This is a genomic window from Shimia ponticola (assembly GCF_007995215.1).
In the GTDB taxonomy this organism is placed as follows: domain Bacteria; phylum Pseudomonadota; class Alphaproteobacteria; order Rhodobacterales; family Rhodobacteraceae; genus Shimia_B; species Shimia_B ponticola.
In genome coordinates this window covers 570,606-627,437 of record NZ_VCDK01000005.1, presented here as the reverse complement: position 1 = coordinate 627,437, position 56,832 = coordinate 570,606, and the positions used below count along the sequence as shown (strand labels likewise).

At 60.1% G+C, this 56,832-nt stretch carries 56 protein-coding genes and 1 tRNA gene (2 of these 57 running past the window's edge); 36 read left to right on the top strand and 21 right to left on the bottom strand.

Features of this window, described 5'->3' with window-relative positions:
• Together mtaB and dapF are read right to left on the bottom strand one after the other, a co-directional pair.
• A protein-coding gene (gene mtaB, locus FE702_RS13215) for a tRNA (N(6)-L-threonylcarbamoyladenosine(37)-C(2))-methylthiotransferase MtaB (RefSeq protein ID WP_147126768.1) crosses the window boundary here: on the bottom strand, nucleotides 1-769 show its 5' portion. Its footprint begins 482 nt before the window's first position; only the first 769 of its 1,251 coding nucleotides appear in the window; it begins with the start codon at nucleotides 767-769; the stop codon falls past the left edge of the window.
• Nucleotides 766-1,593, bottom strand: coding sequence for a diaminopimelate epimerase (dapF, locus tag FE702_RS13210; RefSeq protein ID WP_147126767.1), 828 nt, complete (start codon nucleotides 1,591-1,593; stop codon nucleotides 766-768). The genes mtaB and dapF overlap by 4 nt, the downstream gene beginning before the upstream one ends.
• A gap of 157 nt (nucleotides 1,594-1,750) precedes the next feature.
• Between dapF and FE702_RS13205 the strand changes: the two genes are divergently transcribed.
• From FE702_RS13205 to FE702_RS13160, 10 genes are all read left to right on the top strand, one after another.
• Nucleotides 1,751-1,826, top strand: a tRNA-Lys gene (locus tag FE702_RS13205).
• Between the two features lie 440 nt (nucleotides 1,827-2,266).
• Entirely contained in the window at nucleotides 2,267-3,250 is a 984-nt protein-coding gene (locus tag FE702_RS13200) for a Bug family tripartite tricarboxylate transporter substrate binding protein (protein ID WP_255449683.1), read from the top strand.
• An 87-nt stretch (nucleotides 3,251-3,337) separates the two neighbouring features.
• Nucleotides 3,338-3,838, top strand: a complete 501-nt coding sequence (locus tag FE702_RS13195) for a tripartite tricarboxylate transporter TctB family protein (protein ID WP_147126766.1) — start codon at nucleotides 3,338-3,340, stop codon at nucleotides 3,836-3,838.
• A 12-nt stretch (nucleotides 3,839-3,850) separates the two neighbouring features.
• The gene (locus FE702_RS13190; protein ID WP_147126765.1) at nucleotides 3,851-5,404 is read left to right on the top strand and encodes a tripartite tricarboxylate transporter permease; all 1,554 of its coding nucleotides are present in this window, start codon (nucleotides 3,851-3,853) and stop codon (nucleotides 5,402-5,404) included.
• 12 nt (nucleotides 5,405-5,416) lie between these two features.
• Nucleotides 5,417-6,937 (top strand): acyl--CoA ligase, encoded by a 1,521-nt coding sequence (locus FE702_RS13185; protein WP_147126764.1) that lies wholly within the window; start codon nucleotides 5,417-5,419, stop codon nucleotides 6,935-6,937.
• 11 nt (nucleotides 6,938-6,948) lie between these two features.
• On the top strand, nucleotides 6,949-7,929 hold the full coding sequence (locus FE702_RS13180) for a 2-dehydropantoate 2-reductase (protein WP_147126763.1): 981 nt from the start codon (nucleotides 6,949-6,951) through the stop codon (nucleotides 7,927-7,929).
• 74 nt (nucleotides 7,930-8,003) lie between these two features.
• Nucleotides 8,004-8,879 carry a CPBP family intramembrane glutamic endopeptidase gene (locus FE702_RS13175; RefSeq protein ID WP_147126762.1) on the top strand — a complete coding sequence of 292 codons (876 nt, stop codon included), beginning with the start codon at nucleotides 8,004-8,006 and terminating at the stop codon, nucleotides 8,877-8,879.
• A gap of 55 nt (nucleotides 8,880-8,934) precedes the next feature.
• Entirely contained in the window at nucleotides 8,935-9,879 is a 945-nt protein-coding gene (gene accD / locus FE702_RS13170) for an acetyl-CoA carboxylase, carboxyltransferase subunit beta (RefSeq protein ID WP_147126761.1), read from the top strand.
• Between the two features lie 14 nt (nucleotides 9,880-9,893).
• Nucleotides 9,894-11,165: a bifunctional folylpolyglutamate synthase/dihydrofolate synthase gene (locus FE702_RS13165; protein WP_147126760.1), complete on the top strand. Its 1,272-nt coding sequence runs from the start codon at nucleotides 9,894-9,896 to the stop codon at nucleotides 11,163-11,165.
• Between the two features lie 232 nt (nucleotides 11,166-11,397).
• On the top strand, nucleotides 11,398-12,204 hold the full coding sequence (locus tag FE702_RS13160) for a LysM peptidoglycan-binding domain-containing protein (protein WP_186827084.1): 807 nt from the start codon (nucleotides 11,398-11,400) through the stop codon (nucleotides 12,202-12,204).
• A gap of 99 nt (nucleotides 12,205-12,303) precedes the next feature.
• Here FE702_RS13160 and zapE read toward each other — a convergent pair whose 3' ends face one another.
• The gene (gene zapE / locus FE702_RS13155; protein ID WP_147126758.1) at nucleotides 12,304-13,368 is read right to left on the bottom strand and encodes a cell division protein ZapE; all 1,065 of its coding nucleotides are present in this window, start codon (nucleotides 13,366-13,368) and stop codon (nucleotides 12,304-12,306) included.
• Nucleotides 13,369-13,497: 129 nt separating this feature from the next.
• On the opposite strand from zapE, the gene FE702_RS13150 reads away from it, so the two are divergent.
• Nucleotides 13,498-14,748: an MFS transporter gene (locus tag FE702_RS13150; protein WP_147126757.1), complete on the top strand. Its 1,251-nt coding sequence runs from the start codon at nucleotides 13,498-13,500 to the stop codon at nucleotides 14,746-14,748.
• A 43-nt stretch (nucleotides 14,749-14,791) separates the two neighbouring features.
• On the opposite strand, the gene FE702_RS13145 is transcribed toward FE702_RS13150, so the two are convergent.
• The 6 genes from FE702_RS13145 to FE702_RS13120 form a co-directional block, all read right to left on the bottom strand.
• Complete coding sequence (locus FE702_RS13145) at nucleotides 14,792-15,691, bottom strand: ornithine cyclodeaminase family protein (protein ID WP_147126756.1); 900 nt, start codon at nucleotides 15,689-15,691, stop codon at nucleotides 14,792-14,794.
• Complete coding sequence (locus FE702_RS13140; RefSeq protein ID WP_147126755.1) at nucleotides 15,691-16,311, bottom strand: HAD family hydrolase; 621 nt, start codon at nucleotides 16,309-16,311, stop codon at nucleotides 15,691-15,693. The genes FE702_RS13145 and FE702_RS13140 overlap by 1 nt, the downstream gene beginning before the upstream one ends.
• Nucleotides 16,312-16,363: 52 nt before the next feature.
• Nucleotides 16,364-17,332 (bottom strand): DMT family transporter, encoded by a 969-nt coding sequence (locus FE702_RS13135; protein WP_147126754.1) that lies wholly within the window; start codon nucleotides 17,330-17,332, stop codon nucleotides 16,364-16,366.
• A gap of 215 nt (nucleotides 17,333-17,547) precedes the next feature.
• Nucleotides 17,548-17,997 (bottom strand): YaiI/YqxD family protein, encoded by a 450-nt coding sequence (locus FE702_RS13130; protein WP_147126753.1) that lies wholly within the window; start codon nucleotides 17,995-17,997, stop codon nucleotides 17,548-17,550.
• A gap of 3 nt (nucleotides 17,998-18,000) precedes the next feature.
• Nucleotides 18,001-18,825: an S-formylglutathione hydrolase gene (fghA, locus tag FE702_RS13125; protein WP_147126752.1), complete on the bottom strand. Its 825-nt coding sequence runs from the start codon at nucleotides 18,823-18,825 to the stop codon at nucleotides 18,001-18,003.
• Nucleotides 18,826-18,835: 10 nt separating this feature from the next.
• The gene (locus tag FE702_RS13120) at nucleotides 18,836-19,768 is read right to left on the bottom strand and encodes an AEC family transporter (RefSeq protein WP_147126751.1); all 933 of its coding nucleotides are present in this window, start codon (nucleotides 19,766-19,768) and stop codon (nucleotides 18,836-18,838) included.
• A gap of 186 nt (nucleotides 19,769-19,954) precedes the next feature.
• Between FE702_RS13120 and FE702_RS13115 the strand changes: the two genes are divergently transcribed.
• Nucleotides 19,955-20,137, top strand: a complete 183-nt coding sequence (locus tag FE702_RS13115; protein ID WP_147126750.1) for a hypothetical protein — start codon at nucleotides 19,955-19,957, stop codon at nucleotides 20,135-20,137.
• Nucleotides 20,138-20,243: 106 nt separating this feature from the next.
• On the top strand, nucleotides 20,244-20,861 hold the full coding sequence (locus FE702_RS13110; protein WP_147126749.1) for a TetR/AcrR family transcriptional regulator: 618 nt from the start codon (nucleotides 20,244-20,246) through the stop codon (nucleotides 20,859-20,861).
• 128 nt (nucleotides 20,862-20,989) lie between these two features.
• On the opposite strand, the gene FE702_RS13105 is transcribed toward FE702_RS13110, so the two are convergent.
• Nucleotides 20,990-22,102, bottom strand: coding sequence for an S-(hydroxymethyl)glutathione dehydrogenase/class III alcohol dehydrogenase (locus FE702_RS13105; RefSeq protein ID WP_147126748.1), 1,113 nt, complete (start codon nucleotides 22,100-22,102; stop codon nucleotides 20,990-20,992).
• Between the two features lie 97 nt (nucleotides 22,103-22,199).
• Between FE702_RS13105 and FE702_RS18630 the strand changes: the two genes are divergently transcribed.
• Together FE702_RS18630 and FE702_RS13095 are read left to right on the top strand one after the other, a co-directional pair.
• A complete protein-coding gene (locus tag FE702_RS18630; protein ID WP_186827083.1) occupies nucleotides 22,200-22,487 on the top strand; it encodes an I78 family peptidase inhibitor in 288 nt (95 codons plus the stop codon).
• A gap of 4 nt (nucleotides 22,488-22,491) precedes the next feature.
• Entirely contained in the window at nucleotides 22,492-22,785 is a 294-nt protein-coding gene (locus FE702_RS13095) for an I78 family peptidase inhibitor (protein ID WP_147126746.1), read from the top strand.
• Here FE702_RS13095 and FE702_RS13090 read toward each other — a convergent pair.
• Nucleotides 22,782-23,222: a c-type cytochrome gene (locus FE702_RS13090; RefSeq protein ID WP_147126745.1), complete on the bottom strand. Its 441-nt coding sequence runs from the start codon at nucleotides 23,220-23,222 to the stop codon at nucleotides 22,782-22,784. The two genes, FE702_RS13095 and FE702_RS13090, sit on opposite strands and share 4 nt — an antisense overlap.
• Before the next feature lie 89 nt (nucleotides 23,223-23,311).
• Here FE702_RS13090 and FE702_RS13085 point away from each other — a divergent pair, with 89 nt between their 5' ends.
• Nucleotides 23,312-24,979, top strand: coding sequence for a DUF6504 family protein (locus FE702_RS13085; RefSeq protein ID WP_147126744.1), 1,668 nt, complete (start codon nucleotides 23,312-23,314; stop codon nucleotides 24,977-24,979).
• Between the two features lie 83 nt (nucleotides 24,980-25,062).
• Here FE702_RS13085 and FE702_RS13080 read toward each other — a convergent pair whose 3' ends face one another.
• A complete protein-coding gene (locus tag FE702_RS13080) occupies nucleotides 25,063-26,391 on the bottom strand; it encodes an amidase (protein ID WP_147126743.1) in 1,329 nt (442 codons plus the stop codon).
• A gap of 83 nt (nucleotides 26,392-26,474) precedes the next feature.
• Here FE702_RS13080 and FE702_RS13075 point away from each other — a divergent pair, with 83 nt between their 5' ends.
• The 10 genes from FE702_RS13075 to FE702_RS13030 all read left to right on the top strand — a co-directional run bounded on the left by FE702_RS13075 (nucleotide 26,475) and on the right by FE702_RS13030 (nucleotide 38,460).
• Nucleotides 26,475-27,704: a UbiH/UbiF/VisC/COQ6 family ubiquinone biosynthesis hydroxylase gene (locus tag FE702_RS13075; RefSeq protein WP_147126742.1), complete on the top strand. Its 1,230-nt coding sequence runs from the start codon at nucleotides 26,475-26,477 to the stop codon at nucleotides 27,702-27,704.
• A 171-nt stretch (nucleotides 27,705-27,875) separates the two neighbouring features.
• Nucleotides 27,876-28,604 (top strand): GntR family transcriptional regulator, encoded by a 729-nt coding sequence (locus FE702_RS13070; protein WP_255449682.1) that lies wholly within the window; start codon nucleotides 27,876-27,878, stop codon nucleotides 28,602-28,604.
• Nucleotides 28,594-29,496, top strand: a complete 903-nt coding sequence (locus FE702_RS13065) for a dihydrodipicolinate synthase family protein (RefSeq protein WP_147126741.1) — start codon at nucleotides 28,594-28,596, stop codon at nucleotides 29,494-29,496. The genes FE702_RS13070 and FE702_RS13065 overlap by 11 nt, the downstream gene beginning before the upstream one ends.
• Before the next feature lie 3 nt (nucleotides 29,497-29,499).
• Nucleotides 29,500-30,990, top strand: a complete 1,491-nt coding sequence (locus tag FE702_RS13060) for an aldehyde dehydrogenase (protein WP_147126740.1) — start codon at nucleotides 29,500-29,502, stop codon at nucleotides 30,988-30,990.
• Between the two features lie 120 nt (nucleotides 30,991-31,110).
• Entirely contained in the window at nucleotides 31,111-32,661 is a 1,551-nt protein-coding gene (locus FE702_RS13055; protein WP_147126739.1) for a trimethylamine methyltransferase family protein, read from the top strand.
• Between the two features lie 41 nt (nucleotides 32,662-32,702).
• Nucleotides 32,703-33,428, top strand: a complete 726-nt coding sequence (locus FE702_RS13050; RefSeq protein WP_430303234.1) for an SDR family NAD(P)-dependent oxidoreductase — start codon at nucleotides 32,703-32,705, stop codon at nucleotides 33,426-33,428.
• Nucleotides 33,425-34,153 carry an SDR family NAD(P)-dependent oxidoreductase gene (locus tag FE702_RS13045; protein WP_147126737.1) on the top strand — a complete coding sequence of 243 codons (729 nt, stop codon included), beginning with the start codon at nucleotides 33,425-33,427 and terminating at the stop codon, nucleotides 34,151-34,153. Before FE702_RS13050 ends, FE702_RS13045 begins: the two co-directional genes overlap by 4 nt.
• Nucleotides 34,150-35,481, top strand: a complete 1,332-nt coding sequence (locus FE702_RS13040; RefSeq protein WP_147126736.1) for an NAD(P)/FAD-dependent oxidoreductase — start codon at nucleotides 34,150-34,152, stop codon at nucleotides 35,479-35,481. The genes FE702_RS13045 and FE702_RS13040 overlap by 4 nt, the downstream gene beginning before the upstream one ends.
• Nucleotides 35,482-35,674: 193 nt before the next feature.
• Entirely contained in the window at nucleotides 35,675-36,970 is a 1,296-nt protein-coding gene (locus tag FE702_RS13035; protein WP_147126735.1) for a malonyl-CoA decarboxylase domain-containing protein, read from the top strand.
• Nucleotides 36,970-38,460, top strand: coding sequence for a malonate--CoA ligase (locus FE702_RS13030; protein ID WP_147126734.1), 1,491 nt, complete (start codon nucleotides 36,970-36,972; stop codon nucleotides 38,458-38,460). The genes FE702_RS13035 and FE702_RS13030 overlap by 1 nt, the downstream gene beginning before the upstream one ends.
• A gap of 88 nt (nucleotides 38,461-38,548) precedes the next feature.
• On the opposite strand, the gene FE702_RS13025 is transcribed toward FE702_RS13030, so the two are convergent.
• The 6 genes from FE702_RS13025 to pedF all read right to left on the bottom strand — a co-directional run bounded on the left by FE702_RS13025 (nucleotide 38,549) and on the right by pedF (nucleotide 44,557).
• On the bottom strand, nucleotides 38,549-39,340 hold the full coding sequence (locus tag FE702_RS13025; protein WP_147126842.1) for an FAD binding domain-containing protein: 792 nt from the start codon (nucleotides 39,338-39,340) through the stop codon (nucleotides 38,549-38,551).
• A 100-nt stretch (nucleotides 39,341-39,440) separates the two neighbouring features.
• Nucleotides 39,441-41,804 (bottom strand): xanthine dehydrogenase family protein molybdopterin-binding subunit, encoded by a 2,364-nt coding sequence (locus FE702_RS13020; protein ID WP_147126733.1) that lies wholly within the window; start codon nucleotides 41,802-41,804, stop codon nucleotides 39,441-39,443.
• An 89-nt stretch (nucleotides 41,805-41,893) separates the two neighbouring features.
• On the bottom strand, nucleotides 41,894-42,379 hold the full coding sequence (locus FE702_RS13015) for a (2Fe-2S)-binding protein (protein WP_147126732.1): 486 nt from the start codon (nucleotides 42,377-42,379) through the stop codon (nucleotides 41,894-41,896).
• Between the two features lie 40 nt (nucleotides 42,380-42,419).
• A complete protein-coding gene (locus FE702_RS13010; protein ID WP_147126731.1) occupies nucleotides 42,420-42,956 on the bottom strand; it encodes an SRPBCC family protein in 537 nt (178 codons plus the stop codon).
• 6 nt (nucleotides 42,957-42,962) lie between these two features.
• Nucleotides 42,963-43,859 carry a substrate-binding periplasmic protein gene (locus FE702_RS13005; RefSeq protein ID WP_147126730.1) on the bottom strand — a complete coding sequence of 299 codons (897 nt, stop codon included), beginning with the start codon at nucleotides 43,857-43,859 and terminating at the stop codon, nucleotides 42,963-42,965.
• Nucleotides 43,859-44,557 (bottom strand): cytochrome c-550 PedF, encoded by a 699-nt coding sequence (pedF, locus tag FE702_RS13000; RefSeq protein ID WP_147126729.1) that lies wholly within the window; start codon nucleotides 44,555-44,557, stop codon nucleotides 43,859-43,861. Before pedF ends, FE702_RS13005 begins: the two co-directional genes overlap by 1 nt.
• A gap of 213 nt (nucleotides 44,558-44,770) precedes the next feature.
• Here pedF and FE702_RS12995 point away from each other — a divergent pair, with 213 nt between their 5' ends.
• The 6 genes from FE702_RS12995 (at nucleotide 44,771) to FE702_RS12970 (ending at nucleotide 49,705) form a co-directional block, all read left to right on the top strand.
• Entirely contained in the window at nucleotides 44,771-45,928 is a 1,158-nt protein-coding gene (locus FE702_RS12995; RefSeq protein WP_147126728.1) for an ABC transporter substrate-binding protein, read from the top strand.
• Nucleotides 45,929-45,952: 24 nt separating this feature from the next.
• Nucleotides 45,953-46,942 (top strand): YVTN family beta-propeller repeat protein, encoded by a 990-nt coding sequence (locus FE702_RS12990; RefSeq protein ID WP_147126727.1) that lies wholly within the window; start codon nucleotides 45,953-45,955, stop codon nucleotides 46,940-46,942.
• An 88-nt stretch (nucleotides 46,943-47,030) separates the two neighbouring features.
• Complete coding sequence (locus FE702_RS12985; protein WP_147126726.1) at nucleotides 47,031-47,489, top strand: hypothetical protein; 459 nt, start codon at nucleotides 47,031-47,033, stop codon at nucleotides 47,487-47,489.
• Nucleotides 47,490-47,555: 66 nt separating this feature from the next.
• The gene (locus tag FE702_RS12980; protein WP_430303235.1) at nucleotides 47,556-48,260 is read left to right on the top strand and encodes an ABC transporter ATP-binding protein; all 705 of its coding nucleotides are present in this window, start codon (nucleotides 47,556-47,558) and stop codon (nucleotides 48,258-48,260) included.
• On the top strand, nucleotides 48,257-49,045 hold the full coding sequence (locus FE702_RS12975) for an ABC transporter permease (protein WP_147126725.1): 789 nt from the start codon (nucleotides 48,257-48,259) through the stop codon (nucleotides 49,043-49,045). Before FE702_RS12980 ends, FE702_RS12975 begins: the two co-directional genes overlap by 4 nt.
• Nucleotides 49,046-49,132: 87 nt before the next feature.
• Nucleotides 49,133-49,705 carry a tetratricopeptide repeat protein gene (locus FE702_RS12970; RefSeq protein WP_255449680.1) on the top strand — a complete coding sequence of 191 codons (573 nt, stop codon included), beginning with the start codon at nucleotides 49,133-49,135 and terminating at the stop codon, nucleotides 49,703-49,705.
• Here FE702_RS12970 and FE702_RS12965 read toward each other — a convergent pair.
• From FE702_RS12965 to FE702_RS12955, 3 genes are all read right to left on the bottom strand, one after another.
• Entirely contained in the window at nucleotides 49,702-50,343 is a 642-nt protein-coding gene (locus tag FE702_RS12965) for an ABC transporter ATP-binding protein (RefSeq protein ID WP_147126724.1), read from the bottom strand. The two genes, FE702_RS12970 and FE702_RS12965, sit on opposite strands and share 4 nt — an antisense overlap.
• The gene (locus FE702_RS12960; protein ID WP_147126723.1) at nucleotides 50,343-51,317 is read right to left on the bottom strand and encodes an ABC transporter substrate-binding protein; all 975 of its coding nucleotides are present in this window, start codon (nucleotides 51,315-51,317) and stop codon (nucleotides 50,343-50,345) included. Before FE702_RS12960 ends, FE702_RS12965 begins: the two co-directional genes overlap by 1 nt.
• Before the next feature lie 93 nt (nucleotides 51,318-51,410).
• Nucleotides 51,411-51,938 carry a hypothetical protein gene (locus FE702_RS12955; RefSeq protein ID WP_147126722.1) on the bottom strand — a complete coding sequence of 176 codons (528 nt, stop codon included), beginning with the start codon at nucleotides 51,936-51,938 and terminating at the stop codon, nucleotides 51,411-51,413.
• Nucleotides 51,939-52,164: 226 nt separating this feature from the next.
• Between FE702_RS12955 and FE702_RS12950 the strand changes: the two genes are divergently transcribed.
• The 4 genes from FE702_RS12950 to FE702_RS12935 all read left to right on the top strand — a co-directional run.
• Complete coding sequence (locus tag FE702_RS12950; RefSeq protein WP_147126721.1) at nucleotides 52,165-53,937, top strand: PQQ-dependent methanol/ethanol family dehydrogenase; 1,773 nt, start codon at nucleotides 52,165-52,167, stop codon at nucleotides 53,935-53,937.
• A gap of 174 nt (nucleotides 53,938-54,111) precedes the next feature.
• Nucleotides 54,112-54,822, top strand: a complete 711-nt coding sequence (locus tag FE702_RS12945; RefSeq protein ID WP_147126720.1) for a LuxR C-terminal-related transcriptional regulator — start codon at nucleotides 54,112-54,114, stop codon at nucleotides 54,820-54,822.
• Nucleotides 54,823-54,846: 24 nt separating this feature from the next.
• On the top strand, nucleotides 54,847-56,028 hold the full coding sequence (locus FE702_RS12940) for an FIST N-terminal domain-containing protein (RefSeq protein WP_255449679.1): 1,182 nt from the start codon (nucleotides 54,847-54,849) through the stop codon (nucleotides 56,026-56,028).
• Between the two features lie 6 nt (nucleotides 56,029-56,034).
• Nucleotides 56,035-56,832 carry the 5' portion of a PAS-domain containing protein gene (locus tag FE702_RS12935; RefSeq protein WP_147126719.1) on the top strand. It continues 1,434 nt past the right edge of the window, so only the first 798 of its 2,232 coding nucleotides appear in the window; the start codon lies at nucleotides 56,035-56,037; the stop codon falls past the right edge of the window.

Sequence of the window (56,832 nt, the reverse complement as noted above, 5' to 3'; positions counted from 1 at the left end):
CGCCATGCTGAAGCGACAGGTGCAAATGCGGCATCAGGCGCGGTTCGGTCGCGATGGCCTGCATCAGCGCCTCGTCCACTTCGATGGAATCGATCGACGAAATGCGAAGACGCGGCAGGTCCGGCACAAGCTTCAGGATACGCATGACCAGATCGCCCAGACGCGGCTCCCCGGGAAGGTCAGCCCCCCATGACGTCATGTCGACCCCGGTCAGCACGACCTCGTTAAAGCCTTTGTCCACCAGCCGCTTGATCTGATCCACGACGACGCCTGCAGGGACCGACCGCGAATTGCCCCGGCCATAGGGAATGATGCAAAACGTGCAGCGGTGATCGCAGCCGTTCTGGACCTGCACATAGGCGCGGCTGCGCGTGCCGAACCCGTCGATCAGATGGCCCGCCGTTTCGGTCACAGACATGATGTCGTTGACCTGCACAGGCTCTGTTCCGAAGTCACCCGCCAGAGCCGACCACGTGGAGGCCTCCATTTTTTCGGAGTTCCCGATGACGGTGTCGACCTCTTCCATAGCTGCAAAAGCCTCGGGGTCGGTCTGGGCCGCACAACCGGTCACAATGACCTTTGCGTTCGGGTTCTTGCGGCGCAGCTTGCGGATGTCCTGTTTCGCCTTGCGCACGGCCTCGGCCGTTACGGCGCAGGTGTTCACGATCACCGCGTTTTCGATGCCCGCGCCTTCGGCCAATTCGCGCATGGCCTCTGTTTCATAAGCGTTCAGGCGACATCCGTGGTTGGAAAAGATCGGTGCGCTCATAGCGCCTCCAGAAACTCAGCCGTCAGCACACCGTCAAAGACATGCGCCGTCTTGCCTGCCATCCAGACGCCATCCTCGCGCCAATCGATGAACAGAGTCCCACCGTCCAGATCAATCTGGACCGAGCGCCCCGTCAGCCCACGCCTTGCAGCGGCCACAGCCGTCGCGCAGGACGACGAGCCAGAGGCAAGGGTGATTCCTGTCCCACGTTCCCATACGCGCATGCGGATATGATCAAGCCCGATAATCTGCGCGACCTGCACGTTGGTGCGCTCGGGGTAGAGCGGATGGTGCTCGATCCCGGGACCGAAATCGGCAAGGTCCACCGCCTCCACGTCATCGACAAAAAACGTGCAATGCGGGTTGCCCATGCCGGTTGCGACTGGATTGCCCTGAATGGGCACGTTCAGCGTATCAACATCCTCAGCCAGCGGAATGCCCTGCCAGTCGAGAACAGGCGCGCCCATATTGACGGCTGGCAAACCATCTTTGCGGCGGACGGCCTGCAACGCGCCACGGCCTGTGACGGCGATCTCAAGCGAATCCACACCCTGGGTCGCCATCTCGCGGTCCGCGATACAACGCGTGGCATTCCCACAGGCAGCAGACGTAGACCCATCGGCATTATAGAATGTCAGCGTCAGCACATCAGCGGGTTCAATCACTGCCAACTGATCGAATCCCACACCCCGATGCCGGTCTGCCAAGGCGCGCGCCAGATCAGCCGTCATCGCCACATCGCTCTCGCGCGCGTCGATCACGACAAAATCGTTGCCAAGGCCGTGCATCTTGCGAAACGGCAGGGATTGGGTGGGTATTTCCATGGGCCGGACACATAGCCACAGCGCGACCGCTTTTCCAGCACCAGCGCGTCGTGCAGCATGGACCGCGACAAAATCGACCCTGACGTCATGCCATAGAAAAACCCCAATTTTCCGGGTTGACCCTTCAGGTTCACACTCCTAGGTAGGCGGCCTGAGTGGGCCGTTAGCTCAGTTGGTAGAGCAACTGACTTTTAATCAGTGGGTCGCAGGTTCGAATCCTGCACGGCTCACCACTCTACACCTCCGATAGCACCTATGTGGTCATCTTGCGTGACACGCGGTCTTGCGCGTCTGATTCACGCGACCGGGACCTCACGCCTCGGTTTCAAGTCGCCTTGTTGAGCGTTTGATTGCAAGATTCGGCTGAAATTCCATTGTGGACAATTGTATGCGAAATATTATTTCGCGGCGAAATTCCTGCGATTTTTTAGCGCCAGCATTGCATTCACTGACTGTGAATTGCCGCGATTATTCCCTACAAAACAACGTCCAAACTCTTTTTTCTGGAAAATTCGGCTCTTCTCACTAGGGCATTCAAATCCGACGCGCCCCTCCCAAAAGTACACAAAAGTATTCTTTGACAAGTGATGGCGAAATAAAATTACCCATTGGGCACAGCACGTCTTTCGGCCTCACATCAGCCACCTGACGTGCGGAATTTGGGAGGACGAACGTGTCGAAATTCAACTTTACCCGCCGCGCAGCGATGGCTCTGACGGCCACTGCGATGGTTCTGGGAAGCAGCGTCGCAGCACTTGCCGAAGACTGGAAACCTCAGAAACCCGTCGAAATGGTCATCATGGCCGGTCAAGGTGGCGGTGCAGACCGCATTGCGCGCCTGTTCCAGTCGATCATTCAGAAAGAGAATCTGTCCAACATGCCGATCCTGCCTGTGAACAAAGGCGGCGGATCGGGCGCAGAAGCTCTGCGTTATCTGAAAGACAAGGAAGGCGACGCGCATGTCATCATGGCGACGCTGAACAGCTACTACACAACGCCGCTGCGCACCGACATCGGTGTCGACATCGCAGAATTCCAGCCGTTGGCTCGCATGGCGATGGACACTTTCGTCCTCTGGGTGAATGCGGACAGCGATATCCAAACGCTGGATGACTACGTGGCTGCCGTGCAGGCTGCCGGTGGTGAATGGAAGATGGGCGGAACAGGCACCGGTCAGGAAGACAGCCTTGTCACAGCGATGCTGGAAAAAGAATTCGGCATCAAACACACCTACGTCCCGTTCAAAGGTGGCGGCACCGTGGCCAAGAACCTTGTTGGCGGTCACATTGATGCAACCGTGAACAACCCAGCAGAGCAAATGGGCTTCTGGCAGGCTGGCAAAGTGCGCCCGATCGTAGCCTTCACGCCTGAGCGTCTGGCTGTGTTCCCAGACGTGCCAACCGCATCTGAAATGGGTCATGACATCGTTTACTGGATGCAGCGTTCTTTCGTTGCGCCAAAGGGCATGCCAGCAGAGGCGGTCGCCTACTACACCGAGATGTTCGAACAACTCGCAGCGACCGAAGAATGGCAGACCTATGCTTCGGAAAAGGCGCTGGTTGCCGACATGATCACCGGCGACGAACTGCAGGCCTATTTCCTGGAAGAACGGTCGAAGCACGACACGATCCTGAACAGCATGGCGGAATCCAGCTAAGGCGCGCCATGTCTAACAAGACCAACGGGCCGCCCCACAGGGCGGCCCGAATTTCTTCTGAAAGACAAAAGATGGAGGGGGTTTGAGATGCTTGTTGCGGATCGGATCATTGCCTTGGGGATCATGGCCCTGTCGGCCTATTTCATGTGGCACGCGGCAGAATTGCCCATCGGATGGAACGCCATGACCGGCGGTCCCGGTGGCGGCGCATTCCCATTCTGGCTCTCAGCCATCATGATGCTCGCTGCGCTCAGCATCCTTATCCGCACCTTCCGCTACGAACCGCCGGAAAAGGGATCAGACGAGCCATTCTTTGACTCGGTCATGCTGCCCTCTGTTGTCAAAGTCACCGCTGCCTTGATCATCACCGTCGCGCTCATCCCTTATGCTGGGGCCTATATCGCGCTGCCGCTCTTTGTTTTCTGGTACGTGAAAATCTACGGCAAGCACGGCTGGGCGATCACCCTTTCGCTGACCATCGGCATCCCGGTTTTCCTGTTCTTCTTTTTTGAGGCAACGCTGAAAATCCTGCTGCCCAAAGGGTTCACCGAACCCTACTTCTTCCCGCTTTATGCGATGTTTTTCTAAGGAGATCGGCTGATGGATACCCTCGCCCTTCTTGCCGACGGTTTTGCGACGTCGCTTCTGCCGCTGAACCTGATGATCGTCATCCTTGGCGTCACCGCCGGGCTCTTTATCGGAGCCATGCCTGGCCTTGGATCAGTCAACGGCGTTGCCATTGTGCTGCCGCTGACGTTTATCGTTCCGCCGTCTTCGGCCATCATCCTGCTCGCTGCGATTTACTATGGCGCGATGTATGGCGGGGCTGTCAGTTCGGTTCTGCTTGGCATTCCCGGTGCGTCCACAGCCGTGGCCACCACGTTTGACGGTCGCCCGATGGCGCAACAGGGCAAGGCCGGCCTCGCCCTGATTGCCGCGGCTACGGCATCCTTTGTCGGCGGTACCATCTCGGTTGTTCTCTTTACGATGTTTGCTGCCCCACTGGCCGATGTCGCGCTGGCCTTTGGCCCGGCGGAAGAGTTCGCTTTGGTTCTTCTGGCTTTCACCACGTTCGTGGGTCTTGGCGGCGATGATGTGCCGAAAACCATCGTGATGATCTGCCTCGGCCTGGTCCTTTCGACGGTTGGCCTCGACCTCATCTCGGGCCAACCCCGTCTGATCTTTGGCGATCTGCCGGGCTTCTATTCGGGCATCTCGTTCCTTGTGCTGGCCATCGGTGCCTATGGCGTGGGCGAAATCCTGTACACGATTGAGAAATCCCGCACGTCGCCCACCGTCACGCCAGCCAAGATCACCTTCAAGGAGCTGGGTGCCGGGCTTCGCGCCATGAACCGGATGTGGAAAACCATGTCGCTTGGCTCGTTCCTTGGCTTCTTTGTCGGGATGTTGCCCGCAGCAGGGGCCACACCCGCCGCGTTGATGGCCTATGGCGTTGCGCGCCAGACATCGAAACAGCCCGAGACATTCGGCACCGGAAACATCGAGGGCGTCGCGGCACCAGAGACCGCGAACAACGCGGCCTCGACGGGGTCCCTCCTGCCGATGCTTACGCTGGGCATTCCCGGTTCGCCGACGACCGCTCTGCTGCTTGGTGGCATGGTCATGTGGGGCCTTGTTCCCGGACCGATGCTGTTCATCGAACAGCCGGACTTTGTATGGGGTCTGATTTCATCGCTCTACACGGCGAACTTCGCTGCCGTTGTCATCAACATTGCGCTGATTCCGCTCTTTGTCTGGGCGCTTAGGATGCCCTTCGCGGTGCTCTGCGCCATCGTCATGGTGCTGTGCATCGTGGGCGGCTTTGCACCCAGCCAGAAACTGCATGATGTGTGGTTGATCATCGCCTTCGGCGTTGGCGGCTACCTGCTGCGCAAGGCGGACTACCCGCTCGCACCGCTGGTTCTGGCGCTGGTGCTGGGCCCGCTGATGGAGAAGAGTTTCCGCCAGACCCTGATCGCGGAACAGGGGAATGTGCTTGCGTTCTTCGAACGTCCGCTGTCGGCCACATTCCTGTGCCTTGCCATTGTGTTCTTTATCTGGCCTCTTGTCGGCCTACTCTTTACCCGCGACCACAAAGACCACCCGCATGTGCCAAGCAAGCGACCAAAGTTTGCACGCACCAAAAAGACCTGAGGGACAAAGACTATGAAGACGACCTTGACTGCACTCGTGGCGCAACATCCCGGTGATGCGCTGGCCCTTGGTGCTCCGGATCGCGGGTGGATGACCTATGATGGCCTACGTGATCTGGCTACGCGGACAGAAACGGCCCTGCGTGGCTTTGGCATCGGCGCAAAAGACCGTGTCGCCATCGTTCTGCCGAACGGCCCCGACATGGCGTCGAGCTTTTTCACCATTGCACAGGCGGCCACGACCGCACCGCTGAACCCGAACTACCGCGAGGATGAGTTCGCCTTTTACCTCGACGACCTGAGCGCGAAGGCGCTGGTTGTGGCGGATGGTTATGACGGTCCTGCGCTGGCAGCAGGTCAAAAGCTTGGCCTTACAATCCTGCGCCTTCACGCGAATGAAGCCGCAGGCGACTTCACCCTCTCTGCCGATGGCGACACCGCTGCCGCAGAGGCAGGAACTCCGGATGAGGGTGACGTCGCGCTGATCCTGCACACTTCTGGCACCACATCGCGGCCCAAGATCGTTCCCCTGCTGCAATCAAACGTGGCAGCCAGCGCGCAGAACATCGCAGAGTCGCTGGCTCTGACAGCCGATGACCGCTGCCTGAACGTCATGCCGCTATTCCACATTCACGGGCTTGTCGCTGCTGTTTCGGCCACTTTCGCCGCTGGCGGGTCGATCTTCTGCACGGCTGGTTTCAACGCGATGAACTTCTTCGCGATGATGTCCGAGGCACGGCCGACATGGTATACCGCCGTTCCGACCATGCACCAAGCCATCCTGTCCCGCGCGGGTCGCAATGCCGAGGTGATCAAGGACGTGCCGCTGCGCTTCCTCCGCTCCTCCTCCGCGTCCTTGCCCGCGCAGGTAATGGAGGCGCTGAACGAGACATTCAACGCGCCGGTGGTCGAGGCCTACGGCATGACGGAAGCCGCGCACCAGATGTGCTGCAACCGTCTGGACCTGCAAAAACCCGGTTCTGTCGGTGTTGCCGCCGGACCAGAGGTCGCCATCGGGCATGAGACAGAAAACAAGCTGATCGACGGCACGGGCGAGGTCTGCATCTCCGGTCCGAACGTGACGCCCGGCTACGAAAGCAACCCGGAGGCCAACGCCAAGAACTTCTTTGAGGCGGACGGCAAACGCTGGTTCCGCACTGGCGATCAGGGTGCATTCGACGAAGACGGCTTCCTGCACCTGACAGGCCGCCTGAAAGAGATCATCAACCGCGGCGGTGAAAAGGTGTCTCCGCTTGAGGTGGACGGTGTCCTGATGGATCACCCTGCCATTGCGCAGGTCGTGACCTTTGCCCTGCCACACCCGAAACTGGGCGAGGAAGTCGCCGCCGCCGTTGTCCTGCGCGACGGACAAGAGGCAGACGAACGCGCGATCCGCGACTTTGCGGCTGAACGCATGGCCGACTTCAAGGTCCCACGCAAAGTGGTGATCATGGACGAAATCCCCAAAGGCGCGACAGGCAAGATGCAACGCATCGGCATGGCTGAAAAACTCGGCCTTGTTGAGACCGCGTAAGGAAACGACCCATGAAGATCTGTGTATTCGGCGCCGGGGCAATCGGCGGCTATATGGGCGTGAAGCTGGCAGAGGCTGGCGCAGATGTCAGCCTTGTTGCGCGCGGACCGCATCTGGCGGCGATGCAGGAAAACGGTCTGCGTCTGATCGAGGAAACCGGTGAGACGACGGTCAAAGTCACCGCGTCCGACAACCCAGAGGATCTGGGGCCGCAGGACTACGTGATCGTCACGCTCAAAGCGCACTCCGTGCCGCCTGTGGTGCCGAAAATGGCCCCACTGATTGGCGACAACACCACCATCGTAAGTGGCGTGAATGGTGTCCCATGGTGGTATTTTCACAAGATCGGTGGCGATCTGGAGGGAACGCGCCTTGCCACCGTCGATCCCGGCAATGCGCAATGGGACGGCTTTGGGCCCGACCGCGTGCTGGGCTGTGTGGTTTATCCAGCCGCCGAGGTCCCCGAACCCGGCGTGATCAAACACATCGAAGGCAATCGGTTCAGCCTAGGTGAGCCTGACGGATCGAAATCCGACCGCGCCATGGCACTTTCCAAGGCTCTGGCGGCGGCGGGTCTCAAGGCCCCTGTCCGACCGCGCCTGCGGGACGAGATTTGGGTCAAACTCTGGGGCAACCTGTCGTTCAACCCGATTTCGGCCCTGACGCACGCAACATTGGACGTGCTTTGCACCGACGCCGGCACCCGCGCCGTCGCGCGTGGCATGATGGTCGAAGCGCAAGAAATCGCTGAGAAACTCGGCGTGAAGTTCCCAATCGACGTCGATCGCCGCATTGATGGCGGGGCCGCCGTCGGTGCGCACCGCACGTCGATGCTGCAGGACCTCGACCAAGGCCGCCCGATGGAGATCGACGCGCTGGTTGGGTCGGTTCAGGAGCTGGGTCGGGTGACCAACACGCCGACGCCAACGATTGACACGGTCATGGCTTTGATCGCGCTGCGTGGGAAGTCGGCGGGGCTTTACGGCGGTTAGCAGGAAACGGTGCGCATCGCGCACCGTCTTCAATCCCCTTGTGGCCGCACAAAAAATCCCTCTACCTATCGGCTATGCCGTACTCTCGCCACGACGCCTTCATCGCGCCCGCCCAAAAGCATCCCGAACTCTGGCGCTTTGCCGTTGGGCTTGTGGTACTCTTTGCCGTCTACCTTGGGTCTTTCCTCGCTTTCGGATGGCTGCTGCAACAAGGCATCGGGGATGAAGCCGCTTTTCGCATCATGTCCGCGATGGGTGAAGGCAGCCCGTGGGCGGTGCTGTTCTTTCTAGCGACTTTTGTTGGCATGGTACTGGCGGCCTTTGCCGCTGCACTCGTTCACAGACGCGGCCCCGGCACGCTCTTTGGGCCAATGCCCATTGTAGTGAGTGATTTCTTGCAGGCCGGCGGTCTGGCCATCGTTGTCTTCCTGATCGCCTCACCTGTCATTTTGGTCTTTGTCCCTACCGCACAGAATATGCCCTTGGGGACATGGGCCGCCTTTCTGCCGCTCGCCCTACCGCTCATTCTATTGCAAACCGGGGCCGAAGAACTGGCATTCCGGGGATACCTCCAACAACAGCTCGCCGCGCGTTTTGCGCGCCCCGCTGTTTGGCTTGTCCTGCCATCGGCCATCTTTGCAGCAGGCCACATCGACCCGACCACACAGGGCAATAACTGGTGGGCCATAGCCGCCATCACCGGGCTGTTTGGCGTCATCGCTGCTGATATCACCGCGCGCAGTGGCTCCATCGGGGCGGCTTGGGGCCTGCACTTTGTAAACAACGTGCAGGCCATCCTGCTGTTTTCGTTGCCCGGTCCCCTCGACGGCCTCGCGCTACGGTCGGTGCCCGTGGCGCAGGACAGCGCCGCCCTTTTGCCCCTGCTGATTGTCGATGCCGCCGCACTGGTCTTGATCTGGTTTGCATGGCGCAGGTTACGTAGGGACTGATTGCGTTTCGCCCAACTCGCGCTTATCTGATCGCGGGTCAGCATAAGGTCACACCATGAACTGGATTTCGAACTACGTTCGCCCCAAGATCAACTCGCTCTTCTCGCGCCGAGAAGTGCCTGAGAACCTGTGGACCAAGTGTGACAACTGCGGACAGATGTTGTTTCACCGCGAACTCAGCAACAATCTGAACGTCTGCACGAACTGCAATCACCACATGCCGATCACGCCGCGTGACCGCTTCACGGCCCTGTTCGACGGTGGCATTTTCACCGAGGTCGCCGTGCCTCGGCCCATCGACGATCCGTTGAAATTCCGGGACCAAAAGAAATACCCTGACCGCCTCAAGGCCGCCCAGAAACAAACGGGCGAGCAAGAGGCGATGCTGGTCGCCGAAGGTGAAATGGGCCGCACGCCAATCGTCGCCGCTGCGCAGGACTTCAGCTTCATGGCCGGATCCATGGGCATGTATGTCGGCAACGCGATCATCGCAGCCGCCGAACGCGCCGTGGAACTGAAACGCCCTCTAATCCTGTTTTCCGCCGCAGGCGGTGCGCGGATGCAAGAAGGCATCCTGAGCCTGATGCAAATGCCGCGCACAACGGTGGCCGTGCAAATGCTCAAGGAAGCAGGCCTGCCTTACATCGTCGTCCTGACCCACCCCACGACAGGCGGCGTCACCGCGTCCTACGCCATGCTGGGTGATGTCCACATCGCAGAGCCGAATGCACTGATCTGCTTTGCTGGTCCGCGTGTCATTGAACAGACAATTCGCGAGACCCTGCCAGAAGGGTTCCAGCGGGCTGAGTACCTGCTGGATCACGGTATGCTGGATCGTGTGACCAGCCGCACCGAGATGCGTGATGAATTGATCACGATCACCCGGATGCTGATGCAGCAACCTCCGCCGGTCATCGCGGACCTGCCTGCGCCTGCCGAGATTGAAAGCGGCGCAGAGGTGGCTGACCTCGATCCTCCGTCAGAGCCTGAAAAAGCCTAAGCCTGACACGCCAGATGACACAGACATCCGACGCCATTCTTGCGCGCATGATGGCGCTGCATCCCAAGATCATTGATCTGACGCTTGACCGAGTCTGGCGACTATTGGACCGGCTGGGCAATCCGCAAAACGACCTGCCCCCGGTGATCCATATCGCGGGAACCAACGGTAAAGGATCAACGCAGGCCATGATCCGCGCCGGACTGGAAGGCGCGGGAAAGCGCGTGCATGCCTATACCTCGCCCCATCTTGTGCGGTTTCACGAACGCATTCGCCTGTCGGGTGAATTGATCAGCGAAGCCTACCTGACCGAGGTCTTGGACGAATGCTACGCCGCCAATGACGGCGCGCCGATCACCTATTTCGAGATCACGACCGTCGCGGCGCTTCTGGCATTCGCCCGCACCCCTGCCGATTACACCTTGCTAGAGGTCGGGCTTGGCGGACGGCTGGATGCGACCAACGTCATTGACACGCCAGACCTTACGATCATCACGCCCGTCGATCTGGATCACCAGCAATTCCTTGGCGACACGCTGGGCGATATTGCCGGTGAAAAGGCAGGCATTCTCAAGCGCGGTGTGGCTGGCATCATCGGCCCCCAGAAAGACGCTGCCATGGATGTGATCGAAGCCCGCGCTGCGCGCGTGGGTGCGCCGCTTATGGCCCATGGTCAGCATTGGCATGTCACGACTGAGGCTGGGCGTCTCGTGTTCCAAGATGAAACCGGGCTGCTGGATCTACCGCTGCCTGCTCTGCCGGGGCCGCACCAAATCCAGAATGCCGGCGCGGTTCTGTCCGCTTTGCGCAGCCTCCGATTTGGTGAAGCCGCCTGCGAAGCAGCGATGACCAATGCTGAATGGCCCGCACGTATGCAACGCATGCGCAGCGGAAAGCTGGCCGACCTTGCACCCAACGCAGAGCTTTGGATTGACGGCGGCCACAATCCCGCAGCGGGCGACGCCATCGCGGCAACCTTGGCTGGGCTGCCCCCGCGTGACACCTACGTGATCTGCGGGATGCTGAACACCAAGGATATCTCTGGCTTTCTGCGACCCATCGCTGATCATGCGGCAAGTCTGACGGCGCTCAGTATTCCCGGGGAAACCGCCACTCTGCCCGCCGAGACTACGGCCAAGGCCGCCGAAGGCGTCGGCATTCCATCACGCACGGCACCTGATATTCGAACGGCTCTGCAAAGCATTTCCGAAGCATCGCCAGACGCCCGCATCCTGATTTGCGGATCGCTGTACTTTGCCGGTCACGTGCTGCGCGAGAACGGTTAAGCCCGACGCAACTCCCGAAAAAAATCGAATCGATTCAATGGGGGCGATTCGCAGGCTGTTGACATGATTCGCGGCCACCCTCTAGATGTAGGCCATCTGCATTATTTCGCGCTAAATTTGCGGCTCTTCGCCAGATATTGCGCAAGTTTCAGGGGGTTCAACGATGCTGCGGAAGGTCGGCAAGGCAATGTCGCCAAAAAGGCGCGCCTCATCGCCCGCTGGCACGCCAATTATGCCTCGCTCCCAAGGCGATGAAGTTAAGTCCCTCCCTTTTAGGCCGCTCTTGATCATTGGCGCGTTCGTCCTCGTGACCGGCGCGTTGATCTTTTTTCAGCCTAAGAATGCACCTGCGCCCCAAGATCAGGCATCGGCCCTGCCCGAGGTCACTCAGCCCACGCAAGACAAGACGGCTGACATCGCCATGGCACCTGTCGCTGCGCCCAGAACTCCAGAGCCTGGGGTGGTGGCAGAGATTACCCCAGTGACGCCAGCACCAGTGATCGAGGTCACGCGCGCCGCACCGATCACCTTGTCTGATCGTCCGGCAGCCAGCATCGGTCGCCAAGAGGTCGAACGTGACGAGATGCTCTTTGGTCGTCTTGCAGAAGAACGCCCGAACTTGCTGACCGCGACGCGACGCGCACCTGATGGCACGCTGCGCCCCTCGCTTCTGCAAATCGGGACCGAAACCGTTACACCGGCCGCGACCGGCCGCGCCGCCCCGGCTCCGGCTGCCGTCACGCCAATCGCCCCAACCCGAACAGAGGTTGTTTCGCAAGCGCCCGAAGAACCGGCGCAGACCCTCGAAACCTTTGCTCAAACGCTGGACACGTCAGAGTTACGCGCCGCCCTCGCCGCCGCCCCAACACAGGCAGTCCATACCGTGCGGCTAGGCGATAGCCTGACGACGCTTGCGCTGCGCTATTACGATGACCCATCGAAGGCCGACCTAATCTTTGAGGCCAACCGCCGCATCTTGAAATCCCGCACACTTGTCGTGGGCCAACTTTTGCGCATTCCCGAAATTCAAAATCTCTAGGCAGGCAGCCGTCAAAAGAGAGCAGTGGACGGCGTCGGTACCCCAGTAACCGGCGCCGTTTCCATTTTGGCAGGGCCGAACTACCAGACGGGTCGAGCCTTAATCCTTGGACCGGCCCCAATCCGCTGCCTGCATCTCGCGCAACCGCGACGCGGTCCGTTCGAATTCAAAGGTGCCTTCACCTTCGATATAAAGCATTTCAGGCTTGGCCGCCGCCGAGGCAATCAAGCGAACTTTGGCTTCGTAGAGCGCGTCGATCAGTGTCACAAACCGCTTCGCTTCATTGAAATTCGACCGCCCGAGCTCTGGGATATCTTCAAGGATCAGCACCCGGACCGCGTCGGCGAGCGCAAGGTAGTCTGCCGGTCCAAGCGGTCGCCCACACAGGTCGTGAAATCGCGCCCGCGCCACCCCGTTTCGGAATGCAGGCAACACCACCTCACGCCCCTTGACCAAAAGGCTGAGCGGCGTTGATCCACCGGCCATGTCCTCCCAGATCGCAGCAATGGCTGCGCGGGCCTCGGCGGAGTTCGGAGTGAAATAGACCTGTTCGCCTGAAAGGCGGTCCTGACGATAATCCGTTGGTGACACCAGTTCATGGACAACCATCTGTTCTTTCAACAAGTCGATGAACGGCAGAAACAGGCTGCGGTTCAGCCCGTCTTTATAAAGATCATCGGGCACCCGGTTCGATGTCGTCACCACAACAACCCCATGGTGGAACAGGCGTTCGAACAATCGCCCGACGATCATGGCGTCGGCGATGTCTGTGATCTGCATTTCGTCAAATGCAAGGACCCGTAGGTTGGCGGCCACATCGTCCGCAACGGGCAGGATGGCATCATCCACGCCTGTCTTGCGCACTTCGTGCAGCGCACCTTGGATTTCCTGCATGAAAGCATGGAAATGCACCCGGCGAACCGGAACGCTCAGGCTGTCGACAAAAAGGTCCATGAGCATGGACTTGCCGCGCCCAACCCCGCCCCAAAGGTAGAGCCCCTTGATCGGCTCCGGCTTCTTCTTGCTGAACCAGCCGCTCTTTTTGACAGGCTGGGCCACGGCCTCGGCAATGCGGGCCAGTTCAGGCAATACCGCCTCTTGTGCCGGATCGCGCGTCAGGGTGCCGTCGGCCACCCGGGCTTCGTAGGTTTCCAAAACCGCCATGCCCGCCCCTTACTCTGCCCGCGCCAGCCACACAAACCCTGCCTATGTCGCATGAGGTCACAATTTCTGATGTGAACCGTCAAAACTGCTGAATTGACGCGCCGGGAATTCGCCGCCACGGTCCCGCGCATGACTTCTTCTGCCGCACGTCACGCCCCGCTGGTTACCCCTGTTCTGGTTGCAGGCTGCATCATCATGCTGATCAGCTTTGCCGTGCGCGCTTCGTTCGGCGTCTTTCAGATTCCGATTGCCGAGGAATACGGCTGGCTTCGCGCCGAATTCTCGCTCGCCATAGCCATCCAGAACCTTGCTTGGGGGATCGGGCAACCGCTCTTTGGCGCGCTCGCCGAAAAGATGACGGATCGCAAAGCCATCATCATAGGCGCGCTGGTTTACGCGCTGGGTTTGGTGCTCAGCAGCTTTTCGACGACCCCTGAAGCGCACCAATGGTTCAACTGGATGATTGGGTTAGGCATCGCAGGGACAGGTTTTGGCGTGATCTTGGCTGTTGTGGGGCGCGCGGCATCGGATGAAAACCGTTCCATGGCACTGGCCATCGCGACTGCGGCTGGCAGCGCCGGTCAGGTCGTCGGCGCGCCGGTTGCCGAGGCGCTTTTGTCGATCATGCCGTGGCAAACCGTTTTCGTGACCTTCGCCATCGCGATCGTCGCTTCTCTGATGGTCCTGCCTGCGATGAAGGCCCCTCCAGTCAGCAAATCCGAGCTTGAAGAAAGCATGGGTGATGTCCTGCGCAAGGCTTTCAGGGACCCAAGCTATACGCTGATCTTCCTCGGTTTTTTCTCCTGCGGCTATCAGCTGGCCTTTGTCACGGCCCACTTCCCCGCGTTCGTGACAGAGCTCTGTGGCCCGATCATGCCCGGCGGTGCGCTATATTCGATTGGGATCACGACGACCTCGGCCCTCGGCGCGGTGGCCATTTCGCTCATCGGCGTAGCCAATATTGCTGGCACTCTGCTCGCGGGCTGGGCCGGGAAACGTTATTCCAAGAAGTACTTGCTGGCGGGCATCTATACAGGCCGCACCGTAGTCGCCGCTCTGTTCATCATGTTCCCGATCACACCAACCTCGGTGATCCTGTTCTCGGTTGCCATGGGGAGCCTCTGGCTCGCCACCGTGCCGCTGACCTCTGGCCTTGTCGCCCATATCTGGGGCTTGCGCTACATGGGAACGCTCTACGGCATTGTCTTCTTCTCACACCAGCTTGGGTCGTTCCTTGGTGTCTGGCTGGGCGGTCGCATGTACGACATCTATGGCGACTACACCGCCGTCTGGTGGGTCGGTGTCGCCGTGGGCGCGTTCAGCGCGATTGTGCATTTACCGATCAAAGAGCGGCGGGAGCCTGCAGCAGTCGCCGCGTAACAGGTCGCGTGAACGCGTTGTTAGCGACCGCCAGAAGCAGCGATCAGGACCGATATCTGGACAGGATGAAATGCGCGGTCATCAGGTCCAAATGCGCCCCGCCGCCATTCTTGAAGAGAGTGATGTCCTCAGGATCGGACTGGAACCGGGCAATGTCATAGTAGTCGGCAACGATGTCGTCGGACGCGATAACGCCCTGCTCCAACGGGATCTTCAATTCGCCGATATGGCCCAGCGTCGTATCGCGGCTGTCCACGAAAACCTTAGACCGCAACAAAGCCTCATCGTCTGCTTCCCGCATATCCGGACGATAGGCGCCGATCATGTTCAGGTGCTGTCCGGGCCTCAGCCATGCGCCTTTGATCACCGGTTCGGTGCTCATCGTGCCGGTCACGATGATGTCGGCCTCTGAGACCGCGTCCGCTAGGTCGGTGATGGCCTTGGTGTCGGGATAACGGTCTGCAATCGCCTCCGCGCCCGCTTGCGTTCGGTTCCACACCGCGAATTCAGCGCCGGGATAGCCCGCGCCGAAGGCTTCGCGGACAGAGCGCCCGACCGTTCCCGCGCCGACGATCAGAATACGATCGGCCTCAGGCTTCAGCTTCCGAGCGGCAAGCAGGCTGTCACCCGCCGTCTTCCATTTCGTGACAAGAGTGAAGTCGATGACTGCCGCCAAAACACCCGTTTGGTCATCAAACAGCGTCACGGCCCCGCCGATCATCGGCCGCCCCCGGGCCGGGTTGCCAGGAAAGACGGTCGCGGTTTTGACAAGCGCGCCCAGACCGTCAATCCATGCCGCGCGGCTCAGGATCGTATCGTCGCCCCGGTAAAGAAAACTGTCCTCGATGCTGCCTTTGGGAAATTGATGGCCCGCCTCAAGCGCGTCGCACAAGGCCAGCCAGTCGAGACCCGCTTCGCCGTCCTCAAATCCGATGGTTTGCATCACACAGCCTCGTCGCGCGTCAGCAGGCCTTCGGATACCAACCGATCCGCCCAGCCCTGTGGGCCGTCGAACAAATGCGTTTTCCACCCCCGCGCCTGCGCCATGTCGATGTTGTCGGTTCTGTCATCGGCAAAGAGCAGAGCAGAGGGTGCAATTCCGCAATCCTCTTCGACCATCTGGTATATCCTTTCTGAGGGTTTCGTGACCCGCATCCGACCGGACACATATTCGCGGTCAAACTCGTTCAGGAAGTCATACTGGGTCTGGGCATAGGCGTAGGACTCCACACCAAAGTTGGTGAGATTGAAGACCGGCACGCCTTTTGCCCGAAGCGCACGAAGCAAACGCACGGACTGGTCAATGGCCGGACTGCCCAGCTCGATCCAATTGTCGTGCCAATCACGGATTTCAGCCCGCCACTCCGGGTATTTTTCAGCCGTGGCATAGATGGTCTCGGTGAAATTGTGCCCCAGATCGACGAGCTCGTTCATCCCGTGCAGATCGACTTGCGCGAACATTTCCTTGCGGCGGTCCTCGCCTATGGTGCGGTCGTAATACCGTTCGGGCTGCCACTCGATCAGCACGTTTCCGATGTCAAATATGACGGCTTGAATGGTCATGCTGAAGTCCTGTTTCTAGGGTCTGACACGGTTCTGATACTCCGTGCCCAGATCATCGCCGGGCGCGCGGGGCGTCAACCATAACCTCGTCATTGCTGCGGTTTTCGCGCCAGATGATGAACAGCCCCGAGGCAAGGATCAGCACGATCCCGGCAAGGGCTGTTGCATCAGGGATCTCGTCGAACACCAGATACCCCCAGAGGATCGAGAGCGGCAACGCGAGGTACTCGAATGGCGCGACAACAGACGGCTCAGCCACGCGATAGGCCTGCGATATAAAGAAACCTCCCAGACCTGTACCAATCCCAATGACGGCCATCAGAGCAAGATCAGGCAGGCTAGGCACACTCCACGCACGAAAGAGGAAGGCCAAGGATGCATTGTCCTGATCAGCAAGTTTTCCGTCGCCGAACAGAACGCCAAACACCACACAGACCATGACGAAGGTTAACTGAATGTAGATTGTCATCGTCGCGGCGCTCTCGGTTTTGCCGATGTAGCGCGTCATCATGTGCAACCCGGCATAGGCTGTCGCTGCGACTATGGGCAGGAGCGCTGCGATCTGAAAGCCATCTGACCCGGGACGCAGCACAACGCCGACCCCGAGCAATCCAACCAGAACCGCCGCCCACCTGAACGGGCCAACACGGTCACCAAGAAAGATGACGGAAAAGACCGTGATCAGGAGTGGCGACACAAAGAAGATGGCCACGGTTTCGGCCAAGGGCAGAACGGCAAGGCCAAGAAAGAAAGTCATATTGGCAACAACGACCATCATCCCGCGCAGGATGTGCATGCCGACCCGGCGGGTGCGAATGATGCGCCAACCGCCGGCAAAGGGCGCGATCAGCACCGCCGTCAGTGCAATGCCGAACAAGGCCCGGAAAAGGACAATTTCGTGTAGCGCGTAGTCACCGCTCAGAAACTTGATGATGACGTCGTTCACAGAAAAGGTGAACACGGCAATGGACGCGCAGAGCGCCCCGAAACGGGCAGGATTGGCCATGAGGGAAGACAGCATGTGACTTGGGTATCCCCGCCCAAGATCTCACGCCATCGCAAACGCGACACTGGGCGCGGTCGCTATCGGACCTTGGCTGGGTTCTTGGAAGCGATCCCGCCCACCTCCCTCTTCGGTCCTGCGGACCTGTGACCGGAGGGGGCGCCGCCTACGGCGGCGCAAGGGGCGCTGCCCCTTGGACCCCGGAGTATTTGTAAAACATAGAAAGGGTAGCGTCAGGCACGGGCGGCGGCCTGACGGACCAGACGTTCGAGCGTATCAAGAAAGCGGCTGCGGTCAGCCTTGGAAAAGGATTTGCCCCGACCCTGATGGAAAGGGTCCGCTGCGCGAATGTCCTGCATCAGGTCTCGCGTCGCGAGGGCCTGAGTGACATTTGACTGCGTCAGGGGTTCGCCGTTGTGTTTGAGCACCAGCGCGCCTGCCTCGACGGCGCGGGCGGCCAGCGGGATGTCTGAGGTCACCACGACATCCCCGGCACCGCAGGACTCTGCGATCCATTTATCTGCCTCATCAGGGCCTTCGGCGACGATCACGCTTTCAATGAGCGGATTGGGTGATGGGCGGATGCCGCCATTCGAGACCATGGCCACCTTGATCTTGTGCCGCGTGGCCACGCGTTCGACCTCGGCTTTGACCGGGCAGGCATCGGCATCCACATAGATCACGGGCTAGCCCAGCGCCTCGGCATGGAACGCGATGTGATCGGGCATGAATGTCGACACGAAGAAATAACTGTGGTCATAGCCCGGCTGCAGGCGCAGAACAGCTTGTTGGCGACGCAAGGCCACGGCTGCGGCGAAGGTTTCGGGTTTGAGCAGGTCGATGAACTGATCGTTGGTGCCCGTGTCGACCAGCAGCGGAGCATCGAGGCCAACCTGCGCCATCTGAGTGGTCGCGTCGTGGCGTGCCCAGGTGGACTCGTCATCGCCCAGATAAGCGGTGAGTTGCTTGCGGCCCCAGTCGCTTTGCGTCGGGTTGCAGATCGGAGCAAAGGCAGACACGGATTTGAAGCGCCCGGGATGGGCCATGGCGATGGTCAACGCACCGTGCCCGCCCATGGAGTGACCTGTGATCGCCTGACGGTCGAGATCGCAGCCCATCTCACCGATGATTGCTGGCAATTCCGTGGTTACGTAATCCCACATCTGAAAATGTGGCGCCCATGGATTCTCGGTGGCGTTGACGTAGAAACCCGCCCCTTGGCCCAGATCATAGGCCTCGTCATTGGCCACGCTGTCGCCGCGCGGCGAGGTATCCGGGAAAACAAGCGCGATGCCAGCCTCGGCGGCCCAGGCCTGCGCGCCCGCTTTGACCATGGCGTTTTCGTGGGTGCAGGTCAGGCCAGACAGGTACCAAAGGACCGGGACAGGGCCAGCGCGGGCTTCTTCCGGCAGGAACAGCCCAAAGGTCATGTCACAATCGCAGACCTCGGACGCGTGTGTGTAGACGCCCTGCGTCCCACCAAAGCAGGCATTTTCGGAAACTGTCTTCATGGTTGGTCCTTTATGACAGAGTGCTGACCCAGCCTATGATGGCTGACACGGTGACGACGCTGATGGCCGTTGAAATCAGGATCGAGGCGGACACGCGCGTCGGCGCAACCCCGTAGTGTTGGGCGAGGATGTAGACATTCCCAGCCACCGGCAAGGCCGCAGCGGCGATCATGACGCCGGCGGCATAGGGTTCGACAGGAAAGATCACCAAAGCAGCCAGCGCGACGGCGGCTGGATGCAGAACGAGTTTGCAAAAGCTCAGCCAGCCTGCAATCGAGACCCGCTCCGCGCTTTTGCTGGCAAGTGAGGCTCCGATGGCAAACAGGGCACCGGGCGTCGCCGCAGAGCCAAGGATATCGAGGAATTCATTGGCAGGCGCCGGGATCGGGGCGCCGCTGGCGGACCACATCAGTCCAAGCGAAATCGATACGATCATGGGGTTGGTGATCAGCCCCTTGCCGACCGTTTTGAAAATACCCAACGACATTCGCCCATCGCGCGAGCCGGTGATCAGGATCACGATGAGCGACCCGAATACGATGAGGTCCACGGCGAGCACCATCATGACCGAGCCAATCGCCTCTTGGCCCAGCAGCAGGACAAGCATCGGGATGCCAAGAAACCCGACATTGCCGATCACGGCGCATTGGCCTTCGACGGCGGCCTCTTCGATCGGAAGCCAACGCAGAAGCGCAATGGCTGTGGCAACCAGGTACACCAACATGGTTCCCCACATATACGCCCAGATGAACGGCCAATCGAGCACATCGGCAATCGACAGGTTGGCAGAGAATTTGAACAGCATCGCCGACAGGGCGAAATAGAACACGAAGCGCGTCAGGTAAGCCGTGGCCTCTTCGGTAAAGAACCGGGTCCGTCCGGCGACATAGCCAAGACCGATCAACGCGAAGAAGGGCAAGGTTTTTAGAAAAATCGCCAGCATCCCCAAGGGCTAGCCTGAGCGCCCCGAGGCGGCAATATCCGGGAGCGGTTTCGGAACAAAAAACCCTGTCGCAGCGCAATTTTGAAAAAGTGAACTCAACAGTTCATTTTTCACTTGCAAACTGAACTGTACAGTTTACTTAAGCTGTACCAACCAGTTCACTTTTGACCAAACGAGGACCCGCCCATGTTCGCCAAAACGCTCTCTGCCGCCACTGTTGCCTTTGCCATTCTTGCAGGACCGGCCTTTGCGATCACCTTTGATCCCTTTCCGGAGGGGCTCACCTTTCCCAAGCCGGACACGACTCCGACCATCGTGCAAACCTGCGCTGATCTGAGCGCACCGGTTTGCTCGGATAACCGCGCCTGACACCAATTTCTCCGGTTTCGCCGGTGGAACGCCGGGGAAACCGCTCTCCCGCTTCCCTTGTCGAAACCAAACTCTAGGGTTTAAGGTCATCGACAAGGGAGCATTCATGCCAGACGGAACCCAGACAGTTCGCCGTGGACGCAAATTCGACCAAGTCGTCGAAGGGGCGCGGCAGGTGTTTCTGTCGGACGGGTTTGAACGCGCCAGCGTCGATGACATCGCGCGCGAGGCAGGCGTGTCCAAGGCCACGCTCTATTCCTATTTCCCTGACAAAAAGCTCCTATTCGTTGAGGTCATGAAGGCCGAGTGCGAACGGCTTGCCGACAATGCGATGCAAGACATCGACTTTGGCCATCCCCCCCAAGTCGTTCTGACACAGGTCGCGCGCACCCTTGTGGATGTGTTCCTCAGTGAATTTGGCCAACAGACCTTTCGCATGTCGATCGCCGAAAGCCGCAACTTCGATGGGTTGGGGCCACGGTATTATGAATGCGGCCCCGAACTCGTGGCTTCGATCCTTATCGACTATTTCGTAAAGGCCGAGGCCAAGGGTGAGCTTGAGATTGAGGATAAGGAACTGGCAGCCCACCAACTCTGCGAGTTGTGCAAGGCGATGGTGTTCCCGCGCAAGATTTTGCATGTCGAAGAGAACGTGAGCGACGCGCAAAAGGCCCGCGTTGTGGATGGGGCCGTGGCGATGTTCCTAGCGCGTTACGCGGTCTGAAGCACCGCCCCAAAGTCACTTTCTTCTCAACCGCCTGCCCCAGGGGCACCGGTAGATGCCTCCGGCGGAAGTTATTTCAGCAAGAAGATTGGATGCGCTGAGCTTTCGGGGCCCAGCGCCAATCTGGATTAGAACGTCACGACTGCCCGGATGCTTTTGCCTTCGTGCATCAGGTCAAAGCCCTTGTTGATGTCTTCCAGACCCATTGTGTGGGTGATCATCGGGTCGATCTCGATTTTGCCGTCCATGTACCAGTCGACAATTTTGGGCACGTCGGTCCGCCCGCGCGCGCCGCCAAAGGCTGTGCCGCGCCAGACCCGGCCGGTGACAAGCTGGAATGGTCGGGTGCTGATTTCGGCACCCGCTGGTGCCACACCAATGATGATCGACTCGCCCCAGCCCTTATGCGCGCACTCCAAGGCATCACGCATGACCTGCACATTGCCCGTGGCATCGAATGAGTAATCCGCGCCGCCACCGGTCAATTCCACGAGGTGGTTTACAAGGCTGCCATCGACGTCCTTGGGATTCACGAAGTCGGTCATGCCGAACTTGGTCGCCATGTCGACTTTACCCGGATTCAGGTCCACGCCGACAATCTGATCGGCCCCTGCAAGCCGCAGGCCCTGAATGACGTTCAGGCCGATGCCACCTAGACCAAACACCACGCAGCGCGAGCCGATTTCGACCTTGGCCGTGTTGATCACAGCACCGATGCCTGTCGTGACACCGCAGCCGATGTAGCAAATCTTGTCGAACGGCGCGTCCTTGCGGACCTTGGCCAGCGCGATTTCCGGCAAAACAGTGTGGTTCGCGAATGTGGAGCAGCCCATGTAATGCAGGATCGGCGTGCCATCGAGCATCGAGAACCGCGACGTGCCATCCGGCATCACGCCTGCACCCTGCGTCGTGCGGATCGCTTGGCACAGATTCGTTTTCGGATTGAGGCAATAGTCGCATTCGCGGCATTCCGGCGTGTAGAGCGGGATCACATGGTCACCGACCTCAAGGCTGGTCACACCCTCGCCTACCTCGACAACGACACCTGCGCCCTCGTGCCCCAGAATGGCGGGAAACATCCCTTCTGGATCTGCACCGGACAGGGTGAATTCATCCGTGTGACAAATGCCTGTGGCCTTTATCTCGACAAGTACCTCTCCGGCCTTTGGGCCTTCTAGGTTTACTTCCATCACCTCAAGCGGTTTGCCGGCCTCAAGGGCAACGGCGGCGCGCGTACGCATTTCAGATCCTCCCGAATTCGTTTTGAGAAACCGTGACCCAGCGGCAGCCACATTGCAAGAAACTTGCGACTTGGCTGGCAAATCCCGATTATGGGGTATGCGTTGGATTGTACCGAGTGTTTTGGTTTGTCTCACGGCCTGCGGCCTGCCCGACGGCGAGCCTATGGAGCCGCCAAAGCAGGACCCGGCAAAGCTTGTCCCTTGCGGAGCGGATAAACGGGGAGGTCTGATCGGGTTGGAGCTTGAAGAGCTGATGACGGTCGAAATCCTCGGACCCGTGCGCGTCATTCGCCCCGGCGACAGCGTGACAGAGGAGTTCTTTGCCCAGCGCCTGAATATTTATCTCACAGCAACCGACAGCGTTGCTGCACTGACTTGTGGATAATCCTATGCGCGTTCTGTCTTTTTTGTCTGCCTTGCTGCTCTTGGCCTGCACCCCTGACGAGGACGCTGGCGCAAGCCCAGCAACCAAGGCCGACACGGTTCCGAACCTGACAGGCGATTGTCCTGCCGGTGAATTACAGGGGCTCATACGCAAAACCTATGCAGATGGTCTGGTGGACTATGACGGACGCATTCGCGTGATCCCGCCCGGCACGGCGGTGACGATGGATTTCCTGCCCGGACGCCTGAATATCGCAACAGATGCAGATGGCGTCATCCGGCGGATCACCTGTGGTTAACCGTCCTCTTCCTTGCGGTAGGTAAAGTGGCAGGCGCGACAGCCTTCGCCCACCGCAGGCATGCCAGCCTTCAGCCCGGCCAAAGAGGTGGGATCAAGCGCAATAGCGGCGGCAGTAAAGCTTTGCGCTTTGGCTGTGAAATCATCGAATTGCGTCCAGATCACGGGCAGCGCTTCGCTTTTGGGGTCGGTGGCACCGTTGGCAAAAAGCGACGGCGTGTCCTGACCTGAACGGATCAGGATATCGCGCGCGGCGGCGGCTTTCACCGCATCAAACGGCGCTTTTTCTGAGGCCATTAACAATACCTCGCGAAAGGCATCCTTGGCGCTTGTCATGCTGTTCATGCGCGCCATCACGTCGGGGTTTTTCACCCCTTGGTGAGCGACCGCTGTGGTGGCGGCCAAAGCTATGCAGACCGGGGTCAGAAGACGTTTCATCGCGTGAAACTGACCAATCAGGATCGACAGCGCAAGCAGAATCGAAATAAGAACATAGTGTGAACATTTCTGCTGCCACAGGAATGACGATGGCTGACCTATTTCAAAACAACCGCCGCATTCTGTCGGTCTGGTTCCCTCGCATGGGGGCTGAACGCCTGCTCCGCAAGGCGCGCGGAACCGTGAGCGGCCCGTTGGCCGTTGTGGCCGATCACGCCAACATGCAGGTGCTCTGTTCCCTCAGTGCCGAGGCCGAGGCCGCAGGTGTGCGCCTAGGCCAACCTTTGCGCGATGCTTTGGCCATGTGCCCGCATCTTGAAACCCACACACAGGTCGCCCCGGCAGAAGCGGTGTTTCTGGGCCACCTGCGCCGCTGGGCGGGCAAATATTCTCCATGGGCGTCCGAGACAGACCCCGATGCGCTTGCGCTTGATATCACCGGCTGCGCCCATCTCTTTGGCGGTGAGGAAGGAATGCTGGAAGCTATCGAAAATGACTGCGCACGGTTTGGCCTGACGGTGCGGTTGGGGCTGGCCGATACGCTGGGCGCAGCATGGGCGCTGTCGCATTATTGCGGCGAAAACCCCACAGCAACCCGGTCTGGCGACGCAATTGACCAAGAGGCTTATGCCACCCGTGCGCGCGCCGTGAAGCGGCGCAACTGGGAGCGGGGTGGTGCTGCGCCCAAGGTGTCGACCATGACCCGCCGCCAAACCCGCATCGCGCCCCCCGGCCAGACTCGGCAGGCCATCGGGATGCTGCCGCTGTCGGCGCTGCGCATCGACGACAAGACAGTGACCGAGTTGAACCGCGTTGGCCTGCGCCGGATCGAGGATGTTCTGAACCAGCCCCGCGCGCCCGTACAGCGACGGTTCGGCACCCAGCTTGGTTTGCGGCTTGATCAGATTGTCGGCACCGTCGGAGAACCGATCAGCCCAGCGCGCCCACCGCTGAATTTCTCATGTCGGATGACGCTGCCCGACCCCATCGGGCTTGAGGATGATGTGATGGCCGCCATCGACCGGATGCTGCCCACCCTGTCGCGCCGGTTGTCCGAGGCCTCGCGCGGGGCGCGCGCGCTCAGGCTTGAGGCCTATCGCACGGACAGCACCATGCAGGTGATCGACGTCGGATTGGCGCGCCCCGCCGCCTCCCCCGACCGGATGCGCCCGCTTTTGGCGATGAAGATGGACGCGCTTGATGCTGGATTCGGCATCGACATGCTGCGCCTTGTCGTGACGGTACATGAGCATGTGAAACCGGAACAGCACCGCCGCCTGCCCTCTGATCGTGTGCCAGAGGAACGCTCTGAGATGGATGACCTGATCGGTCGCATCGGCGCACGTGTTGGGCTGGAGGCGATCACCCGCCTGCATCCGGCCTCGTCCCATATTCCGGAAAAGACCTCTCAGGTGGTGATGGCCGCCTTTGCGCCTCCGAATTTCGACTGGCAGGTGATCGAACAGCCACGGCCCCTGATCATGTTTGACCCGGAACTGGTGACCCCACCCGAAGGACTGGAACAGGTGCCAAGGGTGCCAGACAGCTTCCGCTGGCGTGGACGTCGGTTCGAGGTCGCCGCTGCAGAGGGACCAGAGCGCATTGCGCCCGAATGGTGGCTGGACGAACGGGCATGGCGCACAGGCACCCGCGATTACTGGCGCGTGATGACAACGTCCGGAGCGCGGCTGTGGCTTTACTTCGCCCATGGCGGGGCGATGACAGGTGGATGGTTTTGTCAGGGGCAGTTTGGGTGAATATGAGGGGGTAACACCAAAGACCCGTCCCGCCCGGCGGTGCCGCCGGGCGGGATCAACGATTAATGTGGCCGCTGAAACCCTTACTGCAACGCCATTTCCGCCGCCGCCCCGATCCGCAACAGCCGCTCTTCACAGCCCGGCGCGGTGACAAACATCGCCCCGCAACTCGGGACGCCCGTCGGCACGGTCAGCGAAGCAGCGCCCATCAGGTTCCCCAGCCGTGTATTCCGCAGGGCCAGCAGGTTCGCTGACACGTAATAGCTGTCCCCGCGCATCAGCTTTTCGATGTTTGGCGGCAGGATTGGCGACGACGGGATCAGGACCGCATCATATCCGGCCACTTCCTCCCAGAACGTCGCACGACACGCCTCAAGCGTGTTCCACGCAGCAACGAAGTCGGGTCCACTGACGTTGGCACCACCCCGGAACCGGGCCAAGATTTCATGAAACATCTTCTCAGGGTTAGCTTCGATCACGTCCTTCCACTGACCATAGGCCTCGGCAGGGAACAGCGCAGGCATCAAGGCAAAGACGTCGTTCAGCATCGGCATGGTGCGTCGATCAATCACTGCGCCTGCGGCCTCAAACCTTGCAACGGAATCGTCAAACGCCTGCCCCGGAACCGGCTCAACAGCGTCAAGCGCGATCGTCTCGATCACCAGAAACCGCATCCCAGAGAGTGACGCCCCGCTCAAATCAGGCGCTGATCCGCCCTCAAGCGCGGCGAGCATCAGCGCAGCGTCCTCGACCGTCCGCGTCAGGGGACCCACAGTATCAAACCGTTTGCAAAGCGGCACCACGCCCTCAAGCGACAAACGCCCGGATGTCGTCTTGAGCCCAACCAGATCGTTCCATGCCGCCGGAATGCGCACCGACCCGCCAGTATCCGACCCAACTGCCGCAGCCGCCAACCCAAATGCGACCGACGCCGCCGCACCCGAAGACGAGCCGCCAGAAATGGCTTCATGATCATTTACACAGGGTGAAGAGGCTGTGATTGGGTTCAGGCCCAAGCCCGAGAACGCCAGTTCGGACATATGTGTTTTGCCGAGACAGACGGTTCCAGCGCGGGTCGCGGCACGCAGCACCCGCGCATCGCGATCCGGTACACGTCCTTCAAGCAGGGCAGATCCGGCCTCGGTCGCCACACCCGCCGTATCAAACAAATCCTTCCAACTGATCGGCACACCATCCAGCGGCCCCACGCGCATGCCCGATTTCGCCCGATCATGCGCCGCAGCCGCCTCTGACAAGGCGCGCTCGCGCGTGGTCCGTGCATAGATCCTCGGGCCAAACTCATGGGCTTCGATGGCATCAAGATAGGCCTCGGCCAAGGCCACGGGGTCAAGGTCACGCTTCCCGATGGCACGCCCCTGTTCTGCTGCGGATTTTGTCAGCCAGTCTTTCATAACATGTTCCCGAATAGCCCCGTGACGATACGCGCGACCGCCTTGCGTGGACAAGCCATAGCCAGCGCCCATATGTCAGCACCATGCGATTTGATGCAGATATCCTGATTGTAGGCGGCGGGCTCGTTGGCTCAACGCTTGGCCTGACACTCGCCCGGTCCGGGTTTGAGGTAACAATGATCGACGCTCTTCCCAAGGCCACGCGCCGGAAAAAGGGTTTTGACGGGCGCAGCTACGCAATGGCACTGGCGACGTCTCGCCTCTATCGCGCCATCGGTCTGTGGGACGCGCTTGCGCCAGACGCGCAACCGATCAACGAAATCAAAGTCAGCGATGGTCGTCCCGGCCAGCCACCCTCTCCGTTCTTTCTACATTTCGACCATGCCGAAATCGGGCCTGACCCGATGGGGTTTATGGTCGAAGACCGCCATGCCCGTGTCGCGCTGCTCGAAGCCGAATCCGATGCAAAGACACTGACGCATCTGCCAAAAGAGACCGTTGTGTCCCAAACCGTCGTGCCCGGCGGTGTCGAGGTGACACTCGCGTCCGGCAAAACCCTGTCTGCACCCCTGCTGATCGGGTGCGATGGACGGCGCAGCGGCGTGGCGGAACGCGCCGGCATCAAACGGATCGGCTGGGACTATGGCCAGACATCCCTTGTTTGCGCCATTGCGCATGAGGAACCGCATCACGGCATCGCGCACCAACTGTTTCTGCCCGCCGGACCATTGGCCATCCTGCCACTGACCCAAAACCGCGTTGGCGTCGTCTGGACCGAGGACTCCAACCGCGCAGCCGAAGTTCAGGCGATGGATGATGCGGGCTATCTGGACGTCCTGCGCCCCCGCTTTGGTGATTTTCTCGGAGAGATTTCACTGGCTGGCGATCGGTTCACCTATCCACTCAATCTGACCATCGCGGAACGCTTCATCGACGATCGTGTCGCGCTCGTGGGGGATGCGGCGCACGGCATCCATCCTATTGCGGGCCAGGGTCTGAATGCTGGCATCCGCGATGTCGGTGCTTTGGCCGAAGTTTTGGTTGAGGCACGCGGACGCGGCGAAGATATCGGGACCGCCCCGGTGCTGCGCCGCTACCAGCAATGGAGACGGTTCGACACCGCCACGCTCGCCTTGGCAACCGACACGTTCAACAGGCTCTTTTCCAACGACAACACCGCCCTTCGCACGGTCCGCGATCTTGGCATGGGTGCGGTCAACGCGATGCCGGGGCTGCGCAAGACCTTCATGCGCGAGGCGTCAGGCCAAAGCGGCGACCTGCCCAAGCTTATGCAAGGCGTCCCGCTGATCTGAACCACGACTCAGTCCCGGGCTTGATCCGGGACCTCTACCTCAGTTTACGTCCCGGGTTCGACCCGGGACCTCAAAGCACCACGCGCTCACCCGGCTCATCGAGGCCCCGGGTGATGCCTGGGGCGTGTTGTGGAATTTTGATTGCCGTACGCACGACTCGGTGTATACAAAATGTATACAAACGACCGAGCCGCCATGCCGACCCACACCAAAGACACGTGCCTCGATGATCTGAAACGCCGCATCCTCGCGCTCGACCTCGCGCCGGGGGCGGCGCTGGATGAGGCCGGACTGACCCAGACCTATGGCATGTCACGCACCCCCATGCGTGAGGTGCTGCAGCGTCTCGCAGGGGCAGGCTTCATCACGCTCGAAGACAACCGGGGCGCAAAGGTGGCCTCGATGGACGTCACTACGATGCGCACGTTCTTTCAGACGGCACCGATGATGTACGCCAATATCGGGCGCATGGCGGCCGAAAACCGCACCGAAGCGCAACTCGACACACTGAAAGACACCCAGCGCGACTTCGTCCGTGCCACCCAAGGCCGCGACGTGGACGCCGCCAGCCTTGCCAATCACCGGTTTCACCAGATCATCGGCGAAATGGCACAGAACGCCTATCTTATGGCCGCGCTGGACCGTCTCTTGATCGATCACACGCGCCTGTCCCAGACCTTCTATCGTGCCGCCAGCGCAGAAGAGAGCCTGCTGATCACAAAGGCTGCCGATCAGCATGAAGCGATGATCACCGCGATCGAAGCACAGGAAACCGCCCTGATTGTCGATCTCACCCTGCAACACTGGGATTTGTCCCGCGACCGGGTCGAGCGGTTTGTCCGCCCCGACCCGCTGCCCGTCGACGTCATCCCTTTCAAGGACCGCCGCAATGCAGTTTGAAGGCATCTACACGCCGCTCGTGACCCCCTATAACGACGACTTTTCGCTCAATGAAGAAGCTCTGGAGCAAACCGTGGATCATCTGATCACGGCGGGTGTCCATGGGATCATCGTCGCCGGGACCACGGGCGAATACTACGCGCAGACCCATGACGAGCGCCTCGACATGATGCACCGGGTCAAAGACCTGATCGCTGGTCGCGTGCCGATGATCGTCGGAACAGGCGCGATCCGAACCGAAGACGCCATCGCCTATGCCGAGGCCGCGAAAGACATCGGAGCAGATGCGATCCTTGTGGCAACGCCACCCTACGCATACCCAACGGGCCGCGAAATCGCGCTGCACGCGCTTGCCATCGACCGCGCTGCCAACCTGCCTGCGATGCTCTACAACTATCCGGGCCGCATGAGCGTTAACATGGACGAGGAAACCCTAGACCGGCTGGGCCGCTCGCCAAATTTCTGCGCCATCAAGGAAAGCTCGGGCGACGTAAACCGCCTACACATGCTGGCCCGTGATTACCCACATATCGCTTTGTCCTGCGGGATGGATGATCAGGCTTTGGAGTTCTTTGCATGGGGCGCCCGCAGCTGGGTCTGCGCAGGCTCCAACTTTGCGCCCGAAGCGCATATCGCTCTCTATCGCGCATGCGCCGTTGAAGGTGATTTCACCAAGGGCCGCGCGATCATGTCGGCGATGCTGCCGCTGATGCGCGTACTCGAACAGGGCGGCAAGTTCATCCAATGCATCAAATACGGCCTAACGCTGCGTGGCATTGATGCTGGGCCACCGCGCAAACCACTTCAGCCACTGAACAAAGACGACAAACGCGAATTGGCCGAAGTCATCCGCACAATGGATCGCGCGATTGCTGCGATTGAGGGAGCCTGAGTTATGTCCGACCTTCTGACCCACGCTGAGTACAAGGCCATCGCTGCCGATCTCAATCCGCCCGCAGCCGCCTTCATCGACGGCAAGTTCCGCAAAGGTTCGGGCGCGCCATTGCCAACCACGAACCCGGCGACAGGCGACGTGATCACCACCATCGCGACCTGCGATGCGTCTGATGTCGATTTTGCCGTTCAAAAAGCGCGCGAAGCCTTTGATCAGGGCCACTGGTCCCGCCTGCACCCGTCCGAGCGGAAAGACACCCTGATCCGCCTTTGCAAACTGTTGACCCGCAATCGTCGCGAGCTTGCCGTCATGGAGAGCCTCGACAGCGGCAAGACAATCCGCGACTGCGAAACGATCGACGTTCCCGAGACCATCCATTGCATCAAATGGCACGCCGAACTGATCGACAAAGTCTATGATCAGGTGGGCCCCTCCGGCGACGACGCGATCAGCATGATCATCCGCGAACCCATAGGAGTGGTCGCAGCCGTCCTCCCATGGAACTTCCCGCTCTTGATGCTCGCGTGGAAAATCGGGCCAGCTCTGGCCGCCGGGAACTCCGTCATCGTGAAACCCGCCGAAGATACCAGCCTCACCGCGCTGCGTGTGGCGGAGCTTGCTTATGAAGCGGGTATCCCTTCCGGCGTACTGCAAGTCCTGCCCGGCGACGGGCCAAGCGTCGGCGAACCCCTTGGCATGCATCCCGACGTGGATATGGTCAGCTTCACCGGCTCGACCGAGACCGGCAAACGCTTCCTGCGCTATTCTGCCGACAGCAACATGAAGCGTGTGGTCCTCGAATGCGGCGGCAAGAACCCCGCCGTGGTCATGTCCGACGCCGAAAACCTCGACCATGTGGCCGAACACGTCGTCAACGCCGCCTTCTGGAACATGGGCGAAAACTGCTCTGCCACCTCGCGTCTGATCGTGCACAAGGATGTCAAAGAGCCCTTGATGGAGCGGATTCTGGCACGGGTCAGAGACTGGAAAACCGGCGACCCTCTAGACCCCGCCAACCATCTCGGTGCGCTCGTAAATGGGCGTCATTGCGAGAAAGTCGCCAGTTACCTCGGCGACGATGCCCTTATCGGCGGCACACAGGACGGCCCCTACGTCTTGCCCACGATCTACGAAGTGAACCCAGACGACAAACGCGCGCGCGAAGAAATCTTCGGCCCGATCCTGAGCGTCCTGACCGTCGCCACAGATGACGAAGCAATCGCCGTTGCGAACGACACCGCGTATGGCCTTGCTGCATCAGTCTTCACCGCCAACACACGCAAAGCCATCCGCGCCGCGCGCGAGATCAAGGCAGGCACGGTCACCGTCAACTGCTACGGCGAAGGCGACAGCGCCACGCCGTTTGGTGGCTACAAACAATCGGGCTTTGGCGGACGCGACAACGGTATCCACGCGCACGACCAATTCACCGAGATCAAGACGATCTGGATTGACCTGACCGATCCAAAGGATGGCGACAATGTGGGGTGATTGGGAAACTCACCTCCCGGGCTTGACTTGGGACCTCGACCCGCAGGACGCGACCTTTGACATCGAGGCCCCGGATCAAGTCCGGGGCGTAACACACATCTTCGCCAAGCGAGGCGCGATATGAATGTAGAAGCCACCGGCACAACCCGTCGCGGACGCGGCGCGCGTAAAGCGGCCCGCCAGACCCGCGACATCACGATGCTGCCCGCCCTCAAACGCCGTCTCCCCCTGACCGAACCGATGGATCAGGAACAGATCGAACGCATCGACGCCGCATCCATGCATATCCTCGAAAACGTCGGCGTCCAGTTCCGCGACCCTATCGCGCTTGAGGACTGGAAACGCGCAGGCGCGAAGGTCGTGGACGAAATGGTCTATCTCGACCGGCATCTGGTGAAAGAGCTGATCTCAACGATCCCGTCATCCTTCACCTACCACGCACGAAACCCGGCCAATAACCTGCCCTTCGGCCACGACCACTCGATCTTTGTGCCGATGACCGGCGCGCCATACCTGCGCGACCTAGAAGACAAGCGCCGCAACCCGACGCTGGATGACCTCGCGAATTTCCACAAGCTGTCGCACATGCTGCCCGCGATCCATTCAAGCGCGCATCACATCGTCGAACCCTACGATCACCCGATCAGCCACCGCCACCTGCGGATCACCTATTCGTCGATGAAGCATTCGGACAAGACGTTCATGGGGATGACGACCAGCCCAAAGAACGCCGAAGACGTCATGGAGATGTGCGCCATCCTGTTTGGCGACGACTTCATCGATACGCACCCGGTCGTGACCGGAAACTGCAACGGCAATAGCCCGCTCGTCTGGGACGAAACTATGCTTGGTGCGATGCGCGCCTTTGCAAAGCGCAACCAACCCGTGCTGTGCAGTCCCTTCGTCCTTGGCGGGGCAAATACGCCTGCCTCCACCGCCGCGACCGTGGCCCAGTTGAACGCCGAGGCTCTCAGTGCACTGGCCTACACACAAGTCGTCCGCAAAGGCGCGCCTGCGATCTACGGGCATTACCTGTCGACTGTATCCATGAAATCCGGCGCGCCGATGGCGGGTACGCCAGAGATCAGCCTGATGAACTTCATGATCGGCCAGATGGCGCGCCACTACGACATCCCGTGGCGCACCTCGAACACTTTGGGCGGGGCCAAGACGTTTGACGCGCAAGCGGGCTATGAAAGCGCCATGACGCTGAACGCCGTGTTGATGGCCGGCGCGAATTACATCTGGCATTCCGCAGGCTGGAATGAGGCCGGAATGCACTGTTCCATGGCCAAATTCGTCGTCGATGCCGAGATGTGCGCCATGGGCTACCGTATGGCCGAAGGGATCGACTGGTCTGACTTTGACGAAGCTATCGCTGCCGTGAGCGATGTCGGCCCCGGGGGGCATTACCTCGGCCATCCCCACACGCTGGAGAAATTCCAGAAAGCATTCTTCATGCCAGAGATGTTCGACAACAACAGCATCGAACAGTGGCAGGCTGAGGGGTCGGTCGAGATCAACGAACGGGCGCTGACCCGTGCTCGAGACCTGCTGAACGAGTATCAGGAGCCGATGCTCGATCCGGCAAAGAATGAGGAACTTCTGGACTACATCGCCCGGCGCGAGCGCGAGATCCCAGCCGCAGAAGCGCTCAATCAGGATTACTAAGATGGGTCGCATCGACAGGCCCGCAATAGTGGCACAGCATCGTGCGTTTTGAGGGCAAACGCGCGCTTGTCACCGGTGCTGCTGGTGGCATTGGTAGAGCTATCGTCGCGGGCCTCTTGGCCGAAGGCGCCCATGTCGCCGTCACGGACAGGGATACGTCGGCACTGACGGGTGTCACCCACCTGCCCGGTGACCTGCTGGATCCGACGTTCTGCGATGCTCTGCCTGCCCGTGCCGCCGATGCCCTCGGTGGCTTGGACATCCTCTGCAACAATGCGGGCGTGATTACGCGTGGCCCCATCACAGATACCACTGACGCTGACTACGCCTTGACCATGGGCGTGAATGTCGAGGCACCATTTCGCCTGTGTCGTGCGGCGATCCCACTGATGGGCCAAGGCAGCGCCATCGTTAATACGTCATCCTGCTGGGGTCTGCGTCCGGGACCGGACCACCCGCTCTATGTGATGTCCAAAGCAGCCATCGCATCGTTGACCCAATGCCTAGGTCGAGACCACGCTCACCAAGGCATCCGCGTCAACGCCGTCTGTCCAAACGAAGTCAACACACCTATGATCCGAACCGGTTTCGAAATCCGTGGCCTTGATGCGGACAAAGCTGTCGAAGAACTCAATGCCTCGGTTCCAATTGGCCGTATCGCCGAACCAGAGGACATCGCGGATGTGATCCTGTTCCTCGCCTCGGACGCCGCCCGTTACATGACAGGCGCCTTGGTCGAGGTGAACGGTGGGAAACCGGTGATATGAATTTTACCGGAAAAACAGCCTTGGTCACGGGCGCGTCCTCCGGCATGGGGGCAGCGACAGCACGCCTTTTGGCGGAACGTGGCGCACGGGTTTTTACCGCTCAACGCGGTTCGGCGGGATATGAGGACATCACTGCGGATTTCAGCGACGAAACCGCTCCAAAACGCGTGATCAATGCGGTTGTCCATGCTGCTGGACAGTTGGACATTTTGATCAACAATGCCGGGATCATGCGCGAAGGCACAGTGATCGAAAGCAGCGTCGAGGATTGGCATGCGCAGATTACGGTGAACCTGACCGCGCCATTCCTGCTGACAAAATATGCCATGCCCCACCTGATCGCCGCGCGGGGCGCAATCGTGAACATCGGATCCGTCGAAGGTTTGGGCAACAATCCCCGCCACCCCGCATACGGCGCATCCAAGGCGGGTCTACACGGGCTGACGCGCGCCGTTGCTGTCGACCACGGCCCCGACGGGGTCCGCTGCAATGCAGTGGCACCCGGTTGGATAGACACTCCGCTAAACGAGGATTTCATCGAAGGCATGCCGGACCCGGTCTCCTTCCGGGCCGAAATCGGAAACATCCATCCCATGCGCCGCACAGGCACGCCGGAGGATGTCGCCAACCTGATCGTCTGGCTCGCCTCAGAAGAGGCCGCTTGGATCACCGGCCAAGTCTGGACCATCGACGGTGGCCGCATGACACAGTTGAGCCTGCCATGAGGGTCAAACAACTTCCCAAGGACCCCGGCCCACCGGCATGGGCACAACTATTACACGATGCGCCTCCCGCGCAGCCGTTGGAAGCCACGACCACCACGGATTGGCTCATCATCGGCGCAGGCTTTGCCGGCCTCTCCGCCGCGCGCCGCCTGTCACAGATCTGTCCAACCGACCAGATCACGATCCTTGACGCCACGCGCGTCGGGCATGGACCAGCAGGGCGCAACTCGGGTTTCATGATCGACCTGCCCCACGACCTCGCCTCAGAGGATTACGGCGGTGCGCTCGACGCCGACATCGCCCAAACCGCCGACAATCGCCGCGCCATCGACTTTGCCGCCGACATGGCACAGGCGTTTGGCTTGCCTGAAGAAGCCTTCATCCGCTCCGGCAAGATCAACGGCGCAGCCAGCACCAAGGGCCATGCACACAACGTCAGCTATGCCAAACACCTGAGCCAGATGAACGAGCCGCATGAGATGCTCGATGCCGCTCAGATGCGGGCGATCACCGGTACGGATTATTACCAAGGCGGGCTCTTCACGCCTGGCACGGCGATGATCCAACCTGCGATGTACATCATGGGATGCGCCAACGGGCTGCGCTCGAACCGGATCACGATTCACGAAAACTCACCCGTCACAAGCCTCAGCCGCGATGGTGACTGGACCGCAACCACTCCAAAGGGCCGCATCTCCGCTCCCAAGGTGATCCTTGCCGTCAACGGCCACCTCAATAGCTTTGGCCACGACACTGGCCGCCTGATGCACGTCCACACCTATGCCTCCATGACCCGTGCGCTGACGGAAGACGAATGCGCGCGGTTGGGCGGCGACCCGATCTGGGGCCTCACCCCCGCAGACCCGCTGGGCACCACAGTTCGCCGCATATCCGGCACAGGCGGCGACCGGATCATCATCCGCAACCGTTTTACCTTTGACCCGTCTCTCGAGGCAGATCCCAAACGCGATGCCCGCATTGCCGCCGACCACGATGCAGCTTTCGCAGCACGCTTCCCGATGCTGAAAGGCGTCAACATGGAATTCCGCTGGGGCGGCAGGCTTTGCCTCAGCCGCAACAACGTGCAGGTAATCCGCGAACTCGACGACGGGCTCTTTAGTGCCTGCTGCCAGAACGGCCTTGGCACGGTCAAAGGAACACTCGCCGGGATGCTGGCTGCCGAACTCGCCACCGGCGCGACATCGGATGCTCTGGCCCGTGCGCTCTCTGCTCCGGCTCCACGTCGCTTGCCTCCTGCACCGATCGCGAAACTGGGCGCTGATATCCGGCTGCGTTGGGGCGAATGGCGGGCCGGGCGCGAGTTTTAGGCGTAAGATCGGCCCCGCAGCAGAGATCATCCGTTCCATAGCGCCGTGTTTCGGAACGACCGGATGCAACGCCCACAGGCTAACGCTGCGTCACGCCGCCTCTCACTCGTGTCCAAACACTCTTGCCCAAAACCTCCTTCCGACCCCACGCTGACCTTAGCGGAATCGCCCGCACCAGATGTCGGAGGCCCAAATGGCAGAGCGCAGCTTCCTTGGTGACATGCTCACCACCTTGTTCGAGCGTCGTCAGGCCGATCAGGCCGCAAGTGATGAACGGTCACTGCCGGACCTGTGCCGCGCGCTTCTGGACGCCGAGGGCGAGGTTTCGGGCATTCGACTCGCTCAGACGATCCTTGATCGCTACGGCACATTGGATGACGCAGGCCGCCGGGATTTCTTTACCTTTCTGAACGACGATCTCGAAATCAACGTGAACGCCCTTGGTGCAGCCGCAGCGCGTTACGCCGAAACCAATGACCTGAAGGATTATCAGGCCATGGTCGCGCAGACCGAAACCCGCCGTTGGGAACTGTTCCGCCGCCTGAACATGCCCATGGGCGCGACCCGCGCGCTGGTAGAAATGCGGCGTCATCTGTTGGTGGCACTCAAGGACCAGCCGGACCTCAAACGCACGGATATCGACTTCCGTCACCTGCTACGGAGTTGGTTCAACCGTGGCTTTCTTGTCCTGCGCCAGATCAGCTGGGAGACCCCCGCCAGCATTCTTGAAAAGATCGTCGAATACGAAGCTGTCCACGCCATCGAAAGCTGGGATGACCTGCGCCGCCGCCTGTACCCGCAGGACCGCCGCTGTTTCGCGTATTTCCACCCGGCCATGCCAGAAGAGCCGCTGATATTTGTCGAGGTCGCGCTGACGCAAGCGGTGCCGGATTCGATCCAAGGCGTGCTGGCCGAAGATCGCGCCCCCGTGGAGGCGCGTGAAACAACGACCGCTGTCTTCTACTCGATCTCAAATTGTCAGCAGGGCCTGACCGGAATCAGCTTTGGCAACTTCCTGATCAAACAGGTGGTCGAAGAGTTGAAGGCCGAGCTGCCGGGCCTGACAACCTTCGTCACGCTCTCCCCCATTCCTCGACTGAACGCATGGCTGCGCACCCAGCCCGAGGATGACACCACAGCGCGCGTTCTGGCCAATGTCGCAACCGAGGACGAGGTGCGCGATACTGCCGCCGCCTATTTGAGGCATGCCAAAACATCAAAGGGCTTGCCGTTTGACCCGGTCGCCCGCTTTCATCTTGGCAACGGAGCCCAAATCTATGCGGTTCATGGCAACGGGGACACGTCACCCAATGGCATCCAGCAATCGAGCGGCGCGATGGTCAATTACCACTATGACTTGACCAAGATCGAGGCGAACCACGAACGGTTCCAGCAATCCGGTGAAGTCGCGCTTGACGACGCGTTTCAACAGTCGCAATCCCCTGCCAAGACCCGGATCATTCCGGGACGGCAGAGGATCGCGAGCTAGTGCCAAACCACCTGTACGACCATCTCTTCGCCCCACATGCGGGCAGTAGCAAAACACTTTTCACACGCGCGGGTCAGCCGGACCTGAGCTATGACGACGCGCTAAGAATGGCCGCGCAACTGGCGCATGTGCTGGTCTCACACGGCGTTCAGGCAGGTGACCGCGTGGTGGTGCAAGCCCCCAAAACAGTCGAGATGGTCGCGCTCTATATCGCGACAGTCCAGACCGGGGCCGTATTCCTGCCTTTGAACACAGCCTATACCCGCGATGAGGTTGCCTATTTTGTCGGCGACGCCGCGCCCCGCCTTTTGGTCTGCGATCCAAATCGGGCGGAAGAACTCACAACCATTGCAGGTGATGCCACACTGCTGACGCTGGCCGCAGACGGCTCTGGCTCGCTGACGGCAGACCTCGCCGCGCAACCAACCCGCTTTGACACGGTGGACCGTGGCCCGGGCAATCTCGCAGGCTTGCTCTACACCTCCGGTACCACAGGGCGCTCCAAGGGCGCGATGATGAGCCATGACAACCTGCTCTCGAATGCCCGCTCGCTGGTCGATCTCTGGCAGATCACAGCAGACGACCGCTTGATCCATGCCCTGCCGATCTTTCACACGCACGGCCTCTTTGTTGCGCTGAACACAACGCTCATGGTGGGCGCGCAGGTTTACTTCATGCCGGGCTTTGACCTCGACGCTATGCTGTCCGAACTGCCGCGCTCGACCCTCATGATGGGCGTGCCAACCTTCTACACCCGCCTTCTTTCAGACGAGCGTCTCACAGCCGATCTCTGCGCGAACATGCGCCTGTTCATCTCCGGCAGCGCGCCGCTTCTTGCTGAAACGCACGAGGCCTTCACGGCGCGCACAGGCCACCGCATCCTCGAACGCTACGGAATGACGGAAACCAACATGATCACGTCAAACCCGTACACCGGCGACCGCCGCGCGGGCACCGTGGGCCTGCCCCTGCCGGGGGTCGAGGTGCTGGTCTGCGACGACACCGGCACACTCGTCCCGCAGGGCGAGATCGGCATGGTCGAAGTGCGTGGTCCCAACGTCTTTCAGGGCTACTGGCAAATGCCCGAGAAGACCGCCGCCGAGAAACGCGCCAACGGGTTCTTCATGACCGGCGATCTGGGGCAGATGTCAGAGGACGGCTATCTGACGATCGTCGGACGCGCCAAGGATCTGATCATCACCGGCGGGTACAACGTCTATCCAAAGGAAATAGAAGACATCCTGAACGACATTCCCGGCGTGCTTGAAAGCGCGGTTTTCGGCATCCCCGACCCCGACTTCGGAGAGACGATCCTCGCCGCCATCGTGCCTGACGCAGCATCTAACCTGACCGACGACACCCTTGCTACTCAGGTCGCGTCCAAACTCGCCCGCTTCAAACATCCCCGCCGCTACATCCGCATGGACGCCCTGCCGCGCAACACCATGGGCAAAGTCCAGAAAAACGTTCTCCGCGACCAGCACGCATAAAAAAACTCCGCTGGCTTTTGGGACCAGCGGAGCATTCGCGCACGTCAAGGGGGGAGAATGCCCGCGTGCGGTGTGTCGGGTGTCGCTGTTAGGAAGCGGCAGCGACAGCGCGGCCTGTCATGACCTTTACCAGATGCGCGCGATAGGCGGCAGTGGCGTGCAGGTCGGTGATCATACCGTCCGACGATACCGATAGATCAGAAAGCGCCGACGCTGAGAAGTTGGACGAAAGTGCCGCCTCAGCTTCGGACCAGCGATAAACCCCGTCCTCGGACGCGCCGGTCACGGCAACACGGACCCCGTCGCTGTATTTTGCGACAAAGATTCCAACCATCGCAAAGCGCGACGCAGGCTGCACGAACTTCTGATAGTTCGCCGCTTCTGGCACCGGGAATGACACACTGGTGATGATTTCACCTTCTTCCAGTGCCGTTGTGAACATGCCTTGGAAATAGTCATCCGCTGCGATGTCACGCTTGTTCGTGGTGATCGTCGCGCCCGATCCCAACGCTGCCGCCGGATAGCAGGCCGCGGGGTCATTGTTTGCCAGCGAACCGCCAATCGTGCCGCGGTTGCGCACCTGCGGGTCCCCGATATGCGATGCCAAAGCCGCCAGAGCCGGATAAAGCGCCGCCGCATCGGCTGCGACGGTCGCATGGGTCGTTGCCCCGCCTACCACAACCGCGCCGTTGTCGCCCTGACAAACGCCTTTCAGCTCATCAATCCCGGTCAAACTGACCAGAGTCTCAGGCTGCGCCAGACGTTGCTTCATTGTCGGCAACAACGTCTGTCCGCCACCCAGTGCCTGCGCATCTTCCGATGCCAATGCGGCAACTGCATCTGCGACCGTCGAAGGTTTCGAGAATTCGAAGTTATACATGTTGTCTTCCTCCCTCGGCTCATACGGGCCTCCACCCATCTTCTTGCCGAAAAAACTTTGGGGGTCCGGGGGCAAAGCCCCCGGTCCTGATCACAGTCGATTAGCCGTTCATCGCCGCCCAGACGCGACCTGGCGTCAAAGGCATGTCGATATGAGCCACGTCATGGCCGCCGCGCTGAAGCGCGTCGATCACGGCATTGACCAGCGCAGGTGGCGATCCGATCGCACCAGCCTCACCACAGCCTTTCACACCCAGCGGGTTGTGCGTGCAGGGTGTGACCGACGAATGATCGACCGTAAAGTTCGGCAGGTCATCCGCACGCGGCATCGCGTAATCCATGTAGGATGCACTGATCAGCTGGCCGTTTTCGTCATAGGCACAGTTTTCCAACAGAGCCTGACCGATACCCTGGGCCAGACCACCATGAACCTGACCTTCCACGATCATCGGGTTGACCACGTTGCCAAAGTCATCAGCAGCGGTGAAGCCAAGGACGGTGACTTTGCCGGTCTCAGGATCAACCTCGACCTCACAGCCATAGGCACCCGATGGATAAGTAAAGTTCGCCGGATCATAGAACGCCGTTTCTTCAAGACCGGGTTCGATTTCTTCCAGCGGATAGTTGTGCGGCACATAGGCGGCCAGCGTCACGTCACCCCAGGCGACCGATTTGTCAGTGCCTGCAACCGTGAACTGACCATCTTTCAACTCGATGTCGCCCTCTGCGGCTTCCATCAGGTGTGCAGCCACTTTTTTGGCTTTGTTGATGATCTTCTCGGTCGCGCGGACCAAGGCCGATCCACCCACAGCCAGCGAGCGGGAGCCATAGGTACCCATGCCCATCGGCGTGTTGGCGGTGTCGCCATGCACGATCTCGACCATGCTTTCGTCGATGCCGATCATCTCGGCCACGACTTGCGCAAACGAGGTTTCGTGACCCTGACCGTGGCTGTGCGAACCGGTCATGACGACCAGACCACCGGTCGCGTTCACACGCACCGTGGCTGATTCATACAGACCCGCACGCGCACCCAATTGGCCCACAAGAGCAGACGGCGCGATGCCGCAAGCCTCGATGTAATGTGCGATGCCAAAGCCGCGCAGCTTGCCGTTGGCCTTGGACTGAGCCGCACGCGCCTCGAATCCTGCGTGGTCCGACTTGGCCAGCAAAGCATCCATCGTCGCGTGGTAGTCGCCGGTGTCATATTCCACCGCCACAGGCGTCGCATAGGGGAACTCGGTGATGAAGTTCTTGCGGCGGATTTCAACCGGATCCATCCCCATTTCACGCGCGGCCTTGTCGATCACTCGCTCAAGCTGGAACGTCGCCTCTGGGCGACCTGCACCACGATACGCGTCAACCGGCGTCGTGTTCGTAAAGACAGCCTTCACGTTCACATGGATCAGCGGCGTGGTGTAGTTGCCCGCCATCAGCGTGCCGTGCAGCCATGTCGGGATCGACGGTGCAAAGGTCGACAGGTACGCACCCATGTTTGCGTGGGTGTCGGTCCGGACAGCAAGGAATTTACCTTCCTTATCCATCGCCAGTTCGATCTTGGTCACGTGGTCACGGCCATGCGCATCAGACACGAACGCTTCCGAGCGGCTGGATGTCCATTTCACCGGACGGCCCAGCGCCTTGGCGGCAAAGGTCACGATGGCTTCTTCGGCGTAGTGGTAAATCTTGGCGCCAAAGCCGCCGCCCACATCCGGGGCCACAACGCGCAGCTTGTGCTCTGGGATGCCCAGAACGAAGGCACCCATCAACAGGCGGATCACATGCGGGTTTTGCGACGTGGTGTAGAGCGTCGACTCGTCACTGTGCCGGGCATAGTCGCCGACGGCCACACGTGGCTCCATCGGGTTGGCCACCAGACGGTTGTTCTTCAGTTCAAGCGTGGTGACATGATGCGCCGTGTCGAACGCATTTTGCACGGCATCCAGATCTTCTGACCCAAAGCCCCAATCGTAGCAGAGGTTGTTGGTCAGATCGTCGTGAACCTTGGTCGCGCCATCGGCCAGGGCGTCTTTCATGTCGATCACCGCTGGCAGTTCGGTGATGTCGATGTTCAATGCATCCGCTGCATCACGCGCGAGCTCAGCGGTTTCGGCCACGATCACACAGATCGGGTCACCGACGTGACGGACTTTGCCTTCCGCCAAGATCGGGTGCTTGGGTTCCTGCATGGGCTGGCCGTGACGGTCGGTCACCTGCCAACCGCACGGAATGCCACCGACGCCTTCGAAATCGGCGGCTGTGAACACCTTAACCACGCCATCAATCGCCTCGGCGGCGCTGACGTCGATGCTGTTGATCGTGCCATGCGCCATGTCCGAGCGCACGATATGCGCATAGGCCTGACCGTTCAGGTTGATGTCGTCTGTGTAATTGCCGGTCCCTGTCAGAAACCGGATGTCTTCGCGGCGCTTATTGCTCGCGCCAATACCACTATCCTTTGGCATTTATTCCTCCCTAGGCGTGGTGCGTGCAAAGCACACACCCTACGATTGGTGGGTCGAGTGCGTGGTCTCACGCACCGTCTTGTCGTTCTTTATTCAGCGGCAACCGGCATCACGTCCTGCCCGGACGCGGCCATGATCGCTTTGACGATGTTATGGTAACCCGTGCAGCGGCAGATATTGCCTTCCAGGTAGGCGCGAACCTCGGCCTCGGTCGGCTTCGGGTTCTCCTTCAAGAGCGCTGCCGCCGTCATCACCATACCGGGTGTGCAGAAACCGCACTGCAGGCCGTGATAATCCTGGAACGCTTGCTGAACCACAGATAGCGACCCGTCCGCGTTGGACATGCCTTCGATCGTCGTGACCTCGGCACCATCCGCTTCGGCAGCAAGCATAGTGCAGCTTTTCACGTTCACACCGTTGACGTGGACGTTGCAGGCACCGCATTGGCTGGTGTCACAGCCGATATGCGTCCCTGTAAGGCCTTGATCATCGCGCAGGAACGCGGACAACAACGTGCGTCCCTCAACCTCGCCGGAAACGGCCTTACCGTTCACCGTCATTGAAATTTTTGCCATCAGATCCTCCCTGAATCTTTCTATGTGCCTTGTTGGTATGTCAGGCTTTTCCGGTGATCCGGCCCAGCCATGATTTCTTCTTGGTTTCGTCAGCGCCCGCCGCGTCTCCGTCAGCAAGCTCCATGTCCGCCTCCGAAGGCTCTTCGACGGCCTCCTGAAAGCGTTCAAAGAATTGGTCCGCCATCTTCTTGGCGAACCCGTCAATGATGCGGCTACCAAGTTGCGCCAGCTTTCCGCCAACCCGGGCATCCACTTCGTAATCAAGTTGTGTGCCGCCATCGACCGCCGTCAAGGTCACGTCAGCACCGCCCTTGGCAAAACCTGCCGCGCCGCCTTTGCCTTCGCCAACCAGCTTGACGCTATTTGGTGCGTTCATGTCTTCCAGCGTGACGGCACCTTTGAAGGTGGCTTTCACCGGGCCGACCTTTTGCACAACGGTCGCCTCGAACCCGTCATCGGGGTTGCCGGACATCTCGGTACAGCCGGGCACGCAGGCCTTCAGCACTTCTGCATCCAGAATGCCTGCCCAAACGACCTCTTGCGGCGCGTTGATTACCCGTGATCCGGTCAGTTTCATCGTCTTCTACCTTTCAGGCGCACGGAACGTGACGCCGTATTTCTCGTGAATGGCCGCAATGCGCCCATCCTCCAATGCGTACCGCACGGCATCGTCCACTGCGTAGGACAACGGGCGGTAGCGGAAATTCACTCCAACGCCGAGCGTCCAGTTCGAAACGGCGAACCCGGCCAGCGGAGGTTCGTGCACTCCGATGCTATCCGTCAACCCGTGATCTAACTGACCACGTGGCCCCATGGCCGCCATGACATCCCCGGCAGCCAAGGCCGCCATCGCTTCTTCCATGGTGGTGTAGCGTTTGATGTTGCTGGCCATCTGCCCACCTGCAAAGGACGACAGATAGAAATCGGCGATGCTGTCATTCTCGACCGCGACGGTATCAAACCGGAAATAGGCCGGAACGGGCTTCTCCTCCGGGTAGCTCGCCTTGTCATAAGCAATCGCGATCGCCTCGGCGGAATACTGGCCAGTGAACACGACCTGCTCGACCCGACACGCAAAGCTGGGGTCCCAAGGCACCCGCATCATCACATTGGCAATCCGCCCCCCGATCAGCGCACCTTTCCAGATGTTGAACCGCAGATCGGCCTCAAGCGTCTCGCCCGCCGCCACAAAGTTGAACCGCGCGTCAACGCCAAGGTCTTCCGCGATGATCCGCGCGACCTCGATGTCGATGCCCATCGGCTCGCCACCTTCTTTCCACGAATAGGGCGGGTAGTCTTCGTAGACGGCGAAAAGCATGTGACCCTGATCCATGATCTGGTCCAGCTCTTGCCCGACAATGTCACGCGACGCGTTCTGGGGTTTGGGCTGCGGGACATAATCGGCGCAGGGGTCCGAGCTGGACCAAACCGGTCCAGCCATCCCAAATGCCAGCAATGCCGCCGCCAGCGTTCTCAGCATTATTGCGCCGCCGACAGCCCAACCGTCAGCGTTTCAGCTGCGGTTCTGAAGGCCGCCGGATCCACCGTCAGAATACGCTCCGCCCGGAAGGCAACCGAGTCAGCAACCGGTGCCCCTGACAGGGTTTCAATCTTGGCCGAGATCGTGCCCAATTCGGCAATCACGCCGTCCACATCAGCGCCACTCGCATCATCGGCCCACATGGCAAGCTTATCGCGAATGGCGACCAAATCGTCATTCACGTCCTCCATAGCGACATCGTCGGGACGTGTTTCGATATAGGTGCGGATTGCCCAGCCAGCCTTTTCGCCCAGCAACTCGCCAAAACCCGGCATGCGCGTGATGCCCGACTGGGTATAGCCGTGGATAAAGCGCTCCATATACCATTCGTCGCCATATTCCTCGGCCTCAAGGAACCGCAGGTCAGGGGCCAGACCACCAGACACCGCTTCCAACCCGTGACAGCGTGCGCAGTTCTGGTTGTAGCCCGACGCCCCAATCTCAAGCGCAGCCAACCAGACGTCTTCGCCAACGGCGTCGGCACGGTAGGGATTTTCGATCAGGCCATCTTCGACATCAGGCAGCGCAGCGGTATCCACCGGCTGCGGCGCAACATCGCCGTGTCCGGTTGCGTGCGTGGCCGCCAGTGTGGTCAGGCCAATTACTGCGGCTCCCGCCGCCCATGTGCGCAGGGTCATCTCCGACTCCTCCCAATGTCATCGTTCCCCAATGATTACGCAGGCGCACCTGCATTCAGGTATTGGACCTTGGTGGGGTCCCTTTGATTTTTGCACCAAGAAGCACCCGACCTTAGTCGCTCTTTGGCAACCACCCTAGGCCGCCTCCGACCAAGGTCTTGGTTCCTTAACACGCTTGACTCCTCTTCCCTGAGGCCAAGGGAGGACGTGCCAATGCGCACTGCAATGTTGGCGCTGCTGACAGCCGGTTGGGCTGTGGCAGCGGACGCTCAGGATGTGACGATCGGGTGGCTGAAGGTCGAACGCGACCTGCCGCCGACACTATCGAACCTCGACCCGATCCCCGAGGATTTGGGGCTTGCCGGGGTCATGACTGCCATCGACGACAATGCTACCACTGGCCGCTTCATGGGTCAGACCTGGGAGCTGTCCGAGCACAATGTCTGGCTGGGCGATGACGCGGCCGAGGCGGCGCGAGCAGCGCTGGCCGAAAGCCCCTATCTGGTGATCGACGCCCCTGCAGATGTTCTTTTGACAATCGCTGATATGCCAGAGGCAGCGAATGCGCTGCTCTTTAACTCTGGTGCCGGCGACGCCGTGCTGCGTGACGCAGACTGCCGCGCCAACATGCTGCACACGCTGCCCTCGACGTCCATGCGCACAGACGCACTGGCCCAGTTCTTTACCACCAAACGTTGGGATGATCTGGTAATGATCGCGGGTGGTCATCCCGAAGATCAGGCTTATGCCGCCGCGATGGAAGGCTCGCTGACCAAGTTCGGGATGAAGCTGTCTGACCGCAAGGAATGGCGCTTTGACGCCGACATGCGCCGCAACGCCGCCCAAGAGGTCCCGCTCTTTACCCAGGATTTCGGCGACTATGACGCCCTGATCGTCGCCGATGAGTTCAACGATTTCGGCCGCTACATCCTCTATAACACGTGGGAGGCCCGCCCCGTCGTCGGTTCCGAAGGCCTCAGCGCCCAGACATGGGGCCCCGCCGTCGAGCAATGGGGCGCCGCGCAACTGCAATCCCGATTTGAGGACGCTCATGAGCGCGAGATGGCTCCCAAAGACTACGCCGCATGGGCCGCCGTGCGCGTCTTGGGCGAGGCCGTCACACGCACACAGTCCAACGACGTCGCAACCCTGCGCGATTACATCCTCGGTCCTGACTTCGAACTCGCCGGATTCAAAGGCCGTCCGCTGACCTTCCGCGATTGGAACGGACAGCTGCGCCAGCCGATCCCGCTGTTGCACCCCCGCGCGCTGGTCGCCAACGCCCCGCTCGAAGGGTTCCTTCACCAGACCACGGAACTCGACACGCTGGGCATCGATCGCCCGGAATCCAACTGCACCGCCTTTAACTGACCCCTGCTTCAAAGGAGCCAGACCATGTCCCTTCTATGTTTCAAAAATACTCATATCGCGGCGCTGGCCGCGTGTGCCGTGCTCGGCTCACCGGTCGCTGCCGATGAAATCTGGGTATCCAACGAAAAGGACGACACCGTCAGCGTGATCGACATTGAAACACTCGAAGTCGTGCGCACCATCGATGTAGGCGAACGCCCCCGGGGCATCACCTTCGCCAAGGATTACTCGGTCCTATATGTCTGCGCTTCAGACAGCGACACGGTGCAGGTCATCGACCCAGACACCGGCGAGGTCCTGCATGAACTGCCGTCGGGCGAGGACCCCGAACAGTTCGTCCTGCACCCCGACAACCGCCACCTCTATATCGCCAATGAGGATGACGCGATTACGACTGTGGTGGACACAGAAACACGCAAGGTTGTGGCCCAAATCGACGTGGGGATTGAGCCCGAGGGCATGGCCGTTAGCCCCGATGGCAAGATCGCCATCACCACGTCTGAAACCACGAACATGGCGCACTGGATCGACACCACGACCCAGAAACTCTTTGCCAACACGCTTGTCGATTCGCGCCCGCGCCATGCCGAATTCCTGAAGGACGGCAAAGAGCTTTGGGTATCGGCAGAAATCGGCGGCACAATCAGCGTCTTTGACGTCGAAACCCAAGCCGAGATCGCCAAAATCGACTTTGAGGTCGACGGCGTTCACCCCGACCGCGTTCAGCCGGTAGGATTTGAACTCGCCGCCGGTGACACCCACGCCTTTGTCGCGCTTGGCCCCTCGAACCACGTCGCGGTCGTGAATGCCGAAACCTATGAGGTCGAGGATTACATCCTTGTTGGTCGCCGCGTCTGGCACATGGATTTCAATGCCGACAAGTCGCTGCTGTTCACGACGAACGGTGTCTCCGGCGACGTTACGGTGATCGACGTCGCCGCCCGCGAGGCGATCAAGTCGATCAAAGTTGGGCGCTTCCCTTGGGGAGCTGCCTACCGTCCGACAGATAGCTAACTGCACAAACATCTGGGGTTCATGAAGGCTAAGCCTCGCATGTGCGCCCGCAAATCTATTCAGAACAAAACGTAAAAGGACCGCACCTATGTTCCGTACCCTGACTGCTGTTGCCACCATGATGGCCCTCGCCGCGACGCCCCTGATGGCGGATGACGACGACGATGATGATGATGACGGCTTTGGCCTGGCTGGCATCCTTTCGGCCTCAAACAAAGAGGACCTGGAGCCGATCCAGTTGGGTGCCGGCATCCCGCTGACATCCGCGCCATGGGTGCTGAAGTCCGGCACCTATTATGAGTTCGAAATTCAGGGCGACGGCTCTCAGGAACTGGCGCTTGTCGGCCCAGAATTCTTCCGCGCGATCTGGATTGATGAAATCGTCGTTGAAGGCCTCGAAATCCGCCCGCTCGGCATCGACTCGGTCGAATTTGACGAAGCTGGCGAAATGGAAATTGGCTTCCTCGCGATCAAACCCGGCTCGTACTACCTGAAGATCCCCGGTTCGACCGGTGAAACGCAGCGCGTCGAGATCACGATTGAATAAGTGGACGACGCGGCGCCAGAGACAGCTTCGTCCTCCCAAATTGGACGCCGTGTCACCCCCTCTACTTTGGCCGTAGAGGGGGTTTCCTACGCTTACAGCAAGAAGGTCGCGCTGGATGACGTCTCCTTCTCAATCGCCTCAGGTTTCACGGCCCTTCTGGGCCCGAACGGCGCAGGCAAAAGCACACTCTTCGCGCTTCTCACCCATCTCTTCACGACCCCCACTGGCCGCATTGAGATTGCCGGGCACGACCTGTCACGCACGCCCCGGCAAGCCTTGGCCAAGCTGGGCATCGTGTTTCAGCAAAGCACGCTCGACCTCGACCTCACCGTCCAACAAAACCTGACCTATTTCGCGGCGCTCCATGGCATCGCAGGCCGCACCGCCCGCATCCGCATCGCAGAGGCACTGGAGCGCCTGAACATGGCCGACCGCGCCCGCGAAAAGGTCCGCGCCCTGAACGGTGGCCACCGCCGGCGGACAGAGATCGCCCGCGCATTGCTGCATGACCCGACTGTCCTGCTCTTGGATGAACCCTCCGTTGGGCTAGACGCCGCCGCACGCGAAGCGATCACGGCCCATGTCCATGATTTAGCCGCCGACGGCATGACCGTCCTCTGGGCCACGCACCTGACGGACGAAATCTACGACACCGATCAATGCCTGATCCTGCATCAAGGCAAGCTTATCGAATACGGGATTGTGCAGAACCTGACCAAAGGCACCCCACTCAAGGACCACTTCCTGACCCTTACAGGAGCCAAACAATGATCTGGCTCCCCGCCCTCCGCGCGATCATATGGCGCGAGGCCCTGCGCTTTGTCCATCAGCGCGAGCGCTTTATCGCAGCTCTTGTACGGCCCCTCGTCTGGCTCTTGGTCTTCGCCGCAGGCTTCCGCGCAGCGCTTGGCCTGTCGATCACGCCACCCTATCAGACCTACATCACGTATGAGACCTACATCGTCCCGGGCCTTTGCGGGATGATCATGCTTTTCAACGGGATGCAGTCGTCGCTCAGCCTCGTCTACGACCGCGAAATGGGGTCGATGAAGCTCTTATTGACCGCGCCGCTGCCGCGCTGGTGGCTCCTCTTTGCCAAGCTCATGGGATCGACCACCATCTCAATCCTGCAGGTCTACACCTTTCTCGCCATCGCCGCCGCCTTCGGCATCGACATGCCGCTGATGGGCTACGTGACTGCTCTGCCCGCGCTAATCCTTGCGGGATTGATGCTCGGCGCGCTCGGCCTCGCACTCTCCAGCTTTATCAAACAGTTAGAAAACTTCGCAGGCGTCATGAACTTCGTGATCTTCCCGATGTTCTTTCTGTCCTCCGCGCTTTATCCGCTGTGGAAGATGGCTGAAAGCTCACGCCTTTTGCACGACATCTGTGCCGCGAACCCGTTCACTCATGCCGTCGAACTCATCCGCTTCGCGCTCTATGCCGAATTCAACGGCCCGGCGCTCGGTTGGACGCTGCTTGCCACCACCGCCTTCATGGCGCTGGCGATCTGGGGCTATGATCCGGCGCGCGGCATGACGCGCAAACGCGCTTAGGTCAGTCACGCTGACCAGTCCTACGACCATAGCAACCGTGAAACGCGGGCGACTTTCGGATATACAGCCGGAAATGGAGGATTTCCGATGCGCCTGTTACCTGTCCTGATTGCCACTTCAATTTCCACGTCTTTCGCATTTGCAGACATCAGCATCGGCGATGCAGACGTGAAAACCGTTGAGGACGAATTCGGAACTCTGAATCCCCAAGACACAGGGTTCGGTCGCATCATGAACAACATCGCTAACGGCCAGACCGACATGGTGACCTGCGCGACAGGCTATTACATCACCAAGTCCGGCGCGCACCACGCGGCACGCGAACTCTTCGAAAACTGCGCCGAAGCGGGCTACACCGCCGCCATGACGTGGATGAGCCAGCTGGATAACAACGGCCTCGGTGCAGAGTACAACCCAGACGCCGCCGCCAATTGGGACCGCCGCGCAGCAGAAGCTGGCGATCCGGTGGGCAAATTCAACTATGGGATTGATCTGATGCGCGGACACGGCGTCGCTCAGGACGAAGTCGCCGGTCGCGCGCTTGTCGATGAAGCGGCCAACGATGGTCTGAAAATCGCGAAGCGCCTACAGGCCGCGGACTATGATCTGGATGAGGTCACGCCAGACGCCGACAACTGGAAATACGCGCCGCTCTTTTAGACAATCCGCGCAGGCGCTCCGCCCAGAGTGACGACCCGCGTCGCCAGCCTGCGCGCCTCGTCGGATGCATGGGTGACGAGCAAGGTCGTCACCTTGAACTCATCGCGCAACGCCTCAAACAGGCGCATCATCTCATCAGCCAATTCCGCGTCGAGCGACACGAACGGTTCATCCATCAGCAACAATGTCGGCTGCGTCGCAAAGGCCCGCGCAAGGGCCAAGCGCCTCTGCTGACCCAGCGAAAGCTGCCCAGGAAACAAGTCAGCTTTTTCAGAAAGCCCCACGCGGTGCAGCATCGCGTCGGCTGCATCGTCAGAACACTTTGCAATCAATGTGATGTTCTTGCGAACTGGCCGCCACGGCAGCAACGTCGGCTCCTGAAACACAACCGCGCGACGGTCTGGCCGGTCACATGTCCCATTGCGCAGTGGCTCTAAACCCGCAATCAGACGCAAGAGCGTGCTCTTGCCAATGCCCGAAGGGCCGGTGATCGCAACGGTTTCTCCCGCCGCGACGTCCAGATCAATCTGACCGAGGATCTGTGTGTCACCTTGTCCAAAGCCGCCTAATCGCAATGAAACAAGCGGCGGACGTTGGCCCGCCGCCGATGGTGCATCGGTATGCACCAGCTTCAGCATCAGGTGCTTGGTGCGTGGAATGTGCCGTCGGGCAACGCGGTCGCGTCACCAACCAGATCGCTTCCACCCAGCCCGGCCATCAGCTTGAGCATTCGGTCCGCGGCTCCCTCATCAATTGGTCCGGCCTCTGGAATACCCGCGCGGAAACCCGCCTTCAGCGCCTCAAACTGCGCATCGGATTTGGCGTTCATCTTTTCACGGAGACGATCCCACTCGGCATCATCTGCCGCCAGAAGGTCCTTCGCCGCGCGGGATGCATTGGCCAGACCATCAACCAGTTCCGGGTTTTCGCGCACCATGTCGCCGGTCACAACATACCCCAGAAGCGGCGTGTTTGGATCAAGGCCAAGCGCTTCTGCCGCAGTTGCGACATCCACCAGCTTACGCATTCCGCCCGCTTCCATCTTGGCCATGAAATGCCAGAAGTTAATGGCCCCATCCAACTCGCCCTGCATGGCCGTCTTAAAGATCAGCGGCGGCGCGCCAAACACCTGTTCAGTCCCGCTTTGAAGTTGAACACCGTATTCCTGATCGGCGTAGGCCTGAAGGATCAGCCATGATTTATCCAGCGGGCCACCGGCAATTCCGATCTTGCCACCCTGTAGATCAGCAAGGCTTTGTGCCGGGCTATCGGATGGGACAACCACGCCGCCAACTGCTTTGGAATACGGAATGAACACGTAGTCTTTGCCTGCCGCGCGTTGGCGCGCGACCCAAAGCCAATCCGAGACGATCACATCCGTCTCACCGCCTTGAAACGCAACCTTCGCCGCCGAGCCAGACGCAACACCGGTCACGTCCAACTCAAACCCCTCTGCAGCGTCAAACCCATGATGCTTAATGGTGTTGAGTTCCCAATTCACCGTGCCGAATTTCAGCACTTGGGCGCGCAGCGTCTGCGTTTCGGCAAAGGCGCTGACGGCAAAACATGTCGCGACGGCAACGCCTGCCGCAATTCTTGAGAATACGGACATCTCATTTCCTCCCTGATTACAGTCAGGTTAGCAGGCCGCATCGCCCGCGATATACGACCTTCGCGCTATGGGTGAGTGTTCAGTGTAGGTTTGCTATTTAATGATCAGCCGAGGCAGCCAGTGGCTCTCCGCGTCACCTTCGTACAGATCCGCCTCGCGGATCGGGCGCAGTTCACCCGCAGGGGGAGGGACGCTTAGATCGTCCATATCCATATCGTAAAGAACGCCGATCATGGTCCCGTCCGGCTGTTCCTCGATCCGATAGTAAACGCCGTTCCACATGTTGATCCCGTATTCCGTCGCGCCTTTCCAAAGGAACAGGAAATCGTATTCCAGATCGGTCAGATCCTCGGACACGTTGCGCGCGATCTCGTAGGGATATGGGACGTGGCACCAATGCTTTTGCGGCCCTTCGAGGCATTTGAACGGGCGCATGGACAGGAAGTGCTCGGTAAAGACGGGCGCAAGGTCGGTGGTATAGGTGCCGTCACTCGCAATGCTCAGGCTAGCGATTTCGATACGGTCGCCGTCAGCCGATTCCAGAAAGACGCGTCGGTCTTCTGCCTGTGCCGCACCAGCAAATCCGGCCAATGCCGCGATGAACACCGCAATTTTCTGCATAAACCTCTCCTCCTTTGGTCGGAGTAGCACACCGCTTCCGAGGGCCGATTATCGACTATGGTCGCGTCTCACACCGCCGTGAGCAGGCTAAAGCGTGACTGCCCCCAGGGTCGTAAGACCAAAGGCGCATACCCCAGAGCCCGCGAACACACCGATAATGTCGCATGGGCAGCGGTGCGCCAGGAGGATGCGTGCCCGCCACACAAACCCGAATGGGAGGGATAATATGAATCGCTTTTTGACCGCTGCCATAGCGGCTCTCTTGGTGACGTCGACGCAGGTCGAAGCCGCTGGTGTCACCGAAGAGATGCTGGCCAATGACCAAGCAAGCACATCCGACATTCTGACGAACGGTATGGGCCGTCACCTGCAGCGGTATTCGCCGCTGGACACACTCAACACCGAAAACGTGGACAACCTGTTCCCGGTCTGGGCGTTCTCGCTGGGTGGTGAGAAGCAGCGCGGTCAGGAAACGCAGCCGCTTGTCCATGACGGGATCATGTACATCACCGGGTCGTATTCGCGTCTTTATGCGATCGACGTCAAAACCGGTGAAGAGCTTTGGCAATACGACGCGCGTCTGCCTGAAGGCATCCTGCCTTGCTGTGACGTGATTAACCGCGGCGCGGCGCTTTATGGCGACAAGGTTTACTTTGGCACGCTCGACGCCCGCATCGTCGCGCTTGACGCGAAAACCGGTGACGTCGTCTGGCGCAAGAAGATCGACGACTACAAAGCAGGCTACAGCTACACCGCTGCACCGCTGATCGTGAACGGTCTCGTTGTCACCGGTAACTCCGGCGGCGAATTCGGCATCGTGGGCGCCGTTGAAGCGCGCGACGCGGAAACCGGTGAACTGGTCTGGAAACGCCCCGTGATCGAAGGCCACATGGGTGAGCTGAACGGCGAACCATCGACCATGACCGGCACGCTGAATGCCACCTGGCCCGGCGACATGTGGAAAACCGGCGGCGGCGCAACATGGTTGGGCGGCTCCTATGACGCGCGCACCGACACGCTGATCTTTGGCGCGGGTAACCCTGCCCCTTGGAACAGCCACCTGCGCAACGCGGGTCAGCCACTGGACGACAACTCGGGCGACAACCTCTATGCCGCTTCGCGTCTGGGTCTCGACACCGCAACGGGTGAAATCAAGTGGCACTTCCAGACGACGCCTCGCGAAGGCTGGGACTATGACGGTGTGAACGAAGTCGTCGCCTATAACGACCGTGACGGCAACGCGCGCCTCGCAACCGCTGACCGCAACGGCTTCTTCTATGTTCTGAACGCCGAAGACGGTGACTTTGTGCGTGGTGTTCCATTTGTCAAAGACATCAGCTGGGCCGAAGGTCTCGACGAAAACGGGCGTCCGATCTTTGTAGAAGAAAACCGCCCGGGTAACCCGGCGGACTCCGCAGACGGCAAGAAAGGCGAAATCGTCTTTGCATCGCCTTCGTTCCTCGGCGGCAAGAACTGGATGCCAATGGCGTTCAGCCAGAAAACCGGCAACTTCTACATCCCATCCAACGAATGGGGCATGGATATCTGGAACGAGCCGATCACCTACAAGAAAGGCGCAGCCTATCTGGGGTCGGGCTTTACCATCAAGCCTAACTACGAAGACCACATCGGCAGCCTGAAGGCGATGGACCCCGACACCGGCGAAATCCGGTGGGAGTACAAGAACGACGCCCCACTGTGGTCGGGTGTGATGACGACCGCTGGCGGCCTCGTGTTCTTTGGCACGCCAGAGGGCAAGTTCATCGCACTGGATGACACCACCGGTGAAGAATTGTGGTCGTTCCAGACAGGTTCAGGCATCGTTGGTCAGCCTGTGACATGGGAACAGGACGGCGAACAGTATGTCTCGGTCATCTCGGGCTGGGGCGGCGCGGTTCCGCTCTGGGGTGGTGAAGTGGCCAAGAAGGTGAACTACCTGAACCAGGGTGGTACCCTCTGGACGTTCAAGCTGCCACGTCAGCTGGCCTCTGCCAACTAAGCCAAAGGCGCAAGCTATAAGCGGCGCGTCCGGGAAACCGGGCGCGCCGTTTTCGTTTCGGCACGCAACCGATCCTGATGTCGGACCTGCCCAGATTGCCTGACTATAATGTGTCAAATATCATGCGACTTAAGGCTTAGGGACGCGCCCGCTTCTGCAGCCTATGGTAATCCCATGAATGCGACGACTGACACCAGACCTGCTCCTCATTTCGAACTCGTGGCCGATGGCTGGGTACTGATTGTCGACGACCACCCGCTGTTTTGCGACGCGCTGGAGCTGACCCTGCGTTCGATCGCTAACTTTTCGGATGTGCGCACCGGGGCCAGCCTTGCGGACGGCCTGGCCGTGATTGAAGAGCATGGTGCGCCAGCGCTGGTGGTTCTGGATCTGAACCTGCCGGATGTCACCGGATTGAATGGTCTGATCCGCATGGTGAATCGCGTCGACCCGGCGCCTGTCATCGTCGTAAGCTCGCTGACCGACAATCGCGTTGTGGCAACCGCGATGCAGGCCGGTGCTGCGGGGTATGTGCCAAAGCATTCACCGCGCGCCGTGTTCAAGACAGCCATCGATTCGATCAAGGACGGTCGCATCTTTGTGCCCGAAAACTTCGTGGCTACAGACGTCCCCACAACGCATGGAGAAGCGGTCCGGAAGCTGTCATCGCTGACCCAACAGCAGTCGCGAATCCTCGAATTGATTTGCGACGGCAAGCTGAACAAACAAATCGCCTACGAGCTCTCCATCGCGGAAACGACGGTCAAGGCGCATGTCACATCCATCATGCGAAAGCTGGGCGTCCAAAGCCGCACACAGGCCGTTTTGGTCGCTCAGGACGCTAAGTTCGCAAGTATCTTGCCAGAATCCGATTCCTCCAGCTAAGCTGCAGGTTGAGGAGTTCACCATTTGACGCACACTTTCCGTCCCATTCCGCAAGGGGACGTGTTGCGGCATGGCAATACACTACTGTCGGCGCAGGTGCCGATCCATGCTGACGACCCCGTCGGGCAAATCGCGCGCGCATTCGATGGATGCGCACTGGCGCAGCTGTTCCTATTCGTCAGCGCTGATGCAGATTTCTCTTCAGTGGTGGAACAAGTGTCCGCTGCGCTGGCACCTACACCTGTCGTGGCCTGCACGACAGCCGGGGAGATTGGCCACACCGGTTACATTGACAATCATATCCTTGCTATCGGGTTACCACGCACGCATTTCGCCACCCGAATACAGGTGATCGAAAACCTCGGCGGCAGCGGGCTGACACAGGACCTCGACCGCGTTGTCCAAGGCCGTGTGGCGCTATCGTCGGCAAATCCCGACAAACCCAATGGCTTTGCTTTCCTCATGGTCGATGGCCTGTCGCTCAAGGAAGACCTTTTGGTCAGCGCCCTCGCGCCGACGCTGGGCAATTTCAAAATCTTTGGTGGTTCGGCGGGTGACGGTGTCCGTTTCACCAAAACCCTCGTCGCGGCGAATGGTCGGGTTATGCGCAATGCTGCCGTGCTGACCTTGGTTGTCTCGCATTGCGAGGTCCGTGTTTTCTCGCTTGATCATATGGAGCCGACGCAAAGGCGCATGGTCGTTACCGGCGCAGATCCGGACCAGCGCATCGTGAAAGAAATCAATGCAGAACCCGCTGCGGCAGAATTTGCACGTCTGGTGGGCAAAGACCCGGCGCAATTGAATGAATTCACCTTTGCCGCGCATCCCGTTGTGGTGCGGCTTGGCGACGAACATCATGTTCGCGCAATCCAGCGCGTGAACAGCAAGGGCGAGTTGGTGTTTTTCTCGGCCATCGACGAGGGCATGGTCCTGACCGTGGCAAGCGCCATGAACATGCCCACCCATCTGGATCAGAAATTCGCAGAATTAGCCAAAGGCCGCGCCGCCCCCGATATACTTGGGTGCGACTGTATCCTGCGCCGGATCGAAGCCGAGCAAACACAATCCTTCGGTGCCGTCAGCCGCATTCTGGAAAAACACCGGGTCCTCGGGTTTTCGACCTATGGCGAACAAATCGGCCCGATGCACGTGAACCACACGATGACGGGCGTGGCGATCTTTCCGCCAACACAGAGCGCGGGGTAAGGCGCTATGCATGACCTTTTGCGCGAAGGCGATACCGTTGAACGCCAGAATGCCAAGCTGATGCGCATCACCGACGCGCTGATGCGGCGCGTCGAGCAGACCACGGATGCCAACGGCACCGCTTATGCTCATTTCGAACGGGCCGCCATGCTCGAAGGTCAGGTCCGACAGCGGACCATTGATCTGGAACGCACCCTTGATCTGCTGAATGACAGCAACGCCCGGCTCGCGCACGCTAACCGTGAAACCGAGGTCGCGCAATCTCACCTGTCCGAGGCCATCGAAACGGTCAACGAGGGCTTCGCGCTGTTTGATACGAACGATAAACTCGTGCTCCACAACAGCCGCTTCTGCAAAGACCTGCACGACATCTCAGATTACCTGACCGAAGGGCTGAGCTTTGTTGAATATGTCGAACTGATCAGTGAATCGCGATTTCTGTCTTTGCCGGATGAAACCGGGCCGTCCGACTGGGCCGCAAGGCGCCTGCGCCACCACAACCGCAGCCATGTTGTCTTTAACGTCGAACTGATGTGGGACCGCTGGCTGCAGGTGTCTGAGCACCGCACCAAAACCGGCGGAACCGTCATTCTGCAGACGGATGTTACCGAGATCATGCGCGAAGAGCGGCGCGAGCGGGAAAAGCTGGTGGATCGTCAGGCCCGCATGGTGCGGGCAACCTTGGATCACTTGCCGCAAGGCGTCTGCATCTTTGACCGCGCCGGAGCGCTCGTCGGCTGGAATCGCCGAATGGAAGATCTGATCGATCTGCCCAGTGATGAAGGCCTGATTGGCATGCCCTTT

Coding starts and splice junctions, on each gene's coding strand:
- dapF (WP_147126767.1), bottom strand. CDS start 1,593: ATGGAAATACCCACCCAATCCCTGCCGTTTCGCAAGATGCACGGCCTT.
- FE702_RS13195 (WP_147126766.1), top strand. CDS start 3,338: ATGCTTGTTGCGGATCGGATCATTGCCTTGGGGATCATGGCCCTGTCG.
- FE702_RS13190 (WP_147126765.1), top strand. CDS start 3,851: ATGGATACCCTCGCCCTTCTTGCCGACGGTTTTGCGACGTCGCTTCTG.
- FE702_RS13185 (WP_147126764.1), top strand. CDS start 5,417: ATGAAGACGACCTTGACTGCACTCGTGGCGCAACATCCCGGTGATGCG.
- FE702_RS13180 (WP_147126763.1), top strand. CDS start 6,949: ATGAAGATCTGTGTATTCGGCGCCGGGGCAATCGGCGGCTATATGGGC.
- FE702_RS13175 (WP_147126762.1), top strand. CDS start 8,004: ATGCCGTACTCTCGCCACGACGCCTTCATCGCGCCCGCCCAAAAGCAT.
- accD (WP_147126761.1), top strand. CDS start 8,935: ATGAACTGGATTTCGAACTACGTTCGCCCCAAGATCAACTCGCTCTTC.
- FE702_RS13165 (WP_147126760.1), top strand. CDS start 9,894: ATGACACAGACATCCGACGCCATTCTTGCGCGCATGATGGCGCTGCAT.
- FE702_RS13160 (WP_186827084.1), top strand. CDS start 11,398: ATGCCTCGCTCCCAAGGCGATGAAGTTAAGTCCCTCCCTTTTAGGCCG.
- zapE (WP_147126758.1), bottom strand. CDS start 13,368: ATGGCGGTTTTGGAAACCTACGAAGCCCGGGTGGCCGACGGCACCCTG.
- FE702_RS13150 (WP_147126757.1), top strand. CDS start 13,498: ATGACTTCTTCTGCCGCACGTCACGCCCCGCTGGTTACCCCTGTTCTG.
- FE702_RS13145 (WP_147126756.1), bottom strand. CDS start 15,691: ATGCAAACCATCGGATTTGAGGACGGCGAAGCGGGTCTCGACTGGCTG.
- FE702_RS13140 (WP_147126755.1), bottom strand. CDS start 16,311: ATGACCATTCAAGCCGTCATATTTGACATCGGAAACGTGCTGATCGAG.
- FE702_RS13135 (WP_147126754.1), bottom strand. CDS start 17,332: ATGCTGTCTTCCCTCATGGCCAATCCTGCCCGTTTCGGGGCGCTCTGC.
- fghA (WP_147126752.1), bottom strand. CDS start 18,825: ATGAAGACAGTTTCCGAAAATGCCTGCTTTGGTGGGACGCAGGGCGTC.
- FE702_RS13120 (WP_147126751.1), bottom strand. CDS start 19,768: ATGCTGGCGATTTTTCTAAAAACCTTGCCCTTCTTCGCGTTGATCGGT.
- FE702_RS13115 (WP_147126750.1), top strand. CDS start 19,955: ATGTTCGCCAAAACGCTCTCTGCCGCCACTGTTGCCTTTGCCATTCTT.
- FE702_RS13110 (WP_147126749.1), top strand. CDS start 20,244: ATGCCAGACGGAACCCAGACAGTTCGCCGTGGACGCAAATTCGACCAA.
- FE702_RS13105 (WP_147126748.1), bottom strand. CDS start 22,102: ATGCGTACGCGCGCCGCCGTTGCCCTTGAGGCCGGCAAACCGCTTGAG.
- FE702_RS18630 (WP_186827083.1), top strand. CDS start 22,200: ATGCGTTGGATTGTACCGAGTGTTTTGGTTTGTCTCACGGCCTGCGGC.
- FE702_RS13095 (WP_147126746.1), top strand. CDS start 22,492: ATGCGCGTTCTGTCTTTTTTGTCTGCCTTGCTGCTCTTGGCCTGCACC.
- FE702_RS13090 (WP_147126745.1), bottom strand. CDS start 23,222: ATGAAACGTCTTCTGACCCCGGTCTGCATAGCTTTGGCCGCCACCACA.
- FE702_RS13085 (WP_147126744.1), top strand. CDS start 23,312: ATGGCTGACCTATTTCAAAACAACCGCCGCATTCTGTCGGTCTGGTTC.
- FE702_RS13080 (WP_147126743.1), bottom strand. CDS start 26,391: ATGAAAGACTGGCTGACAAAATCCGCAGCAGAACAGGGGCGTGCCATC.
- FE702_RS13075 (WP_147126742.1), top strand. CDS start 26,475: ATGCGATTTGATGCAGATATCCTGATTGTAGGCGGCGGGCTCGTTGGC.
- FE702_RS13070 (WP_255449682.1), top strand. CDS start 27,876: ATGTATACAAACGACCGAGCCGCCATGCCGACCCACACCAAAGACACG.
- FE702_RS13065 (WP_147126741.1), top strand. CDS start 28,594: ATGCAGTTTGAAGGCATCTACACGCCGCTCGTGACCCCCTATAACGAC.
- FE702_RS13060 (WP_147126740.1), top strand. CDS start 29,500: ATGTCCGACCTTCTGACCCACGCTGAGTACAAGGCCATCGCTGCCGAT.
- FE702_RS13055 (WP_147126739.1), top strand. CDS start 31,111: ATGAATGTAGAAGCCACCGGCACAACCCGTCGCGGACGCGGCGCGCGT.
- FE702_RS13045 (WP_147126737.1), top strand. CDS start 33,425: ATGAATTTTACCGGAAAAACAGCCTTGGTCACGGGCGCGTCCTCCGGC.
- FE702_RS13040 (WP_147126736.1), top strand. CDS start 34,150: ATGAGGGTCAAACAACTTCCCAAGGACCCCGGCCCACCGGCATGGGCA.
- FE702_RS13035 (WP_147126735.1), top strand. CDS start 35,675: ATGGCAGAGCGCAGCTTCCTTGGTGACATGCTCACCACCTTGTTCGAG.
- FE702_RS13025 (WP_147126842.1), bottom strand. CDS start 39,340: ATGTATAACTTCGAATTCTCGAAACCTTCGACGGTCGCAGATGCAGTT.
- FE702_RS13020 (WP_147126733.1), bottom strand. CDS start 41,804: ATGCCAAAGGATAGTGGTATTGGCGCGAGCAATAAGCGCCGCGAAGAC.
- FE702_RS13015 (WP_147126732.1), bottom strand. CDS start 42,379: ATGGCAAAAATTTCAATGACGGTGAACGGTAAGGCCGTTTCCGGCGAG.
- FE702_RS13010 (WP_147126731.1), bottom strand. CDS start 42,956: ATGAAACTGACCGGATCACGGGTAATCAACGCGCCGCAAGAGGTCGTT.
- FE702_RS13005 (WP_147126730.1), bottom strand. CDS start 43,859: ATGCTGAGAACGCTGGCGGCGGCATTGCTGGCATTTGGGATGGCTGGA.
- pedF (WP_147126729.1), bottom strand. CDS start 44,557: ATGACCCTGCGCACATGGGCGGCGGGAGCCGCAGTAATTGGCCTGACC.
- FE702_RS12995 (WP_147126728.1), top strand. CDS start 44,771: ATGCGCACTGCAATGTTGGCGCTGCTGACAGCCGGTTGGGCTGTGGCA.
- FE702_RS12990 (WP_147126727.1), top strand. CDS start 45,953: ATGTCCCTTCTATGTTTCAAAAATACTCATATCGCGGCGCTGGCCGCG.
- FE702_RS12985 (WP_147126726.1), top strand. CDS start 47,031: ATGTTCCGTACCCTGACTGCTGTTGCCACCATGATGGCCCTCGCCGCG.
- FE702_RS12975 (WP_147126725.1), top strand. CDS start 48,257: ATGATCTGGCTCCCCGCCCTCCGCGCGATCATATGGCGCGAGGCCCTG.
- FE702_RS12970 (WP_255449680.1), top strand. CDS start 49,133: ATGCGCCTGTTACCTGTCCTGATTGCCACTTCAATTTCCACGTCTTTC.
- FE702_RS12965 (WP_147126724.1), bottom strand. CDS start 50,343: ATGCTGAAGCTGGTGCATACCGATGCACCATCGGCGGCGGGCCAACGT.
- FE702_RS12960 (WP_147126723.1), bottom strand. CDS start 51,317: ATGTCCGTATTCTCAAGAATTGCGGCAGGCGTTGCCGTCGCGACATGT.
- FE702_RS12955 (WP_147126722.1), bottom strand. CDS start 51,938: ATGCAGAAAATTGCGGTGTTCATCGCGGCATTGGCCGGATTTGCTGGT.
- FE702_RS12950 (WP_147126721.1), top strand. CDS start 52,165: ATGAATCGCTTTTTGACCGCTGCCATAGCGGCTCTCTTGGTGACGTCG.
- FE702_RS12945 (WP_147126720.1), top strand. CDS start 54,112: ATGAATGCGACGACTGACACCAGACCTGCTCCTCATTTCGAACTCGTG.